The following is a 50,470-nucleotide window of genomic DNA, read 5'->3' on the forward strand; positions in this document are numbered from 1 at the left end:
ACGCAATCAAATTATATAACAATAAAAGATTACATTTATCTTTAGACTATAAAACACCTAATTACGTGCACCAAAGTGCCGCTTAAATTTTAATATTAATCTGTAGCCGTATTTTAGGACGTGACATACAGAAAAAACCATCGGAACACCAAAAAAATTGAAAAAACAATCACCAATGTTGCATATACAACTTAATTTTATACTTTTACCGTATGAAATACGATTTGCAACTTTGTATTGGTTCTCGATTAAGAAGACTATCGAGAATAGCAGATAGACATTTTAGAAGTAAATTATCTGAATTTAACATTACCGAAAATCAAATGACCATTTTGTTTGTTTTGAACAAAAAGGGAAAAGTTGAACAAGGGAAAATCGGGCAGACATTAGTGTTGGAACGCTCAACAGTAAGTAGAAACATAAAACTATTGGAAAAACAAAATTATATTAAACGGACTTCTGACTATCGACCAGAAATTGAACTTTCAAAAAAAGGTAATGAATTGGTACAAAAGCTAATTCCACTTTGGGAAGAAACTATGGACGAACTAATTTCGAAATTGGGCGAAAATGGATTAACATATTTGAGTAAATTGGAGAACAGCCTAAATTAATATTTTTTTAAATACAATGTTGTATATACAACTTAAGAATAATTATGCTTAAAACGATTGAAAATAAAATGATGGAGCAAAATGCTCACACAGTAAAATACATTAAAACTGTTGGAATAAATGATGCCAAAGGAGCCATTAAGCAAATAAACGTCCAAATAGATAGAGATTTTGGTCTTGTAGGTCCATTAAGCTTGTCGTCAATAAGTGAAAGCGTACATGCTATGCGTTGGGCAAACATAAGAGAAGTATTTGTTGTGGAAACCAATGTCAAAAGAGTAGTTAAAGAAACTATCGCTTCTGGAATTGCAAAAACCAACGATTGCCCTTACTGCCAAGACGTACACGAAACTTCAATTTCAAGTGCTGGAGATACGGAGACTTCAAAAGCAATAGCCAATGGAACTTGGAAATCATTAAAAAACGAAAAGACCAAAGCCTTAATTAAATGGAGTTTAAACACAAGAAACCCAAATACCGAAATAATTAAAAACCCACCATTTACAAAAAGTGAAGCAACAGAAATAATAGGAACTGCATTAGTATTTCATTCTACTAATCGACTTGCGAATATATTTTTAGACAATTCGCCTTTACCCAAATTTTTGACCAATTCAATCCTCAAAAAAACAGCTTTAAATATTGCTTCCAAGACATTGTTTAAAACAATGGTAATGAAAAAAGGAAAAGCGGGAGATTCGTTACAGTTTATACAAAGCAACGCCTATTCAGAAAAATATAAATGGTCAGAAAATGTTCCAACATACGCTAAAACACTTGATGCAAGAGATTTTCTTTTAGACGAATTAGAAAAGGAACTCATTCCAAAAAAAATTGCAAAAATTTTTAAGAGCAAAATTAAAAATTGGTATGGGAAAGAAATGCCATTGGGAAGAGCTTGGTTAAACGAAATCATTATCAATTTTTCCGAAAGCGAAAAACCAATCGCTACGCTAATATTTCTATCAGCTTTTGCACCATTTACTATCATAGAAAAGGACATTACCAATTTTTACAAAATAAAAAATACAGAAAAAGAACTATTGGAAGTTTGCTATTGGTCTATCCAAATAATTACAAACCGAATAAGTGAATGGTTAACAGAACCATTCAACTAATAAAAAAAAATTAAAAATATAAGAGCATGAACAATAAAAAAATACTGGTAACTGCAACGAACGGAAACACAGGATTTCCTGCATCAAAAGAATTATTGAAATTAGGTTTTGAAGTCCGTGCCTTTGTTAGAGACCCACAAACCAAAAAGGCAAAAGAATTAAAAGAATTGGGTGCAGAAATATTCGTTGGCGATATTCAAGACATACGAGACGTTAGAAAATCGCTTGAAGGTATCGAAAGTGCCTATTTTGTACCAACATATCCGAATGTGCTTTTTCAAGGTTCAACTTTTGCAACTGCTGTCGAAAAAATGAAAACCAAAAACGTGGTTGTGCTTACCCAATGGTTATCATCCAACTCCCATCCTTCGGTTTACACAAAAGAACATTGGTTGGTTGACCAAACCTTTAAACGACTTCAAAATACCAACATTACATTCGTAAATCCCGGATTTTTCGCATTCGTTTATTTTATGATGCCTGAACCTATGCTTCAATTCGGAATGATGCCAGATTTTGGAACCAATGCACCACCTTCAAACGAAGATATTGGATTAACAGTTGCACATATATTAAAAAATCCTGAACCACATATCGGGAAAACCTATCGTGTAACAAGTAGAGAACTCTTAAAACCACAAGAAATGGCAGACATTGTTGGTAAAGTCGTTGGTCGTAAAATAAAGGCAGATGTATTACCTGAAAGTATGCTATTGAAAATGTTACGTTCTTACGGATTTCCGCAAAGAGACGCATCTCAAGTAATCCATTATGTAAAAGATGGGCACAATGGAGGTTTTGCACTAAAAGCACCAACAACAACAGTTCAGGATATTGTTGGCAAACCAGCGGATGATTTTGAAACCATAACAAGAAGATATTTAAAAAACAATCCTATGGTAAAACAATCGCTTCTCAACAAGTTGCGAACTATGGGAATTATGATGAAAGCAATAACCACTTCCAAATGGAATATGGCAAAATTCGAAAAGGAACAAGGGTTTCCAGTATTTAAAAATATGATGCCCTCCAATGATTCAGAGGAATGGAAATCGGAACATTGAAAATAGTGCGGAGAAAGTAATGGCTACAACAACTAAGCGTTCGTATGGTGCGTAGCGCCGATATATGAACTCAGTGTTGACTATCCCCGGCTGCTTTGCCGTATAGTTTTGTTTCTATGGGTTTTTCGTTAGGTTTGGTTGGTTGAATTACAGCTGGGTTATAGGAGTTTTTTAGTAGATCGTTGGTTTTTGGTAGTACTGTATGGTGTTTTTAGGTTTGGGTAATACGTATTTTGAGCGGTATCACATAATTTTCGATCTTTTAGTCTTTGTTATTCAATTTTAGAGTATGTTTAAAAAGAATACAAATTGAAAATCAATAGTTTGAGGTTCTGAGGACACTTCAAATGATGAGAATATCGAGATATTTTAATTATTTGAAGTAAGCTCACGGTTCTTAAAATATTTGTTTTCAAGAAGTAAGGTTTTTAAACAAGCTCTTAGACATAAGTATTCCATTACGCCATTGCGTTATTTTTTTCGGAGCTTCTATTTTTTTGACGATTCAGTCGTTCTAACCAATGCTGTGGTGGTCCTCTGTTATCAAACAGGTATACCGTTTTCAACCTCCCTTTTTTGCATTTGGGACATACTAAATGCTGTAAAGATTCTGTTTTTACTTTGATCTTGGGTCTGCCTAGTTGATTTAAAAGCTTCTGTAGATGTAATCTCTTGGAAGTGCTACTCAATAATCCAAAATGACGTATTCTAACAAAACCCTTGGGCAGTATGTGCATCGAAAAACGCCGAATGAACTCCTCTGTTTTTAGGCTCAAAAGTTCTGCTCTTCCTTCTTTTTTGTAGTTTTTAACCTTGATGGTAACACTGTCTTTTTCAACCTCTACAATTCGGTGATTTGTAATAGCGATTTTATGGGTGTATCTACCCAAATATTCAAGAACACTATTTGCATTGCCAAAAGGTTTTTTTGCATACAATGCATGGCGCAAACAAATCACCATCCTAAAAAGTCAATTTAAGGAATTTGAAGTCCAAATTTATTAGGTAGTCCAGCAATTCCGAGAATGGGCAAACGAGTCGATAATATCGTAATCATTAATAATGTTGCGTTTATGATAGAATTTAAAGTTGGTGATGGTGGTTTTGGAAAACACGCAATTGAACAAGTGATTGATTATACTGTTGACTTGAAAAACTTCCATGAAGGAAGTCATAATATAAAGCTCATACCGGTTTTAGTTGTAACTAATGCAATAAGTATTGAAGAACAGAATAGTCAAATTATAAATCATAAAACTGTTGCAAAGTCCAATCAATATGATCTAGCAAAAACACTTAACCAATATTTTGATCATAATAGTGAATCAATAAATATTGAATATTGGGAAAAATCCATCTACAAACAGACACCAACAATAATAGAAGCAGCTCAGGCTCTATACAAGGGACATAATGTCCAAGAAATCACAAGATCGGATTCTGGAATAGTTAATCTATTATTAACAGTTTCCTCATGTTAAAAATTACGTTTAAAAATTAATTTTCAGACTTCTAAAAATAAAAATAACACAAAATTAATTTATTTTTAACATTATTTATTTAGGGTAACATCTGTTAACCCTGTTATAATTATATTAAATCGATTCATACATTTTTTTTTGAAACCTCAAAACTTTTTATGCCATTTTTTCTAGTCATTCAAGCGTTAGACCATCTGGACTTATCTAAAACTAGTAATGGGTATAGGTTTTCTCAAAAAATTATCATTATAATGAAAAAATCATAAAAGATATAAAACACAATTCACACATAATATTAACTACTTTTTTAATCTTTTTAACTTATGAAATTTACTCTTTACACATTTTGCAAAATTTTTCTCTTTATTTTGTTTTTTTCTTCTTTTAAGTTGCAAGCTCAGCAACATGATAAGCAAGAAATTATTGAACAACTATATCAAGATGCCATTACTCCTAATGGGTATATTCGGTGTGGAACCAGTCCCATAGAGCTATTAAGAAACAAAGGGAATTACACAAATTCGAAGCTAGCCTTTGAAGATTATATCAAAGAGCAATTACAACCGTTGGCTTTAAAAAAGTCAGCTCAAGCAACAATTTTTGAAATCCCAGTTATATTTCATATCATTCATAATGGTGAAGAAGTAGGGAGTGGTGATAACTTAGCTTTTGAACTGATTCAGGCACAACTAGAGCAATTAAATAATGATTTCAGGAAAATTACCGGTACTTCTGGTGATGGCGGTGGAGTAGATACTGAGATTCAGTTCAGCCTTGCCTTGCTTGATGAAGATGGTAACTTGCTTCCCGAATCCGGAGTTAGACGTATTAATCGTAATTCTATAGATGGTCTTGGTAATCCTCCTTTTACAGAAATAACTTATAACAATATCATTAAACCTAGTACACAGTTTGATCCTAATCAATATTTGAATATCTGGGTAGGAGGATCTCTAAGGTTTAGTCTGGGAGGTAGACTTCTTGGTATTGCACAATTTCCAGAAGCTCCTAGTTTACCTGGAATAGACATAGGGGACGATCCTCCAAATACAGACGGAGTCGTTGTCAGAACTTCTTCTGTAGGAAGTACCACATTAGTAAATCCTGATCCCAATGCAGCTCCTTTTGATAAAGGACGAACATTAACACACGAAATAGGTCACTGGTTGGGGTTAAGGCATACAGGAGGGGATGGCGATTGTACAGCAGATGATTTTTGTGCTGATACACCTACTGCTTTTGGTAATCAAGTAGGATGCTCTGAAACTAGTGATAGTTGTCCTACGGTTGGTCTTGATCCTATCGAGAATTATATGAATTTTACCAATGATGATTGTATGGAGCGATTTACTGCATGCCAAAGAGACCGGATGCGTATCGTAATGGGAGCCACAGGAAACGGATCGCCAAGAAGAGAAATATTAGCTTCTTCAACAGTAGATGAGATTAGCCAGGGATTTGATATCGTTACACTACAAACATCATACAATGCTTGTGTACCAAATGACATAATCGTTGATTTCAGAGTAGAAATTGCAAGTAATTTTTCAGGAAATATTAATTTCACAACTACAAATTTACCTCAACAATTATCAACTTCTTTTTCAAACAATTCGGTGAATACAAGTGGTATTTATACACTTACAATAAGCAATACAGCAAATATTTCTCCAACTGATTTTACTATTAATATTGTTGGTGCTGATACCAATAGTTCTTTTACCAGTTCTACCAGTACGTTAATACAAGTCCAAGATGCTATAACCAATGTCCCCAATCTATTGCTTCCTACCAATGGATCCACCAATCAACCCAGAGTATTAAATCTGAACTGGGAAAGCCTGGATGGAACAGAAAGTTATGACATACAAGTAGCCTCAGATATAAGCTTCAATACTATTTTTGAATCTGAAAATGATATAATGACCACTTCTTTCCAGACAGCAATTCTTTCTGGAGATACTACTTTCTTTTGGCGTGTACGAGGAAACAATGCATGTGGATCTGCAGGGCCCTGGTCAGATGCTTTTTCTTTTACCACTGTAGTACCTACAACAGAAACAGGAACCTGTACTGATCCTATAGAAATACAATGTGGTACGCTTGTAGCTGGAGACCTTATTAATGGACAAAGTACCATCGACTCTTATGGTCAATTTTTCTCCGGGTTGACAGGTCGTGAACAAATTTATTCGATACAACTTTCTGAACCATCAATTGTAGAAGTCACTTTGTCTAATCTTAGTGCAAATGCAGATTTAATTATTTTTGCTGATTGCGACAATCCTACAGCTATAGAATCAGGTTTTTTTCGACCAGGTTTGAATGATGAAACAGCAACTGCTAATCTAGACGCTCAGAATACTTATTATATTGCTATAGAAGGACGCGATGATACAGTATCAACATTAGAATTTACCCTAGCCGTTACTTGTACTCCACTTTGCAGTAGTTCTTCTGGGATTGTAGAGACTTTTGAGAATGGAGAACCAACAGATTGGACTTTTACCGTATCAGGTACAGGCGATTCTAATTTAAGGAGATGGCGTTTTGATGATAGCATTTTTAGAGTGGGGGTATCTAATCCGGGAAGTGGTGACTGGGCTAGGTTTGATGATTTTGAAATTGCCCCTAGAAATAATAATACTGCTACTGCTACCACTCCAACTGTAAATCTTTCTGATCAAGAAAATATAAGACTGTTTTTTGATTTTTCATTTGCCGCATTTGCTTTTACAGATTTCACAAGGCTTTCTGTTACAGATGGAACTAAAACTTATTATTGGAGCAGAAACCTTCAGAATTGGACAACTACCCTTTCTACTTGGTTAGACGACAATAATACAAGCTTTGCCTTTGATACTGATGCCGTTTTTAACCAAACTATACCTACAGACTTGGATACCAGTAGTTTATCAGTTACTATATTTTATGATGATGGTAGCAGCCCCACTCTTACCGGCTTGGGTTTTGGATTTGATAATTTTTCTCTTTGCGGAGAATCAATTACTCCTCCCACAGATACTAAACCTGTGGTAGAATTTACTACACCTGCTGATGGTGATGTATTAAATGTTGGTGATGATTTACCAGTAATTGTATCAGCAACTGATGATGGTAGCATTGCTAATGTAAGATTGTTTTTAAATGGCATCTTTGTAAGACAAGAGAATGTTGTGCCGTATGAGTGGGCAGCACCTGGACAACAGGATGATATTCTTAGAAATTTGGATTCGGGTTCTTATACCCTAAGAGCAGTTGCAACAGATAATAATGGTAATACCGGAGAAAACACTATTACTATAATTGTTGAAAATACGAATAACATTGTTGGTAATTTTGATTTTGGAACTCCCACTTCTCCTCTAGAAAATGGATTTACAAGAGTAGATCCAAGTATCATTTCCGGGTCTTTTAGATGGACTAATAATGACCGATTGAATAGTCGAAGCAGGAATAGAGCTTCTGGAGTACCTGTTACTAATCTGAATCGGGATTTTATTTTTGCAAGAGTCCCCAGAACTTTTGAAGTAGATCTTCCCAATGGGACCTATAATGTAATTGTCACATTTGGTGATCGAAGAAGAGCTCACGACAATCAACAAGTAGATGCCGAGAATGGACAGGTAATTAGGAGTGACATCGATACGAGTTTCGGAGAATTTGAGGATCAAACTTTTGAGGTTACTGTTACTGATGGAGCTTTAAGTCTTGAATTTTCTGATGCAGGAGGTTCAAATCCGGATTGGGCAGTTACCAGAGTAAGTTTTACGCAAACCTCATCCGTGACTAATTCAGAAACAGGAACTACCCGTGCACAGGAATTAACAGATATGGTTATCATTCAAAATCCTGTAAGTGATATGCTAACTATAGAGAAACTACCAAAGGGTGAGTACAATGCAATTCTTTATTCTTTAAAAGGAACCGAAATTATGCGTAAAAATATCAAAACCGAAAGTAGTCAATATCGGGTTGAATTACCATCCCTGAGTACTGGCATATATATTCTTCGTATTTCGAGTAAAGATTTTATATTCAATAGGAAAATAGTAGTAGATCACCGTTAATTCATGATCAAAAGAGATATTTCAAAAAAAACATTTCGTTTTTAGATAACTCAAAAATACAAAATTTCAAAAAAAACCCTCGTAAACACTTATTTTATGAGGGTTTTATGTGTGAAATGATATGAATTTTCAATTCATATTGCGGATGGAATACCATTTCTGGTTTTAAATCATCTATTCAGATTTGCTGATTTAAATCTATTAAAAAAAAGAAATGGTATAAATTCAATTTCATCTGTTTATTGCGGTATTGAAATTTTGAAATTCGTAGGTCATTGCTTGTGAGTAAAGTTGAGTTGCAAGTGTTTCATCTACAGGGTTTTCTTTCTGATACTCAACTAGAAAATTTCCCATTGCATACGCTCCGTCAGGATAATCGTTTTCTGTTATCCAAGGCGCATAGAGATTTCCAGATAAGGGAGGGGATAGCTGTGCTCCTAACCAAGCCCATAGATACTCACAAGGCATCATCGCTATAAGCGTATAAATAGGAGCTTTGTGGGATGCTACATTAGACTCAAATTCGGAATATTGTTTGCAAACCTTACTTGGGACAATTCCTCCTGCATCTCTTACATGCCATACTTTTGGAAACGTTTCATTGTATTTTTGGTAGCTATTATATTTCTTGAGCAGAAATGCTTTAAGAATCGGATTTGAGGCCTTGCTTTCTGCGACTAGATAATCTTGTTCCCCATTAAAACAATAATAGGCATCAATGACATTAAATCCTCCGTAACTTACAGGGTCAAGAGTTCCAGTCTTGATTCCTTGAATAAATTCGGTATTCAAAGCTTGATTCGCAATACTTTGGCATGCATTCCACATTTTCCAAAACAAAGAATCTAAAGGAGGAGGAGCAGTTGATAATTTGTGTTCAGCTAAAAAGCTATTGTCTAATTTTGTAGATCTATTGTTTTTCATATGGTTACCTTCTTTTTTCTGACATCTCTTATATCGTGTGTTTGTTTCCCGAAAAGAGCCATGTACACTATGCAAATTGTTTTCTTCTTTTCTTCAAGCCATTCGAGTTGTGATTTAATCCGTTCGATTAGTTTACTGTCTTGGTCAGTATGTATATCTCTAATTCTATAATTTTCCTTTTCTGGTTGAGTTTTATTCAAAAAATCGTTTATTCCTAAATTAAAAAGGGCTTGTCCGAACCTTTGGTCATAGTGGTTTATGTTAAGAATTTCTTGGTATTCTTTTTTTAGATTTTATTTTTTCCATTCAGCCTCAAATTCATCTTTATCAATTTGAAAACCCTGAAATTCATTCAAATCCAATACCTGGTCACTAAGACCTCCATAATCATCAAAAGTTTTTCTGAATGATATTTTAATCGGTTTCATTTTCGTATAATTCAATTTGTCTGGTAGTATATCCATCAGTTCCTATTTCAAAATACCAAACAGATGTACCCCAAGAATCAAATTCATCACCTCTAGTTTCATTTCATTTTCACTTGAAATATCTCGTCATTTTAGGAATTTTAAAAATTCTACTCCTGTTATTTTTTTTGAATTTGCTTCTTTTAGCGATATTATCATAACTTACTATTTTTATTTCGTTTTTAGAGGTATGGTAACACCCAGAGCAAATGCTCCGACATATTGTTCTACCGTAGGCTGAAAGTAATAAGAAAACCCAAGATCAACATTATTATTTCGCCCTAATTCTACTCCGAATGAAAAAGGGATATGATAAATAAACCCATTTTTATCGATGTTGGTAAACGCTGTAAGGGTCTCAAAGTTCCCAATCGAACCACCAACACCAATTTCAACATATGGTGCAAACCAGGGAATTGGAGCTCTTACTCTTGCTTTCCCTCCAAATATAAAGGCTTTAGACTCTGCTTTTTCATCTGTTGGATTATCATTGAGATCTTTGCCATCTGACCGAGTCAAAATTAAACCGGCATATGGTCTTAATTCCAACCAGGAATGAACTTTTAACACAAATTCTCCCTGCATAAAAAATCCTTTATCAACAATCCTATCAACACTTTTATATGGTGCACTCAATCCATATCCAATTTGAGCATTTATTGATTTTTCCTTGATAAACTGTGCGTTAGACAGGTTTGCTATAAAAATTAAAAATAGTACAATCAGGCTTTTTTTCATAATATGTTATATTGTTTACTATGGATGTCATAGCACAATAAAATGTTACTTTTTTTTTAGATTTTTTTATATTTTATAATGTCGAAGTATGGCAGCAGCAGCAGTAACTGGTTTAAGACCTCAAACTTGTTGTTTCTGCAAAAACTCTTATGATCAGAATATTATCATTCGTTTTTATACACTACGGAGTTTATACTAACACTCGTTTTTGATAAATAATCGTGATTTCTATTTTTTACAAACAAAAATGAAATTTTATCAAATGATATTAATCTGTAAAAGGTACACGCAATGATATCAGAATTTTTAGCTTTTTCTTCATTCATTTTAGTTATAAATTTGCGAACTGTTTTCTGAAATTTAATTTCCATAATTGTATAATATATTATATAGGTTCCAAATATCAGGAGGTATCCAGGAATTGTAAAAAACACTGCGTTGGTACAGTTTATAAAAAGTCCAATAACAAAACTTACAATGAATGCTAAAAGCTCCTAAAAACTAAAACCGAACACCAAATTTAACAATTGGATAGATGAATTCACCACAATAGAGTCTCTACTTTTTCTAATTTCTCTCTTTCAGCAGTTACCTTTTTTGTGATCTCAATAAATGTGCTCGTATCTATATTTCGTTTTTTCACCTCAAATTCGTTGGCTTTTATTGCTGCTAGCTTATACTTTTTCTTTTCTACATTTAATATTTTTATTAATTCTTTGTCAATCCGTTGAGACATCTCACCTAGAAACTCTTCTTTCATTCCAGTTTTTGTATTATACGATTTATAACTAAAAATTTCGCATATTCATCGTTTCTTTTTCCTTTCTACTTCGTTTAAAAAATAAACCGTAGCTATAGCTATGCTTGATTTTTTTGCCTTGCATAAAGAAAAAATAATTCAATGAATTTATACGAATTTTTTAATCACAAATCGTATAATACGATTTGTCACAATAAAAAGTTATTATATTTTGTCATTTGTTTTTTTCAGATATAACTAATTTTTCAATTTCTGATAGCCGATCAGATAGTAATTTTAGTAATAGATTTTCTTTCTCAAGTTTTTCAATTTTTTCAAGAAGATTCATATCCATTTCGGCTTGCTTTACCCCATTTTTTTCAAATTCATTTGCTGAAGGAATTCCGGGAAGATGACTTTTTTTATTAATAAATTTTTCTACCTCTTTAATACTCATTAATTGGTAGTTTTCTTTGAAAACATAATCTGGAGCAGGAACATTCAAATCTATTATTACTTCCTCTGCATGAATAGTACCTTTTACAGTTAACTTCGTATCTGGGTTTCCTGTTCCGATTCCAACATTTCCTGATTTATTGATCAAAGAAATATTCCCATTTTTATTTACTATTAGTGGCATTGTATTGGAAGTTCCACTATACACATAAAAATCCCCAGAACTAACATCATAACCAGAATTATTTGCGTGTGCAACTCCTAATCTAATCTGTTCATTACTTGCTGGCGTTTCAAATCGAACCTCTGGCCATTGAGACGAAGAAATCTTAAAATATTGACGCCTATTTAAATTTCCAATTCTGGCATCCCCATTTACATCTAAAAGTTTTGAAGGTGAGTTGTTCCAATGCCTACATTTCCACTTTGTTTAAATATTGTCCCATTAATAGTTTGATCTTATGCATTTATACCAAAAATAATTACTAGTAACACGAGTACAGATAACACTTTTTTCATTTTATTCTGATTTATTTATTAGTAGATATTTTATTCTTAAAAGTTTACTGTCACAAAATTTAGAGCAAACTACTTCGGGGCAAGCTCACGAGGCATTTATTGAAAAAAACATTTCGATTTCGAGGCAAATCTGGGAGCATTTAAATCTCGATTATCGAGTAAAATCAAATCAGAATTGGCAGTTAGAAGAAAGTGCATTCTATGTATTCCACTCTGTTTCTAGTATTGCATATTCATAAGTATCGGACCAACCTGATTTAAGAGGCAATACTTTTCTTTTAAGTCCTTCTCTAACCATACCTGTTTTTTCCAATACTTTGACAGATCCAATATTATCTACAGCACATCCTGCTTCAATTCTATGAAGTCCAATTTTTTCAAATCCAAATTCAAGAATAGCTTTGGTAGCCTCTGTAGCATATCCTCTGAACCAAAAGTCAGGAAACAATTTATACCAGATCATACCGATTCTATATTTAGGGTTACCAATCTTCAATGATATTAAGCCTAATAACTCATTTTCATTCATTTTTTTTATCGCAAATACAAATTCATTTTTCAATCTTCTGTTGTCTATCCATTCTTCTAGATAAACCTGTGTAACCTCTATATTAGTAGGAATCCCTAATGTGTTATATTGATCTACTTTTGGAATTGATAATAGTTTATGAATTGTAACCAGATCAGCGGGTACTACTTCGTGGAGTTGCAATCTATTTGTATCTATTTTTTCTACCATTCACACAAAATTACCCATAAAAAATATATCTATCCAGATAGTACACATATAATATTAAAAAAATAATTGTGTGAAGTTATTAACAAACCCACACTTAAACTAAAAGATTAACCTTTTGTCGACAAAACTAAGCACAACAATATAACACAGATTAAAAAAGTAGTAAAAAACCTACTTGTTAACAATTATAGGTGAAGGCATAAGAGGTAAGCAGCAAACAAAATACGTCATAAAACATTAATAATCACTAAATTAGCTTAAAAAATTACCCAAAACCCCAAATAACATTTTTATATGAAAGCCGCCCCAGCTTATCTCACAGTCATTGCCATATTTTCGTCAAGTATTATTTTATCACAAAAAAGTAGCAATCATCATACTGAAAAAATGATTTTAGAAGATCAATCATTTCAGTCGATACATCATACTTTGAAAAAACAAGAAGACACTACCAGTCATTTTGCACCTGTGAGGAATAAAAAATTAACATCAAATATTAGCTCACAAAAAACAGAAAGCTCTAATACAAATAACATGAATAAAACAACTTTGGATCCTGCTGAAAAATTGATTCCTAGAACGACCTTAGATTTTTTTTAGAATAATAAAGCATCTTTTTTGTAAATAATATAATTGTTCCTTACCCGAAAAGCTCCTGATAGTACGCATCTATATTGGGAGCTTTTTACAAGTTTATTCCCAGACCAAAAGTAAATCGTAATCCATCAGTACTATGAAATAGTCCTAATTGCCCTGAAAGAGCATCTACAGCATTGATCCACACTCCTCCTCCTATAGAATCATGCCAACGATCAGAATCTTCCTCATCAAACCATACACGCCCATAATCATAGCCTCCAAATACACCAAGTTGTAAGGGTAACAATCCTGTTTTAAACCTATTAAAACTGTACCGCAGATCTGCGCTAAATACAGCAGCCTTGTCCCCGGTAAAACGTTCTTCTCTAAAGCCTCTTAAACTATTAGCACCTCCCAAAGTAGCCGCTTGATAAAATTCAAAACCATCTCCAATTATAAATTGAGCATTTACAGCTGTTTTTAATACAAGTTTTCTGTTTTTTGTAATTGCATTATAAAACCCTAATCTTGGGCGCACATATCCAAAAGTATTGTCTGTATTATTAATATTTACCTTAGAACCACCATGTAATGTGAATATCATCCCTCGTGTGGGATTAGCTCCATTATCAAAACTCTTATATGCATATTTTATATCTATACCTGTAAAAAACTTTCTGTTAAAAAAATCAGAATCCGCAACGACCATTTCCAGACCTGATGTAATAAATCGCTCCTGAGAATCCTGAACCTCTACACCTTCATAAGATCCTGTAATAGAAAAATCACTTCCGTAAAAGCTTTTTTTAATCAATCCTATGGACAGCGACCATATACTAGTTTTTACTCTATTAAAATCCAGACCAACTATAGTATCATTATTAATTGAATTATTACCAAATCCAAAAAAGTTTTGCGCATAATTTTCACTAGTATACTTACCTCCTACTGTCAGGTTCCAATTACCGATAGCATTTACAAACTCTCCAGTATACGATGCATCATAGCCTTCTGTAGCAAAATAATATGCTGCTTTTATAATATGTTTACTTTGATAAGGAGCATTATTAAAACCTCTTATGGTATACGCATCAGTTACATTCACATTAAATCCATCATCAGGATTAAATCCTATTAATGGTGTTAAAGTATTTGTTCTATCAATATACTTATTCATATCATAAACATTATGGCTATAATTATCGCTCAGTATAAATTTTGCAGTTCCTTTTTTCTTTACAGTATTTGATTTTGACTTATGGTCATATACTCGTACTTTCTTCCCATTCTCAATAGTATATACATCATTATTCTGACCTCCTACAATTCTGATAAGAATTGGATTCTTTCCTTCTCCTTTTACCACAAACTGATCATCTTCGTCTAATCCATAAATCCATATTTCTTTAGTCTCTTTGGATACTATGGTTCTTTTATAAAAAGGTTTCTTTACGGTAGTCGTCTTTATCCTTGAAATTGTTATCTGTGTCTGATCATCTTGTCTTACGATTTCAAAAAAATCATCCTTATCGGTACCTTTAATAATAACTTGTTTAGAAAGATATTTGTAATAGCGCTCTGCAATATCTTCTAAAATATCTCTCCTACTTCTCAAAAACTTTTTAATTCTTTCTACAGTATCGTCTTGTAATTCTGAAGGTAAGTTGTTAAAAGCTTTATCTATAGAAGCATCGCTAAGGTTATCTTTTATAAAACTAGCTTGTTCCAACCAGATACGCTTACCAGATTTTTGTGTAAAAGCTCTATCTAATCGTATACCTGCTTCATTAATCCATCTTATATTTTTTAGCTTTTCATCATATACCTGAAATTTTCTGGTAATTGGAACAATAAACTTAATCAGTCCCAGAAGTCCTCCGTCATAATTAGAAAACACTTGATCTCTATCTTTGGGCACTGGTCTATAAAATTTTCCTTCATCTGTATCAAAACGAGACCACCTCCATTGGTCAGAATGCCTATCCCAATCTCCCAAAAGCATATCAAATAGCCTGGTGCGTATATAATGCTCTTCATCCATCTGGTATTCCTCATCTTTTCTCAAATTCTTAATCAAATCATCTGTTCCCTCTATATCATCTGGTGTTCCAAAAGAGGCTACACTCTTATGTTCTTTTCCCGGACGTTCTTCGAGAAAATAAATTTCGTCACCAAAATCTTTATTATAGTTTCCCAGTGCTGGATGTTTAGGAATATAATATACTTTCGGATTGGCATGATATACATCTATAGCATCCGCCAGTCCTCCCACAATCAGAAAAGCATAAGGATAACTAGAAGTATAAAAATCAGAAAGTAATTCTTCGGTAAGGGTATCATCAAAACTGTCTTCTAAATAGGTGTCCTTAAAAGCTCCTTTTTGCAAAAACTGCGTTACACTCTTTCTCATAGCCCTAAGACTATATCTTTTTCCTTCTTTATCCAAAAGTCTTAATGATCTGGTAACTTGCCCTCCTCCTCTTCTTTCTATAGTAAAACCGCCCATTAACGTATCCAGAGTGGCAACAGGTATTTTTATATCTGTTCCGTACACCTGTCTGTAATGATCACCCCAAAGCGTTTTAAAAAATTTAGATTTTTCTGTTTCTTCTTTTCTGTAAATAGATGCTGAAGTTTCTGTTTTAAAAGAATTTGTAAGACCTTCTGTATCATATTCTTCAGGTTTTTTATGCACTTCTTTTTGATACACTAACTTTGAAACTCCTTGTTCTCGACCATAGAATCGAACATTAGATGATCCATCAGTAAATATATCCAAAACGGCAACACCTTGCCCGGGATAAGAGAACAAACCATCATTACCTAAAGAGGCTGCAGTAACTTTAGAGCCCGATCCGGACACAATCTGTTTTAGTCCTTTATTATCTATATATTGCAGGGAATGCTCGTGCCCTGATGCAAAAATAATTCGTTCATTTTCTCTTGAGATAGTAATCAAACGTCTCATCAGTTTATTGTAACGTTCGTTGTATCTATCTTGTGGCGACACTCCTCCCTGAGAAAGAATTTGCGTTGCCAATGATCCTAAAATTGGTAATGGAATTTTCTTCTTAAGTGGAAAAATATGACTTTTAAAACTAAATTTACCACCATGTATACCATTGGTAAACATAGGATGATGCATGGCTACTACAATCGTCTTTCCATTATGTTTTTTAAGCTCTCCTCCCAACTCATTCAAAAACTTTTCTCTTGTTTTTATTTCGCAATTATCATTAATTGTAGGATTCTTGTTCCAATTAGCCAAGTACCATTGCGTATCCAAAATTATTAATTGAATCTGCTTATTTACTTCAATACTTTCTATCGGACATCCTTTTGAAGGTAAAAAAGATTGTTTATTCTTTAATTTTTTTTGTATATATTTTTCTTGTCGTTTTAATCCTTTTACTCCATTAGCATACCAATCATGATTTCCGGGAATAAAAACTACATTACCATTAAATTTATCTGCGACAGCTATTTGCACATCTATTCTATGCTCTGATACGGTTCTCTCAGAATCGTTTTTATCCGGCATTCCCTTTTGGTAAATATTATCCCCCAGAAACAATAAATAATCATCATTGGTTTCCTCTTTATGTATAATATCTCTTAAAACTTCTAAACCTTGAGTACTTTCATTTAGGTTCGCTCCACCAGCATCTCCTAGTAAATAAAACGATTTTTCTATTTGCTTATTCGGCAATTTTTCAGGGAAGTTTTCGTTTAAATATTGTGGGGTATATAATGCACAAGAATTACATAAGGATGCTACAATTAGGATAACAATCAGTATATTTTTATTCATAAATGGGTACATTCACTTTTTTTTAATTAATTTGGTTATTGAAATAATTACGCTATGAATACTTTGCTCCAAAAAACGGATAAGTTCGTTTTAGACCTCTTTGAAAATAAACTTTCTAAAACTTGTATCTATCATAATTATACTCATACCAAAAGAGTATTTAAAAGTACAAAAGAAATTATTGACAATACTACTATTTCTGATCAAGATCAAGAAGTATTACTATTAACAGCCTTGTTACATGATACTGGATATTCAGAAAGTTTTGACAATCACGAGGAGCATAGCGTAAATATATCAAAAGCTTTTTTGGAGAAACAAAATACTTCTCAAGAAATTATTGATAACGTTTCTGAGCTTATTTTAGCCACCAAAATGAATCATAACCCGACAAATCTATTAGAAAAAATTATCAGAGATGCTGATGCTTCTCATTTGGCAAAAGATTATTTTAAGGAAACCAGTGAATACTTACGGCAAGAATTTCAATTAAATCATATTAAAGATTTTAGTAGTTCGGAGTGGTTAAAATCAAATATCGATTTTTTAGAAAACAAACATAGGTTTTACACCGATTATGCTTTAAAAAATTGGCAACCTAAAAAAGAAGAGCACCTTTTAGAGATCTTAAAAGAACAAAAAGAATTAAAAAAGAAAAAGAAAAAAGAAAAACTTAAGAAACTGGTAAAAGAAGAAAGTCCGGAAAAAGGAATTCAAACTTTATTTAGAGTTACCCTAAGAAACCATCTAAAATTAAGTGATATTGCGGATACAAAAGCTAATATTCTTTTATCTGTAAACGCTATAATTATATCATTGGCGTTATCTAACCTGATACCTAAACTAGACAATCCGTCTAATCAATACCTTATTATTCCTACATTAATATTCATTGTTTTTAGCATTGCTTCTATGATGCTATCGGTACTAGCTACAAGACCTAATGTAACCGGTGGAGAATTTACAAGAAAAGAAATTGAAGAGAAAAAGGTAAACTTGTTATTCTTTGGAAATTTCCATAAAATGCCTTTGGATGAATATAAATGGGCGATGCATGAACTCATGGATGACAAAGAATATATTTATGATACGATGATAAAAGATTTATATTTTTTGGGTAAAGTATTACATAAAAAATATAAAATACTACGGATTACATATACTGTGTTTATGATTGGTTTTATTACCTCCGGAATTGCTTTTATAGTCGCTTTTAATACATTGCAATAAATAATCATCCTAAAGAGCGATCAATTAAGCTCCTTCATAAGATCTTCATAGGTATAATATTCCTTGTCTTTTTTATTCTTGCTATACAAAATATTAACTCTCAATGCTTTCAGACCTGTTACTCCCTGAAGGTCATCTAATTCAACCATTTCAATCTCTTCTTCGAGATAATTTTTAGACTGTAAAAAATTGATGTATTTTATGTATTCTCTTTCATCATTTCTTTGAGAATAGACTATTACTAATTTCCCTTTTTCGGTAATACGACGGTTTGTTCCTTTAATATTAGCTTTATCTACCCTTTTCTTTACAACTTCATATCTGGCATTATAGGTTCCATCTACATCAAAACGTTTCTCATCCATTCTGAATCTTACAGATAACGAAGCACTAAATACCAAAACCATTGAGGCAACATCGAGTGCTACCGGAAGATCTTTTTTTAGCTGATAATATTCATTCTCCATTTCGCACATCACCTGGAGCTGCCATAATCTGAGATTATATAAATAAATCTTATTAAAACTATTTTGTTTTGTAATAGATTCTCCTATATACATATTATGTTCTACACCATCAGATTTAAACCTTTCAAAATAATGAGGATACATCTGCTGAGCTTCTTCTTGCTTTTTATCCAATAATGCTGCCATTTCCTTATTAATTAGCATTACAGATTCATCATGAGCTCTTCGATACTTATATAACATTTTTATATTTCCATCCAATGAAGTGTTATACTCATGAATTAAGGTTTCTAATTCTTTATTCTTCTTTCTCAGATGTTTGAACAATGGGGTGATATCTTTTTTAACAAAGTCTAAAATCTTCTGTTCACTATCTACTTGCAATCTATCTGTTACAGAATGAATGAAATCATCAATTCTAAATTTGATTTGCTCATAGATTGGTAAAGCATCTTGTTCACCGACTTTGTTTATAATTTTAGAAATCGATTGAAGCTGTAACACCAGATCTTTTTGTACTGCACTATTACGAGCATCAGAAGATCCTTTGATATCAATTTGTCCAAATAATGGATATACATCTTCAAAAACTACTTCTCTGAAAGAAACTGGGTTTTCATCAACCAAAGCGCGAAGAAAACGTTTGGCTTCTTGTCTGAATTTCCAGTAAACGCTAGGATGGATGGATGTACATTCCTGCTGAATTACTAACTCTAACTCATCTTCTGCTTTTGCCTTAGATCTTAAAACAGCATCTACCAGATATGGCATCACATCTTGTAACTTATTCGCATTTATACTATTGAGTTCATGAACATTGGGAGAAACAATCTCCAAAACCCCAAGGAGTTTACCATGATTTTCTATGGGAGCGATGATAGCACTATTTATATTCTGAGCTATCAGGTTTTTATATATTTTCTCTTGAGGCGTAGATTTTTGATATTTATTTACATCAGAAATAGCAAAATATTTGGACTCATTAAACAAGTAGTAATAACTCCCTTTACAGAGCGCTGATTCACAATCATCAGAATATTGATCGAACAAAATGTAACTATCTATACTTTTAAAAGGTACTCTCTCAAAAACCTGATCTTCCTCATTATAATTAGAAAAACCAACTTTAATTTCGGGTAAATTAAAAATAGCTCTAAATATATTTTGAAAACTATCTATAAAATTATCTTTTGTCTTGTCATATCTTAATAAACTAGCCTTGAAATCAGATAAGGAAACATCGGTAGTCACATCAAACATATTCGCGATAACGATTCCTTTAAAAATCCAACTATTTGGAGGAAACTTTTCTTTCCATATAGCTACATTATCAAAATTATCTAATAATTCGGCAACATCTTGCTCATTGATCTCTTTTGCTTTATCTGTTTTAATTATTTCTATAAAATCTCCATTATACAAGATCCTATAGTAACGATTAATACCTATGGTATCAGGAATCTCATAAAAAAACGGCCTTCTAAAATCAATCTTATAACCATAATACTTATTAAGGATAATACTGCACCCCATAATAAAATAATTATCCTCATTCAGGTTCTTTATCTGAGGCTCAAAATCAATACCGGCAGCACTGATAATATCATTGTAGCGCTGCGTAGATTTTAATACTACATTGCTAAATGGAATGGTCGCAATTTTTATTTCATTTTTCTGCAGAATTTGGGAAAAAGAGTCTTCTAATACCAGTTCAATTTGAGGTAATAATTCCTGAACTCTATTCTCTGTAATAATCCCTTGTTCTAATTCGGGATATTCCTCAACAATTTTTAAAATAGATTCGGCACGATCGCGCACAAGTTTGTTATCGCTTTTCAGGAATTCTCTGTATTCATCAAAAAATAATGAAAAACTTATTCTAATATCTAAAGGAAACTCATACCCGAACATCTCCATAATAATTTGTTTACAGTAATTTAACAAAAATAACGCAAAACTGCTTCATATTAAATTAGTATTAACAATAATTTCAGATTAATACTATCAATTAATACTTATAAAACAGGCTTATTATTTTAAACGTATATTTTCCTAATAATCAATATCATACTTTATTTAAAACAACTTTTACCAGTACAAGTACAAGTACAACTTTTTTTTGCGCTCTATCAGAATATTAGACGATCAAATTATGAGGTTTGTTACACTTCGATTTAATTTTATTTTGAAAAGCGGGTATTTCAATTAAAAGTTGACAATTATCTATATTAAAAGTTAATTTTTGGGGTATAAACACAAGAATACATATTTTTACAGATCAAAAAAAAACGAAAAATGAAAAAAATAATATTACTTACCATTATTTTGCTATCCATAGCTTGTGAAAAACAAGAAAAAGGATATTCAATTTCTGCAGAAACTAATGGATTTGATGATGGGGTAATAGTGTATGTAAATGCTGTGAGCGAATCTAATCGGCCTACTATTATAGATTCTACAACAATACAGCAAGGAAAATTTAAGATATCACTACCTCCTGTAGAAGAGAATGATTTTAATTATTTAACCTTTAAAGATATTCAGGGAAATGTATTGTTTCTGGCAGAAAACAATCCTATAAAAATGACTGTATATAAGGATAGTTTAAGGTCTACTGTGATCAAAGGAGGTTCTGAAAATAAGCTGTTCTTTGAATATTTGGGAAAAATGACAGCTTACAGCAAAGAAAAGCAGGAAATAAGTAATCAATACCAAATTGCTTCTAAGCTAAAAGAGACTGACAAGGCTTCTAAATTGGCGGTTAAGCAAGAAGAAATCAATAGAAATGAAAAAGAATATCGTAGAGAATTTGCTGAGAAACACTCGAATTCTTTGGTAGCTGTGATGGCACTTACTGATCTTATAAATCTAAAAGCGTTATCCGCCAAAAAGGTTAAGGAAATATACACAACTGTAGAAGACTCATTAAAATCCTCTCGTTTGGGTAAAAATCTGGACCGCCTGATTGCCGCATCTATAGGCAAAATAGATATTGGTAGTGAAGCCGAAGATTTTTCTGCTCCTACTCCTGATGGTAATTTATTATCGCTAAAAGAATCTTTAGGCAAAATCACTATTATCGATTTTTGGGCATCTTGGTGTAAACCGTGTAGAGCAGAAAATCCCAATGTAGTTAGAATTTATAACAAATATCACGACAAAGGACTTAATATCATTGGCGTTTCTCTGGATAGAAACAAGGATCACTGGACAAGAGCTATTAATAATGACAATCTGGATTGGAATCACGTATCTAATCTTAAATTCTGGCAAGATCCTATTGCAAAATCATATGGCGTGCGATCCATACCAGCTACCTTTATTCTTGACGAAACCGGAAAGGTAATCGCCAAAAATCTGAGAGGTCCGGCATTAGAAACAAGAATTTCGGAATTATTAGAAGAAAAATCTTTATAATAGTTTCTAAATAATATAGACTTATCTTGACTTTTTATTTTTAACCGAAAATGAATTGAAATTTGATCTTATGAGACGCTTTTTATAGTCTATAGTAGCAATACAGACAAAAAAAGTAACGAAAAATGGACAAATTTCGGCTATTTTTTATGAAATAGAAAAATCTAACTGTAAAAAAGCGACCTTATACATTATTATTTCTATAGTTTTCCTTTTTGCTGCAATACAAAGAGAACAAGTATCGGCACTGCTAATAATCCGATCATCAACAGGTTTTCTTTAAATAACCAGGGCGCAATAATCAGTGTCATAATATAACCACCTACAGCTCCTCCAAAATGCGCATCGTGTCCGATATTACCGGCTCTACTTTTCATTCCATAGATAGAATATAATAAATATCCTATCCCAAAAATGTAAGCCGGGATAGGGATAGGGATAAGCATCAGGTACAAACTCATACCGGGTTGAAATAATATAGCAGAAAAAATAATTCCCGAAACTGCCCCACTAGCACCAACTGCGCTATAATGATATTCATTTTTATGAAAGAAAAGAGAGAATAGACTTCCTACTAGTAAACTGCCAAAGTAAACCCCCAAAAACTTAACATCTCCAATAAAACTAAGCACTACTGGTGCAAAAAAATATAAGGTAAACATATTAAAGAACAGGTGCATCATATCTACGTGCAAAAAACCAGATGCCAACATCCGTAACTGTTCTCCTCTGCGAATACCTCCTATATTAAATTTATAACGTTCGAAAAAAGAAAAATCATTAAACCCTTTTAATGAAACAATGATATTAATTGCTATAATCACAATGACTACAATATCAATATTTAGCATACAACAAATTTTAGTTGTCAAATATACTATGAAGTGATTTAAACTTTTTTTAATTCGCTATAAAAATATTTTTTACACTTAATTTTTATAGTTTTCTTATTACATAACGTTCTATCCTATAAAAAAACATGTCTGTTAATCAAAAAACAACTATTTCCTGCCAGAATCAAAAAAATCTGAATCACTTTCTATATCCAAACCCAAAAAAATTTCTATTCTTATTGATTTCGTGACCTATATATTTTATTATTGATCGCAAATTAAAAAAGTTATCTTTGACAGCTTAAACCAAAAATTTAATGCAATTATTTATTTACTACCTGGTATATCCAATACTGTGGTTTATCTCTAAACTTCCCTGGCGTATATTTTATATGCTCTCTACCTGCATCTATATTTTAGTATACTATATCATCCGATATAGAAGAAAAACGGTTACTGATAACCTTACTCTAGTGTTCCCGGATAAGGAAAAAAAAGAAATAAATAGGATTCGTAAAGCATCTTATAAACATATGTGTGATATGTTTCTGGAAATGGCAAAATCACTCTCTATTACGCGAGAAGAATTAATAGAAAGATATAAGGTCGTAAATCTAGATGAGTTTCATGAATTCGAAAGAAAGAATAAAAGTATCATCACACTGATGGGACATTATGGTAGTTTTGAATGGTCTAATGCGGTAGATCTGGTATCCTTAAATCCGTGTGTTGGGATTTATAAACAATTAAAAAACAAACACTTTGATAAATTGGCACATACAATACGAGGAAGGTTTGATTCGAGATTGATCGCCAGTCATAAAGTAGCTCGACAAATTATCAAAGACAAACAGGATGGTACCGTATGTTCGTATGGCATGATCTCTGATCAGTCGCCAAAACTGAATAATGCAAAATTCTGGACAGATTTTATGGGGATCAAAGTACCTATATTTTTGGGTGGTGAGTTTTTGGCGCAACGATTAGATGTTATTGTTTTATACCTACAAGTAAAAAAAATAAAAAGAGGATATTATGAAGTAAAATTTATTCCGATTTCAGAAAATAGCAAGAATGAAAAAAAATTCTATGTTATCAAAGAATACCTCAAACTACTCGAAGAGCAAATTCATAAAAAGCCAGAAGATTATTTATGGACTCATAAACGCTGGAAACACAGAAATGCGACACCTCCTCCGGGTGCAATTATAGAATAGAGTAATACCTCTATTATTTTAAGAGTATTCTAAGATTTCGAAAAAACAAATACAATTATATTTGTAATCTCAAAAAACAAAAATCGATGCAATTATTTGTATACCGTCTGGTATATCCATTTTTATGGATGATATCAAAATTGCCTTGGCGTATATTTTACTATTTTTCCTCTTGTATTTATGTACTCATTTACCACGTCATTGGGTATAGAAAAAAATCAGTCACAGAAAACCTTACATTAGTCTTTCCAGAAAAATCAAAATCAGAAATCAACAAAATTCGTAAAGCATTTTATAAACATATGTGTGATATGTTTCTAGAAATGATAAAATCTATATCGATAACAGACAAAGAATTGCTGGAACGGTTTAAGATCACCAACATCCATACACTAAAAAGTCTGGAATCTAACAACAAAAGCATTGTTGTACTCATGGCACATTATGCCAGTTATGAATGGTCTACCGTAACACAACTATTAGTTGACTATCCTACAGTTGGTATTTACAAACAATTAAAAAATAAATATTTTGACAGATTAGCCCACAGGATAAGGAAACGATTTAATGCAAGATTAATCGCCAGTCACAATGCCATGAATGAAATTACCAAAGATAAAACTAATGGCAGGCTTTGCTCGTATGGTATGATATCTGATCAATCACCACGTATAGAAAAAGCAATGTTTTGGACAGATTTTATGGGAATCAAAGTTCCGGCATATCTAGGAGCCGAAGTTCTTGCAAAACGACTGGATATGCCTGTGGTTTATTTACAGGTGGAAAAAATAAAAAGAGGACACTATAAAGCGCAGTTTATTCCTATCACAGAAAATCCTAAAAACTGTGAAGATTTTTATATTGTAAAAACCTATTTGAGCTTACTGGAAAAACAAATTAGAAAAGCACCAGAATATTATCTCTGGACTCACAGAAGATGGAAGCATCGAAATGCGACAATACCTAAAGGCGCAACAATAGATTAATACGATTTATAACTAAAAATTTCGCATATTCATCGTTTCTTTTTCCTTTCTACTTCGTTTAAAAAATAAACCGTAGCTATAGCTATGCTTGATTTTTTTGCCTTGCATAAAGAAAAAATAATTCAATGAATTTATACGAATTTTTTAATCACAAATCGTATAACACCATTTGATCTTTGAATTTACTGGAAAAGAAAAGTAAGATTTTTTTATTATGGTGAATTATCTCAGGGCAAGTACACGAGACATTTATTAAAAAAACATTTCGATTTCGAGACAAGCCCGTGCCTGAAAGCATTTAAACCTCGATTATCGAGTAAATTCAAAGGATAGTATAATGAACACTTCTGACTTAAAAATCATTTAATCATTTTGAAACCAAAACCTCTCAGGTTTGAAAATCTGAGAGGTCCAATACCATTTCTGGTTTTAAAATCCTCTAGTAAACTTTACTCTTTTTCCTGTAAACTTCAAAAGACAACTATATTTATTTAAGTTTTTTAAAACCAAATAAATAGCACAACAAACTATACAACTGCAAGAGTATTTAAATACCTGCTATTCCCTTTAATATAGAAATTGTTTCTTCAGCCAACTGATCTGCTTTTTCCTGACTCAATGCTTCTGTATAAATACGAATAATTGGTTCTGTATTACTTTTTCTAAGATGTACCCAGCAATCACTAAAATCAACCTTAACTCCATCAATAGTAGTCACTACTTCTGAGGCGTGTTTTTTATGAAATCCATCCAAAATGGCATCTACATCCAGTGCTGGTGTAAGTTGAATTTTATTCTTACTCATAAAATAAGAAGGGTAGCTATTTCTCAATGCACTTACACTACATTTTTTTTCGGCCAGATGTGTTAAAAATAACGCAACACCCACCAGAGAATCCCGACCATAATGTAATTCCGGATAAATAATTCCCCCGTTACCTTCTCCCCCAATTACTGCGTGGTTAGCTTTCATTTTCTCTACTACATTTACTTCTCCTACAGCACTTGCTTCATACACTCCCTGATGTTTTTCTGTGATATCTCTTAAGGCTCTGCTAGAAGATAAATTAGAAACGGTATTACCTGGATTTTTACCAAGAACATAATCCGCACAGGCCACCAATGTATATTCTTCACCAAACATTTCGCCATCTTCACTCATAAAAGCCAAACGATCTACATCTGGATCTACTGTAAGACCAAAATCTGCTTTTTCTTTTACCACCAGTTCTGATAAATCAGTCAGGTGCTCTTTTAACGGCTCTGGATTATGGGGGAAATGACCATTTGGTTCGCAATATAATTCTACTACTTCTACTCCCATTTTCCTGAGTAATTTTGGTATCGCAATACCTCCGGTAGAATTTACAGCATCTACCACTACCTTAAAGCCGGATTTCTTAACAATTTCAGCATCTACCAGGGGAAGTTTGAGAACTTCTTCTATATGTATATCAATATAAGTATCATTAACGGTAATCGAACCTAAATTATCAACATCTGCAAAATCATAATCATCATTCTCGGCTTTTTCTAAAATCTTTTTACCATTTTCTGCATTAAGAAATTCGCCCTTATTATTTAATAGTTTAAGCGCATTCCATTGCTTTGGATTATGACTAGCGGTTAATATTATTCCTCCGTCAGCCTTCTCTATAGGTACCGCTACTTCTACTGTGGGTGTTGTAGACAATCCTAAATCTATTACATGCACGCCTAACCCTACAAGGCTATTCATTACCAATTGTTGTATCATAGAACCCGATATTCTAGCATCTCTACCGACCACCACTACAGGATGTTCTTTATCTGTTTCTGATTTTAGCCAGCTTCCATAAGCAGCAGCAAATTTAACCGCATCAATAGGCGTCAGGTTATCCCCTACTTTTCCTCCAATAGTACCTCGAATCCCTGATATTGATTTAATTAGTGTCATAAATTTTTATCAATTAATTTTCCTTGTTAACAAATGTACATGCAATAGATCATTACTCCAACTTTACAGTTAAAGTTTACAGAAAAACCACAAAATCTTTTCTAAAATTGTAAATTCACATAATGAATTTTTTAGCCCATATTTATCTCTCGGGAAATGATACCGAACTAAAAATAGGTAATTTTATTGCTGATGCTGTTAAAGGGAAAACATTTACCAGATTTCCTCATCGTATCCAACAAGGCATTACCTTACACCGCAAAATAGACTCCTATACAGACACCCATCCTATTGTAAGAAAAAGTGTAACCCGATTGTTCCCTAAGTATGGACATTACAGTACTGTAATTGTTGATATATTATATGACCATTATCTCGCTGCATACTGGGCAGAATTCTCGGATATACCTCTTGATCGATATGTTGCTGATTTCTATAAATTGCTTCAGGAATATTATGAAATCTTACCCAAACGCATACAGATTTTTTTACCGCATATGTTACAGGATAATTGGTTACTAAGTTATGCCACCATTCCCGGTATTGGCAGAATTCTATATCAAATGAACCATCGAACTAAAAACAGATCAAAAATGAATTTTGCTGTGATGGAATTAGAGCAATATTATGACGAATTCGAAAGAGAATTTCGTTCTTTTTTTGATGAATTAGAAGTATTTACTAAAAATGAGATGAGAACACTATGAGAACTTTATCTTTTCTTCTATTTTTATTTTTTATAAGTTCTTGCAAAGAAGAAACTGTTACTTATGAGATAAAGAATATTTGCAACAAAGAGGTTAAAAAAAATTCTAAGCATGGATATACTAAAAATTATTTTGCCAATGCTATCAATATAGAAAGTATTGGCCATTATAAAAATGGGATACAGGACGGATTCTGGAAATATTTTTATCGCAATGGAAAAATCAAAGCTGAAGGTCATTATAAAAATGGCAAAAAACAAGGCTTTTGGAAAGAATACCATAAAAATGGCACTATAAAATCAGAAGGTCATATTGATGATTGTAAACCTTCTGGATATTGGAAATTTTACGATCAAAGAAATAATCTTATTAAAGAAATCAACTACTAATTATACATATTACATGACAATGCGCTTCCTCTATTTCTTACCCTTTTTCCTTATTTTTTCTTGCAAAACAAACTCAGAATCAACGATCACTACTAAAAAAGTAATAGTGCCTGTAAAAGGTGTACTAGAAAAAAATGCTATGGTAGTTTCGGCCAGAAAAGAAGCTTCCAGAATAGGAAAAGATATCTTACAGAAAGGAGGAACTGCTTTTGATGCCATGATTGCTACTGAGATGGCACTGGCTGTTGCATATCCATATGCTGGTAATCTTGGCGGTGGTGGTTTTATGGTATATAGAAAAGCTACTGGAGAAACCGGAGCTATTGATTACAGAGAGAAAGCTCCTCTGGCTGCATCAAAAGATATGTATCTTGATGAACAAGGAAATCCTATCCCCGAAAAAAGTCAGGTAGGGAGTCTGGCGGTTGGAGTACCCGGAACTATCGCCGGAATTTTTGAAGTTCATAAAAAATTTGGAACCCTTCCTATGGAAGAATTACTGGCACCAGCGGCAGCACTTGCTGATACTGGATATACTATAACTCAAAAACAAAAAAAACGCTTAGATACCCATAGAGATCTTTTTATAAAAACCAATTCTGATACCATTCTATATGCCAAGTTGTACAAGGCACACGACACTGTTAAGAATAAAGAACTGGCTACTACACTCCGAAGAATCATCAAAAATGGCAGAGACGAATTCTACAAAGGAGAAACAGGCAAAAAAATGGTATCATATATTCAATCCAAAGGTGGAATCATTACGATGGAAGATCTCGCTAAATACGAAGCAAAATGGCGTAACCCAGTAGAATTCACATATAAGGATTTAAACGTAATATCAATGTCTCCACCATCTAGTGGCGGAGTATGCCTGGCTCAAATCATGAAAATGATAGAACCTTTTAACGTGCAAACATACGGTCATAACTCATTAACATCTATTCAAATAATTACCGAAGCAGAACGTAGAGCCTATGCCGATCGTAGTTTTTATCTGGGAGATCCCGATTTTGTAAAAATCCCGATGGATACTCTTATAAGTAAGACCTATGCGTCTGAAAGAATGAAAGGTTTTAACTTAGAAAAAGCAACCTTATCTTCTGATATAAGTCACGGAAATATCCCTGGTTATGAAAGTGAAGAAACAACCCATTATTCTATAATTGATCAATTTGGTAATGCTATTTCTGTAACTACTACATTAAACGGAGCTTATGGATCTAAACTATATGTTCCCGAACTTGGTTTTTTTCTCAATAATGAAATGGATGATTTTAGTGCCAAACCAGGAACTCCCAATATGTTTGGACTTATCGGCGCAGAAGCAAATGCAATTGCGCCTCAAAAAAGAATGTTAAGCTCGATGACACCAACAATTGTAGAGAAAAACAATAAATTATGGATGTCTGTTGGAACACCTGGAGGTTCTACTATTATCACTTCTGTTTTACAAACAATACTAAATGTTTATGAGTATAATATGACGATGCAAGATGCGGTAAACGCAGCCCGTTTTCATCATCAGTGGCTTCCAGACGTTATTGTTTTTGAGCCTAATTCATTTGATCAGCAGATACTTGATCGATTAGAAAATAAAGGGTATAAAATCAATGTTGAAAAATCTGTTATTATAGGTAAAGTTGATGGCATTTTGGTATTACCAGACGGAACCCTGGAAGGAGGCGCAGATAAACGCGGAGATGATACAGCAATAGGCTTTTAAAAAAAAGTTGACTTCTAAAAAACAATAATTACATTATTTTTGTTTGAATTTACCTTAAAGAAAGTTCAAGTTCAATGGATAATGGTATTATATATTACAATTGAGAATGATAAGTATTCGCTACTTCCCTCCTTTTTCCTGAGGATAGCAGTGGGATTTCATCTACATACTCTATAGTAATGTTAGCATCTTCCCCAAAATAGACCTTATACTCTTCTATCATAGACTTTTCATCCACCTTTGTATCTGTATTTAACTTAATTACATAATCTTTCTCTCCATATTGAACCAATTGAAACTGCTTGTAGTCCCCATATTTATATAGTTTATAGGAAATATGAGAAGGAACAATAGCTCCCTTTGTGTCATAAATCAAATCCAATTTTCTTCCTTTAATACACGCTAAATAAGGTATATTTTCTGTGTCTAATTCTAAAGTACCAATATCTCCGGTATCATATCGTATTAAAGGCATTGCGTAATTATGTAAATCAGTAACTACAATTCTACCCAATTTCCCTTTGCCGATGGGTATATCTTTTATAAGATCAAAAATTTCTACAAAATAACTGGCAGAATTAATTATATACTTATTGGTTTCAGAATGATCTTCTTGTGCAATAATCCCGTTTTCATTATTAGAATATCTTGATATAGGCTTTATCCCAAAATACATTTTCATTTTACTTCTCACATAATCATTAAGACTTTCTGACATGGTAATAATAGATCGAACATTGCCATCTATCTTTGGTGAATTTATCGTATCCAGATACCTGCAGATAGCCTCAAAAGCAGAAGTATACCCCAAAAAACTTTTCTTTTTTTTATTCTTTTCCAGATCTTTAATAAAAATCTCTATATCTGTATCTTTAAGTTCAAAAACACTATGAGGGTGGATATTCTGCCACCATAGTCTTGACAATATCCCTTTCCTGACCGTATCTGACCAAATTTTTATGTATATCAATTTTTGACCTATCTCATATCCAGACTTGTTAGAAAAATAGAGATTATCCCCGGTATTCCTGCATCTTTTGCTCATGTTTTGTAAGACTGAAAAAGGAGCTCCGGTAGAGCCACTGGTAGAAATTAAGACACAGTTCTTTTTTTTATATTTTGAAGATAAAAACTGTTCAAAATTATTACGAATTATATTTTTATTGATTATCGGAAAATCCGAAATAGAAGTATATCCTACACACTTTTGGTAAAACCAAGTAGTACTTACAGCATGCTCCAGAATTTGCTGAAGGTATTTTTCTTTTTTGACTTTCGAGGCGTTTGAATCATTATTTTCTATGATCCATTTAATATCCTCATAATGATTTTTGATATCCCTTCCTCGCAGCATATCTATAAACCAAAAGATATTTTTTCGAAAAACTTCTAATAGACTCATTCACGTATCTCAATTACTTAAATAGAGGTTGTATAATACACCTTCCATTCAACAGCCGCATAAAGTAAGGAATAAAATGTGTGGGAATTAATCTGTTTTTAAATCCGGGATAAAATTAAAACAATTTCTTGATTCCTTGTGTTTAAAAGCAAAAAAAGTGCACAAAATTGCGCACTTTTTATATATAGATATGATATATAACATTCTCTATTTCACTTCCTCAAAATCTACATCTTCTACATCACTTGCCTCAGAATCTCCTCCCTGAGCTTGTTCTGATGCTCCTTCCGGAGCTCCTGCACCTGCATCAGCTCCCTGAGCAGCTTCTGCCTGAGCTTTATACATTTCTTCGCTCGCAACTTTCCAAGCCTCGTTAATTTTATCAAGTGCTGGTTGGATTATAGCCAGGTCTTTTGACTCGTATGCTTTTTTAAGCTCTTCTAATGCCTCTTCTACTGGTTTCTTTTTATCATCGGATATCTTATCACCAAATTCTTTGAGTTGCTTTTCTGTTTGGAAAATCATTCCATCTGCTTCATTCAATTTATCAGCAGTTTCCTTGGCAGCTTTATCTGCTTCAGCATTCGCTTCTGCTTCTTGCTTCATTTTAGCGATTTCCTCTTCTGTAAGGCCAGATGACGCTTCAATACGAATATCCTGAGATTTATTTGTTGCTTTATCTGTTGCAGATACTTTTATAATACCATTCGCATCAATATCAAAAGTAACTTCTATCTGTGGTGTTCCTCTTTGTGCTGGTGGAATTCCGTCTAAATGAAAACGCCCAATCGTTTTATTATCTGCTGCCATAGGACGCTCACCCTGCAGTACATGAATTTCTACAGAAGGTTGATTATCCGCAGCCGTAGAGAATATCTGCGACTTTTTTGTTGGAATGGTAGTATTCGCTTCAATCAGTTTTGTCAGTACGTTCCCCATTGTTTCAATACCAAGAGAAAGTGGTGTAACATCCAATAACAATACATCTTTAACGTCTCCTGTTAATACACCTCCCTGAATTGCTGCTCCAACGGCAACTACTTCATCAGGATTCACTCCTTTACTAGGTGCTTTACCAAAGAATTTTTCTACTGCTTCCTGTACTGCTGGAATTCGTGTAGATCCTCCTACCAAAATAATTTCGTCGATATCGCTGGTAGATAAGCCTGCTGCCTTAAGAGCAGTACGACAAGGTTCTATTGTACGCTTTACCAAATCGTCAATTAATTGATCAAATTTAGCTTTACTTAAAGTTCGTACCAAATGCTTAGGTCCACTCGCTGTAGCTGTAACATAAGGTAAATTGATTTCGGTTTGTGGAGAAGAAGATAATTCTATTTTTGCTTTTTCTGCCGCCTCTTTAAGACGTTGTAAAGCCATTGGATCCTGACGTAAATCCATATTCTCATCAGCCTTAAACTCTTCTGCCAACCAGTCTATAATCTTCTGATCTACATCATCTCCTCCTAAGTGCGTATCTCCATCTGTAGACAATACTTCGAATACGCCATCTCCTAATTCCAGAATAGATACATCATGAGTACCTCCTCCAAAATCGAATACAACAATTTTCTGATCAGTTCCTTTTTTATCAAGACCATATGCCAAGGCTGCAGCTGTAGGTTCATTAATAATTCTTTCTACTGTAAGACCAGCAATTTCTCCAGCTTCTTTGGTAGCTTGACGCTGTGCATCATTAAAATAAGCAGGTACAGTAATTACGGCTCTGGTTACATCTTGTCCAAGGTAATCTTCTGCTGTTTTCTTCATTTTCTGAAGTGTCATAGCAGATAATTCTTGTGGTGTATATAAACGCCCATCAATATCAACTCTAGGAGTATCATTATCTCCTTTTACCACTTTATAAGCAGCTCTTTCTGCTTCTTTAGAAGATTCAGAGAATTTATTCCCCATAAATCTTTTGATAGAAGATATTGTTTTTGTAGGATTCGTAACTGCCTGACGTTTTGCAGGGTCACCCACCTTAATTTCTCCCCCTTCTACAAATGCAATTACAGATGGTGTAGTTCTTTTACCTTCAGCATTAGGGATTACTACCGGCTCATTACCTTCCATCACAGAAACGCAAGAGTTGGTTGTTCCTAAGTCAATTCCTATTATCTTACTCATAGTATTCTTTATAAATGTTTAAGTGTTATTCCTAAAATTATTCATAAACATTTTAGTCAATGATTATGCCATGCATATTTGTATGACATGATGTCATTAAATTCTATCAACACCAATAAAACGGTAGAAAAAACCATTTAGTTTAGCACTGCTTTCCTCTTGTTAAAAAGAAGTTACAAACAACTCTTACTCTATGCAAATACACTATGCCAGTTACCTTAAAAAAATCTACTTTATCAAAGTAAGATTAGTAAAGAATATTGAATATATTCATATAGGACTCATCTTGAGTACTGCTTTGACTTACATTAATACATTATAATATGAAGTGATTAAGACTTTTTTTTGATTCTGGCGAAAATTGAATCAAAAAGAGCATTTTTATAACAAATTGAAAAAAGTTTACACTACTTCTATGTTAAAAACAGGAATTAGATCCGATAGATCTCATATTTTTGACTCAGAATATTAAGAAGTGGGTAGCTTCATAAATTTAAAAATTAGTATTTCTATAACAATGATTTAGTAAGGGCTGAAAAAATTGATGTTTCTATACTAATGATAATGAAACATCTGTTAAATTAATTACCTTTTTTTGAGCAAAAACAATATTCAAGAAGAATCAAAAAATGTAATCAATTGTTAATATATATGATTAAAAACATATCTCTTTCTAAAGTTAGAAATCTACTTTTATTTTATCTGCGATTATTTGGTCTATATATGCTATTTTTTATCTGCGCTAATTTTGTGCAACGTATATTTCCAGATCTTGATATAACAAAATATTCTCAGGACTACTTACAAGAAATTTTTAAGAACAACAGATTAAAAGCTTTTCTGGCAATAATCATTTTTGCTCCTGTGATCGAAGAACTAATGTTCAGAACTTTGATAAAACCCAAGATCAGCGGTTTATTGTTATTTTTAAGTTCCTGGACACTTTTTATAATTGGCTCATTATTCTCTTTAGGTTTTGCATGGTATTATCAATATATACTAACATTTATAGTGCTTTATGGGATCTTTTTTATTTATAAAAACATCCTTCCAGAAATTCAACTAGAAAAGGTGATATGTTTTCTAAATAGGCATCAAAGTGTTGTTTTGCAAGTCACTTCTTTAATCTTTGGATTTATACATATATCTAATTATGTAGATTCTTTTCAGATCAACAGTACTTTAGTATTACTTATTACTCCTAGAATTATTGCAGGTCATATGTTTGGTCAGCTAAAAATAAAAAATGACCATATTATTTGGTCAATATTATTACATGCGCTTAACAATGGTATTGTATTTTTGATTATCAGTAGTAAATAGTAAACTACCCCGCGGCAAGTTCACAAGACTTTTATTGAAAAAAAATAGTTTAATTTCGAGGTAAGCCTCCGAGTATTTCAATCTCGATTATCGAGTAAACTACTTACATCCTTCTTTCTTTCTGGTATCTGCTATAGCTATAATCTTCCAGCCTTCGTCATCATTAAACAGCTGAAATACATTAACCCCACAATGACTAAACTGATTATTGACATAAAATTCATATGGTGTCCAGATTTGGGCAATATCCGCATTTGCATCAATTTTAAACTCTAATAATTTCTCAAGCCACTTTTGATCTTTTGGTCTATTATGTATGGCTAGCAGGAATTTATGCATATTTGTAGTAACTGTATTGAGTTTGCCTTCTTTTGATTTTACAATAGTTTGCATTGCTACATTTTTATCTATAACAGTTCTCATTTTAGTAGTATCACCTTTATGAAAACCTTCAAAAAAATCTAACACAGCTTGTTTTGCAGCTTTTTGGTTCTCATCAATCTTATTTTGAGAAAAAATACTTGTTGTAAAAAGTAAAAAAAATACAAGTAATATGTTTTTCATACTATGCTATTTAAAAGTTAAATATAAGTTATTAATTACTCTTTTAAACATCTAATAATTAAATATTTAAAAATAATAAGAAAATCAAAAATATCATCCATTTGTTACGAGCTCTCTAATTGTTTACTTTTACACGAACAAATGATTTTTATACATGTCTACAGCAAAGAAAGATTATAAGCGAGTTACTGTAAAATCTCTAACAGAGATGAAAGCTAATAAAGAAAAAATATCAATGTTAACAGCTTATGATTATACGATGGCCAAGATTGTAGATGGCGCTGGTATCGATGTTATTCTTGTGGGGGATTCTGCTTCTAATGTTATGGCGGGCCATGAGACAACCTTACCAATTACATTAGATCAAATGATTTATCATGCATCTTCTGTGATAAGAGCTATTTACCGAGCGCTGGTGGTGGTTGATTTGCCTTTTGGCAGTTACCAGAGTGATCCCAAAGAGGCACTGCGTTCTGCTATTAGAATCATGAAAGAATCTGGCGGACACGCGGTAAAACTTGAAGGTGGTAAGGAAGTCAAAGAATCTATCAAAAGAATTTTACACGCAGGAATTCCTGTAATGGGTCATTTGGGGCTGACGCCGCAATCAATTTATAAGTTCGGGACATATACAGTGCGGGCAAAAGAAGAAGAAGAAGCTAAAAAATTAAAAGAAGATGCTTTAATGCTACAAAAAGTTGGATGTTTTGCTATTGTTTTAGAAAAAGTTCCTGCAATGTTGGCAAAAGAAGTTTCTGAAAGCCTCACCATCCCTATTATAGGTATTGGTGCTGGTAATGGAGTGGATGGTCAGGTACTGGTAACACACGATATGTTGGGCATGACTCATGAGTTCAATCCTCGATTCTTGAGACGTTATCTGAATTTGTACACTGAAATGACAAATGCTTTTCAACAATATGTCGCAGACGTAAAGTCTTTGGATTTCCCTAATGAAAATGAGCAGTATTAATTTAGACCATTGAATTCACTCCGGTATTTATTCGAATAATTTAGCGGTATCAAAATTTAGATCCGCAATAAAATAAATCAGTAGGAAGTGATTCAATGACCTTAACTTCTCTAAATATCTAAAATGTCTAAAATTTTATCTACTAAATCGAACCTTCAGGTACTGTACGAGGACAATCATATCATTGTTGTTAACAAACGTCCAGGTGATATTGTTCAGGGTGATAAGACCGGCGACAAGCCTCTTAGTGATGTAGTTAAAGAATATATCGCAGAAAAGTATCACAAACCCGGAGCTGTTTTTCTAGGGGTAGTACATCGTCTGGACAGGCCTACTAGTGGTATTGTTGTATTTGCAAGAACTAGTAAGGCACTCCCAAGACTTAATAAATTATTTAAGAATAAAGAAGCCAAAAAAACATATTGGGCAGTTGTCAAAAACAAACCTCCTCAAGAATGTGACACCTTGACTCATTGGCTAAAACGAAATTCAAAACAAAACAAATCATATGCTCACAGCCACGAAATAACGGATAGTAAAAAAGCTGTATTAGTATATCAAATTATTAAAAAACTAGACAACTATTTCCTCCTGGAAATAGACTTACATACGGGTCGTCATCATCAAATACGATCTCAACTATCAACTATCGGATCTGTCATAAAAGGAGATCTCAAATATGGAGCTGATCGCAGTAATAAAGATGGAAGTATTCATTTACACGCAAGAAAACTTACTTTTATGCATCCTGTCAAAAAAGAACTCCTTACCATACTCTCTCCACCTCCATCAGATCCAATATGGAATGATTGCATATAATACTGATGCGTATAAAAACGTTACAAAATCATCATGTAAACTACTTCCAGGCATTTATTGAAAAAAAAAATGATTTTGAGGCAAGCCTCGGAGCATTTAAATCTCGATAATCAAGTAAAACTCAAAGTCATTTCTTGTATGATCGTATACTTTCTATAACTACAGAGGTTAAGATCAAAAGCCCTCCAATAATAGTTGTCCACAAAGGGATTTCGGCTAAAAAAATAATACCTATTATAATTCCGTAAACAGGTTGTATACTACTAATAATACTAGCGGTTGTAGTAGAAAAACGTTTCAAACTAAATAGAAAAAGTGTATGACCAATAGCGGTGGTTATTAATGCTAAAATCAATACCCAGGGCCATTGAGTGCGCATCTCTGAGCTATCCAGTATAAATATGATTGGTATTAATATCAAACTTACAATAACTAATTGATACCACATAAGTACAGATCCATGATAGTTATTGACTTTTGTTTTCATCAATAAATTACGCAATGCATAACACAATGCAGAAAACACTCCAAAAACAACAGCTTTAGCATAGGTATTCTCAAAACTAAAATCAGGGACCAAAAAATAAATCCCAAGCAAGACCAATCCGCCTAAAACAAGGTGCATTTTCTCAAACTTGGTTTTTAATAGTAAAGGTTCCAAAAAGGATGTAATTACAGGATATGTAAATAATGACAGCATCCCAATTGCAACATTAGATAATTTAAGCGCATAAAAATAGGTGATCCAATGCAGTCCCATTAATACTCCTCCCATTAGAATTGTCACCCGATCTTTTGAAGCGATAGTAAAAGATATTTTTTTCCATCTACAAAACAAAAAAAGTAGAATTCCGGCCAGAATTGCCCGAAACCCAATAGTCACCGGTACAGGCATATCAATATACCTCCCTAGTGCTCCAGAGGTGCTGATAAAAAGCATTGCCAGATTTAATTCTAAAATATTCCGGATATGCTGTTGGTTATTATTTGACAAACTTTATTTTAATTAATGTGCTCTATAGCACGATTCAGGATGCAAAAATATTTTTTTGTCTTATACCGCAATGAAAATTTGTAATTTATTATCAGATTACCGGATCAGTTTTTCTGATTTCTCTTTTATAATATCAGCAACTGGCCTTCCTTCTATATTACTTTCTAACCAGGACAAAATATCTAAATATAAAAAAGCTCTTTTTTCATAGGGATGATCTTCATATTGTTTTAATGTTTTATGAAGTTTTTTGAAGGCATCTTTGATCTGATGTGGAAAAATATCGCCCAGGTTTTTAAGGAATTTTATCATTTCTTTTTGCACCTCGTGTAAGTCATTCATTTTGATTAAAAATCTATAGGTTTCTTTTAGCTGGGTCTCCAGATGATAATCCATTCCGGCTTCATAATGCGCAACTAAACTTAAAACCCTGGCAAAACACATCAGGTCTTCACGCATTTTTAATGATTTATTATTGATAATCTTACTCAAATATTCGATACACTTTTTGTGATTAGCCATCCCAAAATACAAACACCCTATTTTATAGTACAATACCATAATATGATGATCATCCAATCGATTTTTGTATGCCGTAACCCCCTTAAGAATCTCTTCTACCAAATAATGCCCATCGCTAAATGTACCTTCTAGAAAATGCACATTCAATCTATTATTATAAATAAACTGAAACGAAAGCACTTCAATATTATCATCTTGAGGAAAATCATCAGAAGTAATTGTCTTTTCGAACTTAGACAAGGTGAGTTTTAACTGTGTTTTATCCCGTATATGATATAAGGATTCTAATAAATAATGATTCCCCCGAAGAAAAAATACTGGGTTAAGAATAATCATTTTAGGGTTTTCATAAAAAAGATCTACCCATTTCTTAGAGTATTTATAGCAGGATAAAAAATCCTGAATCATAAAACTATACCACAAATGTGTCTTATACAGCCACAGTTTTTCACGAAAACCAAGTATATTCCATTCATATTTTGGGAGTTTACTCTGAAAATAATCAGTAATTTCTGTATATTCTTTATCATTTCTTACATATCCGCTTTTAAGCATTAATCCATATAGCTGAAGTGATAAATTAGACAACCTACTGGTAAGCACGTTTTTCATACTCAACATCTTGGCTTCGATAGTCAACTCATCAGCCCTGTTGTTGATACTTCTAGTGATATATTGCGTTTCTATTATCTTCTCTAGTTCTACAATCTCATATGCAATATTATTCTCTTCATTCTCTTTGGCTACAGTTTTTGCTTTATCTAAAATTTTCAGGCTTTGTTTATACAATCCTTTATGATAAAGAATGGTTGCGAAATCAAGTTGCTCCCGAATCTGTGACCTAATATTTTGATGTAGTGGACTTAGCCTGAGACTAATCAAAATTTGTTTGTATAAATGAGCCTTTAAATTAGAAAATTGTTGTTTAGTAACGATTCCTTTAGAAACCACAACTTCTTCATTTAGGGAATCACTTTTATCCAAATGATTAAACAGTGCCAGAAATTTAGAGTCTGTATTGACTCCCAGCCGTCCTACATACACCTTAAACTGTCTCTTTTCAGATTTAGAAAGTGACTTTACTAAAACAAACAAAGGATCTTTTTGATCATTAGTCATTGTAAGAAAATATATTGTAATTAATTGATTAAAAAGGTATTACACTTTTATTAAAACATTTTAGCATTGTAAAACATACGGTTAAACACCTTCTTTTTGAATTACCAAAATATAAATTCGTAAGAGAATACTAAAATATCTTAATAAGAATATTTATAAAGATATCTATTTAAAGTATAGCACTAAATTAATAATTCACAGAATTTCTATGAGCGATAATAAAGTCCAAATATTTGATACCACACTAAGAGATGGAGAACAGGTTCCTGGTTGTAAATTAAATACCAAACAAAAATTAGTTATTGCTGAACGATTAGATCTATTAGGAGTTGATGTGATCGAAGCAGGATTTCCTGTATCGAGTCCAGGAGATTTTAAATCTGTAAATGAAATCGCAAAGGTAGTAAAACACGCTACGGTCTGTGGTCTGACAAGGGCTGTCGAAAATGATATCAAAGTAGCAGCAGAAGCACTAAAATATGCCCGTAAACCAAGAATACATACTGGGATTGGAACATCAGAGTCTCATATAAAATATAAATTTAACTCTACTCAGGAGAAAGTAATTGAACGAGGAGTTGCTGCTGTAAAATATGCAAAGTCTTTTGTAGAGGATGTAGAATTTTTTGCAGAAGATGCCGGACGTACGGATAATGAATTTTTAGCACGAGTCTGTGAGGCTATGATAAAAGCAGGTGCAACTGTGCTCAATATACCTGATACAACTGGATATTGTCTGCCAGAAGAATATGGTGCTAAAATTAAATATTTAAAAGAAAATGTAACTGGAATTGATAAGGTTATCATTTCTTGTCACTGTCATAATGATTTAGGGTTGGCAACAGCTAATTCTATTTCTGGAGCTATCAACGGTGCCCGACAAATAGAATGTACTATTAATGGTATTGGTGAACGTGCTGGTAATACTGCTCTGGAAGAAGTAGTAATGATTATGAAACAGCATCCGTACCTTCATCTTAATACTGATATTAATTCTCGATTACTATATGATACGAGTTTAATGGTTTCAGAAAGTATGGGAATGATGGTACAGCCTAACAAGGCAATTGTTGGTGCCAATGCGTTTGCTCATAGTTCTGGAATACATCAGGATGGAGTGATCAAAAATCGAGAAACTTATGAGATTATTGATCCCGTCGAAGTAGGTGTTACAGAATCTGCCATTGTACTTACTGCAAGAAGCGGTAGAGCTGCATTAGCGTACAGATCTAAAAAAATCGGATACGAATTAACTAAACTTCAACTAGATGATGTATATAAAGAATTTCTAAATTATGCAGATAGAAAGAAAGAAGTTGTCGATGAAGATATACACGAAATTATGAAAACTGTTGATGTAGTAGCTGCAGTAGCTTAAAAAAATAACGTAAATTGTAGCATTTCTCGAACTTGAATTGAATAAAGAAGTTCGATTATTATATTACAACCTTAATTGTAGGACACACATATCTGATCAATTATAAAATTTAGTCTTAAATAATATAATAAAAAACACTTCGACAAGTTCAGTGTAACAAAAGAATACATCTATGAAATTAGATATCGCTGTATTATCAGGAGACGGAATTGGTCCGGAAGTTACCGCTCAGGCAATAAAATCCTTAGAAGCTATTGCTCATAGTTTTGATCATGTTTTTACTTTTAAAGATGCTCTTGTCGGTGCTATCGCTATTGAGAAGAAAGGCAATCCACTGCCAGATGAAACTCTGGAGCTTTGTTCCAGTTCGGATGCCATTCTATTTGGTGCTATAGGTGATCCTAAATATGATAATAATCCAAGTGCATCTGTACGACCAGAGCAAGGGTTACTGCGGTTACGCAAAGAATTAGGGCTTTATGCTAATATCCGCCCCGTCAAAGCCTATGAAACCTTGTTAGATAAATCTCCATTGAAAAGAGAAATTATTGAGCATACAGATATCTCTATCTTTAGAGAACTTACAGGTGGCATCTATTTTGGGAAAAAATATCTGAATGAAGAAGGAACGATAGCATCCGATTTATGTGAATACTCCAAAGAAGAAATAGAAAGGATTACCCATTTAGCCTTTAAAGCTGCTCAAAAGCGTAGAAAAAAACTAACGCTGGTAGATAAGGCCAATGTACTGGAATCCTCTCGTTTATGGCGAAAAGTAGTAAAACAGATCGCGCAGGAATATATGGATGTATCGCTGGACTTTTTATTTGTAGATAATGCTGCTATGCAAATGATTCTTAACCCAAGACAATTTGATGTGATTCTTACTGAAAATATGTTTGGCGATATTATCTCTGATGAAGCTAGTGTCATTGGTGGCTCTATTGGTTTATTGGCATCTGCCTCTATTGGCGATACTTGTTGCATGTTTGAGCCGATACACGGGTCTTATCCACAAGCTACCAGAAAAGGAATTGCGAATCCTATTGCTGCCATCTTATCAGCAGCCATGCTTTTAGAGCATTTTGACTTAATAGGTGAAGCAAATGCCATCAGAGATGCTGTAGAAAAAGCTTTAGAACTGAACCTAACCACACCAGATCTTAATCACAACAATCCATTATCCACAGAAAAGGTAGGAGACTTTATCTACGACTATATATTAAACCCCGAAGACTCTAATATCAATTTTGAAAATATACATGTAGGACAATCAACTATCATTTAAATGTTAGATTAATTATAACCACTTTTTAAAGAAAAAAGCAACCAGAAATCCTGGTTGCTTTTTTTGTATCGTATTTTTTATAAAAACTAAGTGCAAAAAATCTTACTAACTAAATATGAGTAATACTCTAAAAACCTAAATTCGATTGATCCCAAATAATACGATTTGTGATTAAAAATTTCGCATATTCATCGTTTCTTTTTCCTTTCTACTTCGTTTAAAAAATAAACCGTAGCTATAGCTATGCTTGATTTTTTTGCCTTGCATAAAGAAAAAATAATTCAATGAATTTATACGAATTTTTTAATCACAAATCGTATAAATCAGTTTGAATAGAATTCTAACAAGCATTTTTGGTTTCAAAAAACGATCACCAAAATACTAGCAACAAACGTTTTTAAATCTTATACCTATATCAGATAAGAGAAATAATTTAATGAGTATAAAGTAATTTCAAATTTATGAATTCTTTATTCTTTTACGCAAAACCCATTTATCCTGTGGAATCCAGTTTTCTCCTTGAGGAGGTTTTGTAATAATATGTTCCAAAATTTCCATTCTTTCAAAAAGATTTCTCATAAACTTTGGTGGATGAAATGTAGTAAAAGTTCGATGCCCTTCTTTAACATTATCTCTAATAACTAAAGTATCATTCTCGTAATCTTGTAATTCTGAAACTGATAATTTATGCCTAAAATTATCCCCTTGACTCGTAATATACAATATACCACCAGGTTTAGTAATTCTATAAAGCTCTTCAAACCAGCCATAATGCATCTCTAAGGACAAATGAGTAAATATTGATATTCCATAAATCAAGTCAAAATAATCATTCTGATAAGGCAATTCTGGAGACAATAGATTTTTGTTGAAATTTATATTGGGCAAATTGGCGCTACACCAATCAATCGTTTTTTTGTTATAATCTGTACCATAGAATTCACTTGTAGGAAGTAACGCAGGAAAATGTCTTATGATCCTACCAGGCCCACATCCCCAATCTAATATCTTAGTAGTATCTAATGTTTCATGTCTGGATACAATTTTTATTATTTCCTCTGCATCATGCTTCCCACTACGATAATAATTTTCATAATCCAAATTAAACGATTCATATATTAAGTATGAAGGTGGAAGTAAGAAATTTGGGTTTTGTTTTGAAAAAAGAATATTTTTTTTTCGCTGTTTGTTCTTTACAATATAAAACCTTATCAAATCAGCAAAATAAATTAATCTTATTTTTCTTAAAAAATTGGAAAACAGTGTTTTAACCATAAAAACAAGTTCTAAATAGATTTAAAAGTAATAAAAATTCGATTCGCAAAATACCAAATTATTTAACAGTAATCTGTTTAAAATTTCAAAAAATATAAATATTTAGGGTAACATATATAACACTTAAGACACTTACTTATAGAGAAAGGAAACTAAAAAAGGGAGAATAAGAACCAGATATACAATATAATAAGGGAATATTCAATATAGAATCTGGTCAGTACACATTAGGTAAATGCATTTTTATAAATCCAAATAAAATGTTAATAATTAGCTTTATTAAACGTATGGTTTAACTATAAAAAATATACTTTTGCACCTTACTCTTATCAACCTTAAAATAGAAGGATTTCAAAAATATCAAATTAATAATATTCAATTTTTTAAAGTTATGAGTAAGTCATTGTTTTTTTTATGCGTTTTAATATCAAGTATAAATATTTATAGTCAAGAACACATCGAAGCCAAATCCGCAATTTTTAATTCTACTACTGGAAGTAATTGGTTTCCACTACAACTTGGAGCTGAAACTAAACCAGGATTTAGAAACATTAATTTTGTTTTAAAACCAGATCAGAGTAGTATTGGTTTTGACATTTTTGGAAAATCTCAGATTCAAAGGCAATGGGTATCTTTTAAAAATAACAGTACTAATGTGGCATATTTTGATGAACAAGGAAGTGAAATAATAAAATTTTCTCATAGTACTAATCAAGATCAAGCATATATTCATATACCAAAATCTAATTCTAGAATGGTAATTAGTGGATATGGAAACTATCTATCTGATCAAGGTCATAAACTTGTTGTTAAAGATGGTACTGCTATGATAGAAAATGCGATTTATACTAATGGAGAAATTGGTATTGGTACTACAAATACGCAAGGATATAAACTGGCAATTGCTGGTAAAGCATTGGCAGAAGAAGTAAAAGTAGCGTTACAAACCAACTGGCCAGACTATGTATTTAGTGATACTTACAAGCTTCCTAGTCTACAACAGGTAGAAAGCCATATTACTACTAATGGTCATTTACCGAACATTCCCTCTGCTACAGAAGTATCGGAAAATGGTATTTTATTAGGTGAAATGAATGTAAAATTATTAGAAAAAATAGAAGAACTAACCTTGTACACCATTGCACAAGAAAAAAAGATTACCAATCAGGAAAGTAGAAATCAGAGATTAGAAGCCAAAAACCTGGAAATGGAAGCAAGATTAGCTAAGATTGAAAGGTTGTTGGGTAAAAAATAAATATTATGAATGTACTTAAAAAAAACTTAGTAATGGTTAGGAAAAGTATTTTGTTATTATTTTGCGTTTGGGGATTGAATATATATTCGCAAGAATTACCTGAGATTATTCCTCCATCTCCAAATGCAGCATCATTAGGACAATATGCAGATATACCTGTAAGTAATTATACTGGATTAGCTAATATATCGATCCCTATATATACCATAAAATCTGGTGAAATTGAACTACCCATAACATTAAGCTACCATTCATCTGGTATCAAGGTAGCGCAAGAAGCCAGTTGGGTTGGACTGGGATGGGCTTTAAATGCAGGAGGTATGATATCCAGACAAGTAAGAGGTAAGGATGATTTTGGAGTAGAGACAGGAGGTGGTAGTGGTTTTATAACATACCCCGACATCCCAAATTCTGAAACAATAAACGACTTTCTTGATGAAGAAAACCTTTTCTATTATAGGAACACCTATGCAGGAAATCATGATACAGAACCTGATTTTTTCTATTATAATTTCTTAGGATATTCAGGGAAGTTTATTTATGAAAAACGATCTACAGGTTCACTAAACCCTATCTCAATATTACAAAATAATCTAAAATTTGTTCATGTAGAAAATCATTGGGAAGTAACGGATGGAAACGGATGGAAGTTTTATTTAGGCACTAGAGAGATAACACAGAATTTTGGAAGTGAAAGAAGTGGGATAACATCTCCTGAATATGTCTATGGCCCAACAGACACTTCGGATGAAGGAGTTACTACTGCTTGGTATTTAGATAAAATTATAACACCCAAGGGAGATGAAATTAATTTTGTATATACCAGTTCTTCTCGACGATCCTGTTCACAAGTTTCGTTTAGTGAATCATTTTATAAGAGGATTAATTTTGAAGGAGGTCTAAATGGAGTAATTGTTTCGGATCTAGCTCCAGAGAATATCAATTCTTTTTCTGCAAGTATGCAGCAGACAAAAGAAGTCTATTTACAGTCAATTATCTTTAACAACGGACAAGTAAATTTCTTAACAAGTAATAGAAAAGATATAAGACCTCCTAGGAGTCAAAGCTATAAACTTCCAAAATTAGGAAGCATAGAAATTATAAATCCACATGATAAAGTGATTAAAAAGATAGATTTAAGTTATAGCTATTTTCAAGATGTACCAGGTGGGAGTGAGAATACTAATAAATTAAGATTGAGATTAGATCAGGTTAATGAAAAATTTTGGAATCCTACAAATCAGTTATATATAAGTAAACCTCCTTATAAATTAGAATATGACTCTGGAAATTTACCTGAAAAAACATCTTTTTCTGTTGATCATTGGGGTTATTATAATGGTAAATCCAATCATAATATTCCTCATCCCGGATATCGTATTCCTATCAGAAAATTAACTCCGCAAGTATTGGATACAGATGGAGAAGTTGTATTTCCCGGGGCAAACAGAGAATCTAGTTTTGAGCACATGGGCGTAGGAATGCTTAAAAGTATCCAATATCCTACTGGGGCTACGGCACATCTTAATTTCGAACCAAATCATATCGAACTTGATGGAATGATCGTAGAAAAAACACTTGCTTTTGTTACAGACTATCCGCTTGGGAGTGCAACTGTAATTCAAAAAGAAAAAACATTTGTTTTAGAAGAACCTAGTAGGGTAAAGCTTTCTTTTTCTTTTGTCAATCATTCATATGGTGTAAATGGAGAAGAAAATATCAATAATATTAGTGTTTTTGATCATATGATTGCAAGATTAGAACAGGTAAGCGGAGGTGTACCAATAAATTTTAAACCAGATCAGAATATACAAAGCTATCATGATATCAAATTTGTTGATCTTCCTGCTGGAACCTATAAATTAACAGCACTTACACCTTCTGATCGATATTTCGAAATTCAAATGGGAGCTACACATAAAGTAAGAGAAGAACATACATCAATATATACATTACCAGGAATGAGAATACAAAGTATCGATTTAAAAGACGAATCTGAGACAATGTTAAAACGTACAAAGTATGAATATACGAATGATTCTGGTAGATCTAGCGCCAAATTGTTATCTGGGTCATCTTATGATTACAAGACTTTTCTAAGAGGCGAAGGTGAAAATGCGACAAATTGGTGCTTACCAATTGGTACTGATGATCCAGAGTCTTATTGCTGGCAAGCAACATATGATGTTAAAACCTCAAATAGCGTATTACCTCTAGCTACTTCTGCCAGTGGGAGTCCTGTAGGATATAGCCAAGTTACTATAAAACAAGAGAATGAAAGAGGAGAAAGTTTGGGGAAGTCTATTTATTATTATAAAAATTTTGGAGAACACCCTCAACTAGATTCTTTTTATCCTAATATACCTAATTATGTGTTTCTGGATAATGGTCAACTTATCAAAGAAGAACATTATAACAGAGCTAATACGTTAGTTCATCTAAAAGAATATGGATACAAAAAAGCAGCATTAAAAAACATAAGAGGTTTAAAGATTTATAAATTTCAAAATACACAGATAGAAAACCGGGATGTAAAACCTTATAATATTCGATCAGAATGGTGGCATATGGATAAGGAAATCGAAACTACATTTGATATTCATGGAAATCATATCATAACAGATACCATAACCTACTCTTATGAAAATCAGAATCATAAAAACATCACCAAAACGATACGTAAGAATAGTAAATCTAAAGAATTAGTTTCTTTAAATAAATATGCATTAGATTACTCGCAAGGATCCAATATTGTATATGATAAATTAGTTGAACAACATATGTTAAATACTATTATTGAGCAAGAAACTAGATCCAACAATCAATTCATTTCAAAACAACATACAGTTTATAAAGACTGGGGTAATAATGTAAGTGAAAATAATAAATTAATATTACCTGAGTTTATACAGACAGATAAGAGTAGAGGTAATAATTCTTCTGTAAATACCTTTGAGGATAGAATTATTTTTAATAAATATGATAGCAGTGGTAACCTTCTGGAAGTTTCTATGGCAGATGGCACTCATACCTCTTATATATGGGGGTATAATAATGAATACCCTATTGCCAAAATAGAAAATGCTAGATATGCACAAGTATCCAATTATGTAGAGAATCTGAAAACTAAATCCAATATAGATAATGACAGAACCGTTGGCAGTATTGGGAATGAGGGAATTTTACGTAGAGATTTACAAGCTTTACGAGTAGCATTCCCAAATGCTATGATTACTACTTATACATACGATCCACTAATAGGGATAACCAGTATAACTGATCCAAAAGGATATTCGACATATTATGAATATGACATTTTTAATAGACTACAATACATAAAAGATGCCGATGGCAATCTGGTATCAGAAAACAAGTATAACTACAAAAATTAATCAAGATGATTCAGAAGATTTCAACATATATCACTGCTACATTACTTTTTGTAAGTATTGCAAGTTTAGCACAGGTAGAAGAAAATGTGGTCCTAAAAGATCAAACCATCACTGCCTCCAGCATACCAGCAGTATTAAATATTAAGGCGACAAAATCAATTACCATCAAGCCTACAACTTGGATCAAATCCGGAAGCACATTCACTGCTGAGGTTATAGAAGACGCATATCTACCAGTCACATTAAGTGATACCGAAAATTATATATTTACCAGAACATATCAGGCACCCATTACGGAAACTGAGTTGAACAATCCAATAATAGGCATCAAAAATAATAGTGATGTTATAGAAAGTATTACTTACTTTGATGGGTTAGGGAGACCTAAACAACAGATAGGGATCAAGGCCTCAGCTGATAAAAATGATATCATTACCCATATAGTGTATGATGATTATGGCAGGCAAGACAGGCAATACCTGCCTTTTGAGCATCAAATTGTTAGTAAAGGAGCTTATAAAATTGTAGATATTCCTAGGGATATTAACTTTTATTATAAAAATAAATATCCTGATGATTTTGTACTTATACCTACAAACGACTTATATTTTAGTGCATTTTCTGAAAGCCTTTTTGAAGCTTCTCCTTTAAATCGCATAATTGAACAAGGATCACCTGGGGAAGGTTTTAGAGTTAGAAGATCTCCAAATCATACGATTAAATTTGATTGGACGACCAATTCAGCTACAGAAGTATTTTATTTTAGGGTAGACTTTGCAGGTGCAACTAACACAGAAGCTCCGAGTCTAGTGAGGGATGCATACTACCCGGCAAACGAATTGAGAGTCACCATCACCAAAGATGAAAACTGGCTCCCTAATCAAACACATCCTAATGATCATACCACAAAGGAATATACAGATAAATTAGGGAGAGTGATCCTGAAAAGGACTTATAATGAGAATATAGCACACGATACGTATTATGTATATGATGATTATGGTAATTTAACTTTTGTAATTCCTCCAAAGGTAACATTGGGTGAAAGTGATGACGTATCTGCCACAGAATTAAACGAACTTTGTTATCAATATAGCTATGATCACAGAAACAGACTGATAGAAAAGAAAATACCTGGTAAAGGAAAGGAATCTATTGTTTATAATAAACTGAATCAACCGGTAATGACTCAGGATGCCAATCAAAAGGCAAACAATGAATGGTTGTTTACCAAATATGATGCTTTTGGAAGAGTGGTTTATACGGGATTAGTCAAATACAATGCTTCTTTCACTGTTCATAGAAGTATAGTGCAAAATGTGTCTAATAGCGCTAATGAACAGTTTGAAAGCAGAACTCCAGCATCAACATTAGCAAATACTCCAATATACTATTCTAATGAAGCCTTTCCTAATAATAATGTTATTGACAAAATTTATACCATTAATTATTATGATAATTATACCTTTGACAAAGATGGTATGAACAAACCTACTCATGTTTTTGGGGTACCAACCAATAACACAGTAAAAAGTTTACCCACAGGTAGTAAAGTAAGGGTATTAGGTACTGATCAATGGATTACAACGGTTACGGCTTATGATGGGAAAGGCAGAGCTATCTGGACAGCTAGTAGAAATGATTACCTAAAAACGACTGATATTGTAGAGATAGAACTAGATTTTGCAGGCAAGGTGCTTAAAACCAAAACGACGCATAGACGAGATAGCAATGCTTCGATTGTTACTACAGATACTTTTACCTATGATCATATGGGTCGATTGTTGACACAGAAGCAAAAAATAG

General features: G+C 32.8%; 38 protein-coding genes. 21 read left to right on the forward strand and 17 right to left on the reverse strand.

The annotated features are described in order from the left end of the window. The first annotated feature begins 212 nt into the window (after positions 1–212). From F0000_RS18540 to F0000_RS18550, 3 genes are read left to right on the forward strand one after another with little or no spacing between them, the layout of a single operon-like run. Complete coding sequence (locus tag F0000_RS18540) at positions 213–614, forward strand: MarR family winged helix-turn-helix transcriptional regulator (protein ID WP_149626222.1); 402 nt, start codon at positions 213–215, stop codon at positions 612–614. A 44-nt stretch (positions 615–658) separates the two neighbouring features. Further along, a complete protein-coding gene (locus F0000_RS18545) occupies positions 659–1,732 on the forward strand; it encodes a hypothetical protein (RefSeq protein WP_149626223.1) in 1,074 nt (357 codons plus the stop codon). A 26-nt stretch (positions 1,733–1,758) separates the two neighbouring features. Beyond that, positions 1,759–2,796 carry an NmrA family NAD(P)-binding protein gene (locus F0000_RS18550; RefSeq protein WP_149626224.1) on the forward strand — a complete coding sequence of 346 codons (1,038 nt, stop codon included), beginning with the start codon at positions 1,759–1,761 and terminating at the stop codon, positions 2,794–2,796. Between the two features lie 458 nt (positions 2,797–3,254). Here F0000_RS18550 and F0000_RS18555 read toward each other — a convergent pair whose 3' ends face one another. Next, positions 3,255–3,758, reverse strand: coding sequence for a transposase (locus F0000_RS18555; RefSeq protein ID WP_149626225.1), 504 nt, complete (start codon positions 3,756–3,758; stop codon positions 3,255–3,257). A 63-nt stretch (positions 3,759–3,821) separates the two neighbouring features. Here F0000_RS18555 and F0000_RS18560 point away from each other — a divergent pair, with 63 nt between their 5' ends. Both F0000_RS18560 and F0000_RS18565 read left to right on the forward strand, forming a co-directional pair. Continuing rightward, positions 3,822–4,277, forward strand: coding sequence for a hypothetical protein (locus tag F0000_RS18560; protein ID WP_149626226.1), 456 nt, complete (start codon positions 3,822–3,824; stop codon positions 4,275–4,277). 323 nt (positions 4,278–4,600) lie between these two features. After that, on the forward strand, positions 4,601–8,347 hold the full coding sequence (locus F0000_RS18565) for an Ig-like domain-containing protein (RefSeq protein WP_149626227.1): 3,747 nt from the start codon (positions 4,601–4,603) through the stop codon (positions 8,345–8,347). Positions 8,348–8,578: 231 nt separating this feature from the next. Here F0000_RS18565 and F0000_RS18570 read toward each other — a convergent pair whose 3' ends face one another. The 6 genes from F0000_RS18570 to F0000_RS18590 all read right to left on the reverse strand — a co-directional run bounded on the left by F0000_RS18570 (position 8,579) and on the right by F0000_RS18590 (position 12,929). Beyond that, positions 8,579–9,271 (reverse strand): TenA family transcriptional regulator, encoded by a 693-nt coding sequence (locus F0000_RS18570; RefSeq protein ID WP_149626228.1) that lies wholly within the window; start codon positions 9,269–9,271, stop codon positions 8,579–8,581. Between the two features lie 293 nt (positions 9,272–9,564). After that, positions 9,565–9,699, reverse strand: coding sequence for a hypothetical protein (locus tag F0000_RS28340; RefSeq protein WP_255452801.1), 135 nt, complete (start codon positions 9,697–9,699; stop codon positions 9,565–9,567). A 210-nt stretch (positions 9,700–9,909) separates the two neighbouring features. After that, positions 9,910–10,476, reverse strand: a complete 567-nt coding sequence (locus F0000_RS18575; RefSeq protein ID WP_149626229.1) for a porin family protein — start codon at positions 10,474–10,476, stop codon at positions 9,910–9,912. 541 nt (positions 10,477–11,017) lie between these two features. Beyond that, positions 11,018–11,236, reverse strand: a complete 219-nt coding sequence (locus F0000_RS18580) for a hypothetical protein (RefSeq protein WP_149626230.1) — start codon at positions 11,234–11,236, stop codon at positions 11,018–11,020. A 214-nt stretch (positions 11,237–11,450) separates the two neighbouring features. Next, positions 11,451–11,855 (reverse strand): tail fiber protein, encoded by a 405-nt coding sequence (locus F0000_RS18585; protein WP_149626231.1) that lies wholly within the window; start codon positions 11,853–11,855, stop codon positions 11,451–11,453. Between the two features lie 534 nt (positions 11,856–12,389). Then, positions 12,390–12,929 (reverse strand): GNAT family N-acetyltransferase, encoded by a 540-nt coding sequence (locus tag F0000_RS18590; protein WP_149626232.1) that lies wholly within the window; start codon positions 12,927–12,929, stop codon positions 12,390–12,392. Between the two features lie 294 nt (positions 12,930–13,223). Here F0000_RS18590 and F0000_RS18595 point away from each other — a divergent pair, with 294 nt between their 5' ends. Beyond that, positions 13,224–13,529 (forward strand): hypothetical protein, encoded by a 306-nt coding sequence (locus F0000_RS18595; protein WP_149626233.1) that lies wholly within the window; start codon positions 13,224–13,226, stop codon positions 13,527–13,529. 85 nt (positions 13,530–13,614) lie between these two features. Here F0000_RS18595 and F0000_RS18600 read toward each other — a convergent pair whose 3' ends face one another. Beyond that, entirely contained in the window at positions 13,615–17,319 is a 3,705-nt protein-coding gene (locus F0000_RS18600) for a metallophosphoesterase (RefSeq protein ID WP_149626234.1), read from the reverse strand. 54 nt (positions 17,320–17,373) lie between these two features. On the opposite strand from F0000_RS18600, the gene F0000_RS18605 reads away from it, so the two are divergent. Then, positions 17,374–18,549 carry a Pycsar system effector family protein gene (locus tag F0000_RS18605; RefSeq protein ID WP_149626235.1) on the forward strand — a complete coding sequence of 392 codons (1,176 nt, stop codon included), beginning with the start codon at positions 17,374–17,376 and terminating at the stop codon, positions 18,547–18,549. Positions 18,550–18,569: 20 nt separating this feature from the next. Here F0000_RS18605 and F0000_RS18610 read toward each other — a convergent pair whose 3' ends face one another. Next, positions 18,570–20,933, reverse strand: coding sequence for a GAF domain-containing protein (locus F0000_RS18610; RefSeq protein ID WP_149626236.1), 2,364 nt, complete (start codon positions 20,931–20,933; stop codon positions 18,570–18,572). Positions 20,934–21,311: 378 nt separating this feature from the next. Between F0000_RS18610 and F0000_RS18615 the strand changes: the two genes are divergently transcribed. Further along, complete coding sequence (locus tag F0000_RS18615; protein ID WP_149626237.1) at positions 21,312–22,433, forward strand: TlpA disulfide reductase family protein; 1,122 nt, start codon at positions 21,312–21,314, stop codon at positions 22,431–22,433. A gap of 200 nt (positions 22,434–22,633) precedes the next feature. Here the strand turns inward: F0000_RS18615 and F0000_RS18620 are convergent, their stop codons facing one another. Beyond that, the gene (locus tag F0000_RS18620) at positions 22,634–23,284 is read right to left on the reverse strand and encodes a rhomboid family intramembrane serine protease (protein ID WP_149626238.1); all 651 of its coding nucleotides are present in this window, start codon (positions 23,282–23,284) and stop codon (positions 22,634–22,636) included. Positions 23,285–23,583: 299 nt separating this feature from the next. Between F0000_RS18620 and F0000_RS18625 the strand changes: the two genes are divergently transcribed. Further along, positions 23,584–24,483, forward strand: coding sequence for a lysophospholipid acyltransferase family protein (locus F0000_RS18625; RefSeq protein ID WP_149626239.1), 900 nt, complete (start codon positions 23,584–23,586; stop codon positions 24,481–24,483). Between the two features lie 86 nt (positions 24,484–24,569). Then, positions 24,570–25,469, forward strand: a complete 900-nt coding sequence (locus F0000_RS18630) for a lysophospholipid acyltransferase family protein (RefSeq protein ID WP_149626240.1) — start codon at positions 24,570–24,572, stop codon at positions 25,467–25,469. Between the two features lie 547 nt (positions 25,470–26,016). Here F0000_RS18630 and glmM read toward each other — a convergent pair. After that, entirely contained in the window at positions 26,017–27,405 is a 1,389-nt protein-coding gene (gene glmM / locus F0000_RS18635; RefSeq protein WP_149626241.1) for a phosphoglucosamine mutase, read from the reverse strand. 122 nt (positions 27,406–27,527) lie between these two features. Between glmM and F0000_RS18640 the strand changes: the two genes are divergently transcribed. The 3 genes from F0000_RS18640 to ggt are packed head-to-tail and all read left to right on the forward strand — an operon-like array spanning position 27,528 to position 30,230. Continuing rightward, complete coding sequence (locus tag F0000_RS18640) at positions 27,528–28,112, forward strand: ACP phosphodiesterase (RefSeq protein WP_149626242.1); 585 nt, start codon at positions 27,528–27,530, stop codon at positions 28,110–28,112. Beyond that, positions 28,109–28,501, forward strand: a complete 393-nt coding sequence (locus F0000_RS18645) for a toxin-antitoxin system YwqK family antitoxin (RefSeq protein ID WP_149626243.1) — start codon at positions 28,109–28,111, stop codon at positions 28,499–28,501. The genes F0000_RS18640 and F0000_RS18645 overlap by 4 nt, the downstream gene beginning before the upstream one ends. After that, entirely contained in the window at positions 28,428–30,230 is a 1,803-nt protein-coding gene (gene ggt / locus F0000_RS18650; RefSeq protein ID WP_255452802.1) for a gamma-glutamyltransferase, read from the forward strand. Before F0000_RS18645 ends, ggt begins: the two co-directional genes overlap by 74 nt. 94 nt (positions 30,231–30,324) lie before the next feature. Here ggt and F0000_RS18655 read toward each other — a convergent pair whose 3' ends face one another. Then, entirely contained in the window at positions 30,325–31,632 is a 1,308-nt protein-coding gene (locus tag F0000_RS18655) for a CoF synthetase (protein WP_149626244.1), read from the reverse strand. 207 nt (positions 31,633–31,839) lie between these two features. Continuing rightward, on the reverse strand, positions 31,840–33,762 hold the full coding sequence (gene dnaK / locus F0000_RS18660; protein ID WP_149626245.1) for a molecular chaperone DnaK: 1,923 nt from the start codon (positions 33,760–33,762) through the stop codon (positions 31,840–31,842). A gap of 651 nt (positions 33,763–34,413) precedes the next feature. Between dnaK and F0000_RS18665 the strand changes: the two genes are divergently transcribed. Further along, entirely contained in the window at positions 34,414–35,085 is a 672-nt protein-coding gene (locus tag F0000_RS18665) for a CPBP family glutamic-type intramembrane protease (protein WP_149626246.1), read from the forward strand. 99 nt (positions 35,086–35,184) lie between these two features. On the opposite strand, the gene F0000_RS18670 is transcribed toward F0000_RS18665, so the two are convergent. Further along, positions 35,185–35,649: a nuclear transport factor 2 family protein gene (locus F0000_RS18670; protein ID WP_149626247.1), complete on the reverse strand. Its 465-nt coding sequence runs from the start codon at positions 35,647–35,649 to the stop codon at positions 35,185–35,187. 154 nt (positions 35,650–35,803) lie between these two features. Here F0000_RS18670 and panB point away from each other — a divergent pair, with 154 nt between their 5' ends. Then, positions 35,804–36,622, forward strand: a complete 819-nt coding sequence (gene panB / locus F0000_RS18675) for a 3-methyl-2-oxobutanoate hydroxymethyltransferase (RefSeq protein WP_149626248.1) — start codon at positions 35,804–35,806, stop codon at positions 36,620–36,622. Positions 36,623–36,745: 123 nt separating this feature from the next. Then, positions 36,746–37,441 carry an RluA family pseudouridine synthase gene (locus tag F0000_RS18680; protein WP_149626249.1) on the forward strand — a complete coding sequence of 232 codons (696 nt, stop codon included), beginning with the start codon at positions 36,746–36,748 and terminating at the stop codon, positions 37,439–37,441. A 127-nt stretch (positions 37,442–37,568) separates the two neighbouring features. Here the strand turns inward: F0000_RS18680 and F0000_RS18685 are convergent, their stop codons facing one another. Both F0000_RS18685 and F0000_RS18690 read right to left on the reverse strand, forming a co-directional pair. After that, complete coding sequence (locus F0000_RS18685) at positions 37,569–38,435, reverse strand: DMT family transporter (protein WP_368668118.1); 867 nt, start codon at positions 38,433–38,435, stop codon at positions 37,569–37,571. A 96-nt stretch (positions 38,436–38,531) separates the two neighbouring features. Next, entirely contained in the window at positions 38,532–40,076 is a 1,545-nt protein-coding gene (locus F0000_RS18690) for a hypothetical protein (protein ID WP_149626250.1), read from the reverse strand. A gap of 208 nt (positions 40,077–40,284) precedes the next feature. Here F0000_RS18690 and F0000_RS18695 point away from each other — a divergent pair, with 208 nt between their 5' ends. After that, positions 40,285–41,454: a 2-isopropylmalate synthase gene (locus F0000_RS18695; protein WP_149626251.1), complete on the forward strand. Its 1,170-nt coding sequence runs from the start codon at positions 40,285–40,287 to the stop codon at positions 41,452–41,454. A 172-nt stretch (positions 41,455–41,626) separates the two neighbouring features. Next, a complete protein-coding gene (gene leuB, locus F0000_RS18700) occupies positions 41,627–42,742 on the forward strand; it encodes a 3-isopropylmalate dehydrogenase (RefSeq protein ID WP_149626252.1) in 1,116 nt (371 codons plus the stop codon). A gap of 459 nt (positions 42,743–43,201) precedes the next feature. Here the strand turns inward: leuB and F0000_RS18705 are convergent, their stop codons facing one another. Next, positions 43,202–43,843 carry a class I SAM-dependent methyltransferase gene (locus F0000_RS18705; RefSeq protein WP_255452803.1) on the reverse strand — a complete coding sequence of 214 codons (642 nt, stop codon included), beginning with the start codon at positions 43,841–43,843 and terminating at the stop codon, positions 43,202–43,204. Positions 43,844–44,330: 487 nt separating this feature from the next. On the opposite strand from F0000_RS18705, the gene F0000_RS18710 reads away from it, so the two are divergent. The 3 genes from F0000_RS18710 to F0000_RS18720 all read left to right on the forward strand — a co-directional run. Beyond that, positions 44,331–45,272 (forward strand): hypothetical protein, encoded by a 942-nt coding sequence (locus tag F0000_RS18710; RefSeq protein ID WP_223148920.1) that lies wholly within the window; start codon positions 44,331–44,333, stop codon positions 45,270–45,272. 5 nt (positions 45,273–45,277) lie between these two features. Next, positions 45,278–48,664, forward strand: a complete 3,387-nt coding sequence (locus F0000_RS18715) for an RHS repeat domain-containing protein (RefSeq protein ID WP_149626255.1) — start codon at positions 45,278–45,280, stop codon at positions 48,662–48,664. Positions 48,665–48,669: 5 nt separating this feature from the next. After that, the coding region (locus F0000_RS18720) for a DUF6443 domain-containing protein (RefSeq protein ID WP_223148921.1) at positions 48,670–50,470 on the forward strand (1,801 nt) is incomplete at its 3' end.

The organism is Aquimarina sp. RZ0 (assembly GCF_008370685.1).
Taxonomy (GTDB): Bacteria; Bacteroidota; Bacteroidia; order Flavobacteriales; family Flavobacteriaceae; genus Aquimarina.

Coding starts and splice junctions, on each gene's coding strand:
- F0000_RS18640 (WP_149626242.1), top strand. CDS start 27,528: ATGAATTTTTTAGCCCATATTTATCTCTCGGGAAATGATACCGAACTA.
- F0000_RS18550 (WP_149626224.1), top strand. CDS start 1,759: ATGAACAATAAAAAAATACTGGTAACTGCAACGAACGGAAACACAGGA.
- F0000_RS18545 (WP_149626223.1), top strand. CDS start 659: ATGCTTAAAACGATTGAAAATAAAATGATGGAGCAAAATGCTCACACA.
- F0000_RS18565 (WP_149626227.1), top strand. CDS start 4,601: ATGAAATTTACTCTTTACACATTTTGCAAAATTTTTCTCTTTATTTTG.
- F0000_RS18575 (WP_149626229.1), bottom strand. CDS start 10,476: ATGAAAAAAAGCCTGATTGTACTATTTTTAATTTTTATAGCAAACCTG.
- F0000_RS18615 (WP_149626237.1), top strand. CDS start 21,312: ATGAAAAAAATAATATTACTTACCATTATTTTGCTATCCATAGCTTGT.
- F0000_RS18560 (WP_149626226.1), top strand. CDS start 3,822: ATGGGCAAACGAGTCGATAATATCGTAATCATTAATAATGTTGCGTTT.
- F0000_RS18540 (WP_149626222.1), top strand. CDS start 213: ATGAAATACGATTTGCAACTTTGTATTGGTTCTCGATTAAGAAGACTA.
- F0000_RS18670 (WP_149626247.1), bottom strand. CDS start 35,649: ATGAAAAACATATTACTTGTATTTTTTTTACTTTTTACAACAAGTATT.
- F0000_RS18690 (WP_149626250.1), bottom strand. CDS start 40,076: ATGACTAATGATCAAAAAGATCCTTTGTTTGTTTTAGTAAAGTCACTT.
- F0000_RS18625 (WP_149626239.1), top strand. CDS start 23,584: ATGCAATTATTTATTTACTACCTGGTATATCCAATACTGTGGTTTATC.
- F0000_RS18695 (WP_149626251.1), top strand. CDS start 40,285: ATGAGCGATAATAAAGTCCAAATATTTGATACCACACTAAGAGATGGA.
- ggt (WP_255452802.1), top strand. CDS start 28,428: ATGATTGTAAACCTTCTGGATATTGGAAATTTTACGATCAAAGAAATA.
- F0000_RS18555 (WP_149626225.1), bottom strand. CDS start 3,758: ATGGTGATTTGTTTGCGCCATGCATTGTATGCAAAAAAACCTTTTGGC.
- F0000_RS18595 (WP_149626233.1), top strand. CDS start 13,224: ATGAAAGCCGCCCCAGCTTATCTCACAGTCATTGCCATATTTTCGTCA.
- panB (WP_149626248.1), top strand. CDS start 35,804: ATGTCTACAGCAAAGAAAGATTATAAGCGAGTTACTGTAAAATCTCTA.
- F0000_RS18620 (WP_149626238.1), bottom strand. CDS start 23,284: ATGCTAAATATTGATATTGTAGTCATTGTGATTATAGCAATTAATATC.
- F0000_RS18715 (WP_149626255.1), top strand. CDS start 45,278: ATGAATGTACTTAAAAAAAACTTAGTAATGGTTAGGAAAAGTATTTTG.
- F0000_RS18680 (WP_149626249.1), top strand. CDS start 36,746: ATGTCTAAAATTTTATCTACTAAATCGAACCTTCAGGTACTGTACGAG.
- F0000_RS28340 (WP_255452801.1), bottom strand. CDS start 9,699: ATGAAACCGATTAAAATATCATTCAGAAAAACTTTTGATGATTATGGA.
- F0000_RS18645 (WP_149626243.1), top strand. CDS start 28,109: ATGAGAACTTTATCTTTTCTTCTATTTTTATTTTTTATAAGTTCTTGC.
- F0000_RS18570 (WP_149626228.1), bottom strand. CDS start 9,271: ATGAAAAACAATAGATCTACAAAATTAGACAATAGCTTTTTAGCTGAA.
- dnaK (WP_149626245.1), bottom strand. CDS start 33,762: ATGAGTAAGATAATAGGAATTGACTTAGGAACAACCAACTCTTGCGTT.
- F0000_RS18610 (WP_149626236.1), bottom strand. CDS start 20,933: ATGGAGATGTTCGGGTATGAGTTTCCTTTAGATATTAGAATAAGTTTT.
- F0000_RS18600 (WP_149626234.1), bottom strand. CDS start 17,319: ATGAATAAAAATATACTGATTGTTATCCTAATTGTAGCATCCTTATGT.
- glmM (WP_149626241.1), bottom strand. CDS start 27,405: ATGACACTAATTAAATCAATATCAGGGATTCGAGGTACTATTGGAGGA.
- F0000_RS18655 (WP_149626244.1), bottom strand. CDS start 31,632: ATGAGTCTATTAGAAGTTTTTCGAAAAAATATCTTTTGGTTTATAGAT.
- F0000_RS18580 (WP_149626230.1), bottom strand. CDS start 11,236: ATGAAAGAAGAGTTTCTAGGTGAGATGTCTCAACGGATTGACAAAGAA.
- F0000_RS18665 (WP_149626246.1), top strand. CDS start 34,414: ATGATTAAAAACATATCTCTTTCTAAAGTTAGAAATCTACTTTTATTT.
- F0000_RS18585 (WP_149626231.1), bottom strand. CDS start 11,855: ATGCCACTAATAGTAAATAAAAATGGGAATATTTCTTTGATCAATAAA.
- F0000_RS18590 (WP_149626232.1), bottom strand. CDS start 12,929: ATGGTAGAAAAAATAGATACAAATAGATTGCAACTCCACGAAGTAGTA.
- F0000_RS18605 (WP_149626235.1), top strand. CDS start 17,374: ATGAATACTTTGCTCCAAAAAACGGATAAGTTCGTTTTAGACCTCTTT.
- leuB (WP_149626252.1), top strand. CDS start 41,627: ATGAAATTAGATATCGCTGTATTATCAGGAGACGGAATTGGTCCGGAA.
- F0000_RS18630 (WP_149626240.1), top strand. CDS start 24,570: ATGCAATTATTTGTATACCGTCTGGTATATCCATTTTTATGGATGATA.